Annotated in this window: 39 protein-coding genes; 30 read left to right on the forward strand and 9 right to left on the reverse strand. The window is 44.9% G+C overall.

Annotated elements, in window-relative coordinates:
• Positions 1–92 (forward strand): integrase core domain-containing protein (locus tag L3V37_RS22490; protein WP_138939205.1); only part of this gene is annotated, 92 nt, incomplete at its 5' end.
• Positions 93–141: 49 nt separating this feature from the next.
• Here the strand turns inward: L3V37_RS22490 and L3V37_RS22495 are convergent.
• The 3 genes from L3V37_RS22495 to map form a co-directional block, all read right to left on the reverse strand.
• Entirely contained in the window at positions 142–525 is a 384-nt protein-coding gene (locus L3V37_RS22495; protein ID WP_005380322.1) for a DUF3461 family protein, read from the reverse strand.
• Between the two features lie 142 nt (positions 526–667).
• Entirely contained in the window at positions 668–3292 is a 2625-nt protein-coding gene (glnD, locus tag L3V37_RS22500; protein WP_237307162.1) for a bifunctional uridylyltransferase/uridylyl-removing protein GlnD, read from the reverse strand.
• A 108-nt stretch (positions 3293–3400) separates the two neighbouring features.
• The gene (gene map, locus L3V37_RS22505; protein WP_005380326.1) at positions 3401–4279 is read right to left on the reverse strand and encodes a type I methionyl aminopeptidase; all 879 of its coding nucleotides are present in this window, start codon (positions 4277–4279) and stop codon (positions 3401–3403) included.
• A gap of 384 nt (positions 4280–4663) precedes the next feature.
• Between map and rpsB the strand changes: the two genes are divergently transcribed.
• From rpsB to L3V37_RS22610, 21 genes are all read left to right on the forward strand, one after another.
• Positions 4664–5392 (forward strand): 30S ribosomal protein S2, encoded by a 729-nt coding sequence (gene rpsB, locus L3V37_RS22510; RefSeq protein ID WP_005380327.1) that lies wholly within the window; start codon positions 4664–4666, stop codon positions 5390–5392.
• Positions 5393–5525: 133 nt separating this feature from the next.
• Positions 5526–6371 (forward strand): translation elongation factor Ts, encoded by an 846-nt coding sequence (gene tsf, locus L3V37_RS22515; protein ID WP_005380328.1) that lies wholly within the window; start codon positions 5526–5528, stop codon positions 6369–6371.
• 147 nt (positions 6372–6518) lie between these two features.
• Entirely contained in the window at positions 6519–7244 is a 726-nt protein-coding gene (pyrH, locus tag L3V37_RS22520; RefSeq protein WP_005380329.1) for a UMP kinase, read from the forward strand.
• A gap of 100 nt (positions 7245–7344) precedes the next feature.
• Positions 7345–7902 carry a ribosome recycling factor gene (frr, locus tag L3V37_RS22525; RefSeq protein ID WP_005380330.1) on the forward strand — a complete coding sequence of 186 codons (558 nt, stop codon included), beginning with the start codon at positions 7345–7347 and terminating at the stop codon, positions 7900–7902.
• A 96-nt stretch (positions 7903–7998) separates the two neighbouring features.
• Entirely contained in the window at positions 7999–8754 is a 756-nt protein-coding gene (locus L3V37_RS22530; protein WP_237307166.1) for an isoprenyl transferase, read from the forward strand.
• Positions 8755–8766: 12 nt separating this feature from the next.
• Positions 8767–9609 carry a phosphatidate cytidylyltransferase gene (locus L3V37_RS22535; RefSeq protein ID WP_130545981.1) on the forward strand — a complete coding sequence of 281 codons (843 nt, stop codon included), beginning with the start codon at positions 8767–8769 and terminating at the stop codon, positions 9607–9609.
• Positions 9610–9659: 50 nt separating this feature from the next.
• Complete coding sequence (gene ispC / locus L3V37_RS22540; protein ID WP_065645507.1) at positions 9660–10865, forward strand: 1-deoxy-D-xylulose-5-phosphate reductoisomerase; 1206 nt, start codon at positions 9660–9662, stop codon at positions 10863–10865.
• Entirely contained in the window at positions 10865–12223 is a 1359-nt protein-coding gene (rseP, locus tag L3V37_RS22545; RefSeq protein WP_005380334.1) for a sigma E protease regulator RseP, read from the forward strand. Before ispC ends, rseP begins: the two co-directional genes overlap by 1 nt.
• Before the next feature lie 44 nt (positions 12224–12267).
• Positions 12268–14682: an outer membrane protein assembly factor BamA gene (bamA, locus tag L3V37_RS22550; protein WP_237307168.1), complete on the forward strand. Its 2415-nt coding sequence runs from the start codon at positions 12268–12270 to the stop codon at positions 14680–14682.
• Between the two features lie 13 nt (positions 14683–14695).
• The gene (locus L3V37_RS22555; protein WP_005391804.1) at positions 14696–15205 is read left to right on the forward strand and encodes an OmpH family outer membrane protein; all 510 of its coding nucleotides are present in this window, start codon (positions 14696–14698) and stop codon (positions 15203–15205) included.
• Between the two features lie 6 nt (positions 15206–15211).
• Entirely contained in the window at positions 15212–16243 is a 1032-nt protein-coding gene (lpxD, locus tag L3V37_RS22560; protein WP_005380347.1) for a UDP-3-O-(3-hydroxymyristoyl)glucosamine N-acyltransferase, read from the forward strand.
• Positions 16244–16475: 232 nt separating this feature from the next.
• The gene (fabZ, locus tag L3V37_RS22565) at positions 16476–16928 is read left to right on the forward strand and encodes a 3-hydroxyacyl-ACP dehydratase FabZ (protein WP_005380349.1); all 453 of its coding nucleotides are present in this window, start codon (positions 16476–16478) and stop codon (positions 16926–16928) included.
• A 1-nt stretch (position 16929) separates the two neighbouring features.
• Positions 16930–17718 carry an acyl-ACP--UDP-N-acetylglucosamine O-acyltransferase gene (gene lpxA / locus L3V37_RS22570; protein ID WP_005380357.1) on the forward strand — a complete coding sequence of 263 codons (789 nt, stop codon included), beginning with the start codon at positions 16930–16932 and terminating at the stop codon, positions 17716–17718.
• 119 nt (positions 17719–17837) lie between these two features.
• Positions 17838–18977, forward strand: a complete 1140-nt coding sequence (gene lpxB / locus L3V37_RS22575; RefSeq protein ID WP_237307171.1) for a lipid-A-disaccharide synthase — start codon at positions 17838–17840, stop codon at positions 18975–18977.
• A gap of 9 nt (positions 18978–18986) precedes the next feature.
• Positions 18987–19622, forward strand: coding sequence for a ribonuclease HII (rnhB, locus tag L3V37_RS22580; protein WP_005380361.1), 636 nt, complete (start codon positions 18987–18989; stop codon positions 19620–19622).
• 81 nt (positions 19623–19703) lie between these two features.
• Positions 19704–23183, forward strand: coding sequence for a DNA polymerase III subunit alpha (dnaE, locus tag L3V37_RS22585; protein ID WP_005385364.1), 3480 nt, complete (start codon positions 19704–19706; stop codon positions 23181–23183).
• 46 nt (positions 23184–23229) lie between these two features.
• A complete protein-coding gene (accA, locus tag L3V37_RS22590; protein WP_005380365.1) occupies positions 23230–24189 on the forward strand; it encodes an acetyl-CoA carboxylase carboxyl transferase subunit alpha in 960 nt (319 codons plus the stop codon).
• A 106-nt stretch (positions 24190–24295) separates the two neighbouring features.
• Positions 24296–25609, forward strand: coding sequence for a tRNA lysidine(34) synthetase TilS (tilS, locus tag L3V37_RS22595; RefSeq protein WP_237307173.1), 1314 nt, complete (start codon positions 24296–24298; stop codon positions 25607–25609).
• 70 nt (positions 25610–25679) lie between these two features.
• A complete protein-coding gene (locus L3V37_RS22600) occupies positions 25680–25994 on the forward strand; it encodes a cytochrome c (RefSeq protein WP_017636043.1) in 315 nt (104 codons plus the stop codon).
• 186 nt (positions 25995–26180) lie between these two features.
• Positions 26181–26519 (forward strand): nitrogen regulatory protein P-II, encoded by a 339-nt coding sequence (glnB, locus tag L3V37_RS22605; RefSeq protein ID WP_005380372.1) that lies wholly within the window; start codon positions 26181–26183, stop codon positions 26517–26519.
• A gap of 140 nt (positions 26520–26659) precedes the next feature.
• Positions 26660–27505, forward strand: a complete 846-nt coding sequence (locus L3V37_RS22610) for an endonuclease/exonuclease/phosphatase family protein (RefSeq protein WP_237307175.1) — start codon at positions 26660–26662, stop codon at positions 27503–27505.
• Between the two features lies 1 nt (position 27506).
• On the opposite strand, the gene L3V37_RS22615 is transcribed toward L3V37_RS22610, so the two are convergent.
• From L3V37_RS22615 to gloB, 3 genes are all read right to left on the reverse strand, one after another.
• Positions 27507–28193 (reverse strand): YIP1 family protein, encoded by a 687-nt coding sequence (locus L3V37_RS22615; protein WP_213973323.1) that lies wholly within the window; start codon positions 28191–28193, stop codon positions 27507–27509.
• A complete protein-coding gene (locus tag L3V37_RS22620) occupies positions 28190–29773 on the reverse strand; it encodes a LysM peptidoglycan-binding domain-containing protein (protein WP_017820746.1) in 1584 nt (527 codons plus the stop codon). Before L3V37_RS22620 ends, L3V37_RS22615 begins: the two co-directional genes overlap by 4 nt.
• A 254-nt stretch (positions 29774–30027) precedes the next feature.
• A complete protein-coding gene (gene gloB, locus L3V37_RS22625) occupies positions 30028–30786 on the reverse strand; it encodes a hydroxyacylglutathione hydrolase (RefSeq protein ID WP_005380380.1) in 759 nt (252 codons plus the stop codon).
• 37 nt (positions 30787–30823) lie between these two features.
• Between gloB and L3V37_RS22630 the strand changes: the two genes are divergently transcribed.
• On the forward strand, positions 30824–31570 hold the full coding sequence (locus L3V37_RS22630) for a class I SAM-dependent methyltransferase (RefSeq protein WP_017636046.1): 747 nt from the start codon (positions 30824–30826) through the stop codon (positions 31568–31570).
• Here L3V37_RS22630 and rnhA read toward each other — a convergent pair.
• Positions 31567–32031, reverse strand: coding sequence for a ribonuclease HI (rnhA, locus tag L3V37_RS22635; protein WP_005380384.1), 465 nt, complete (start codon positions 32029–32031; stop codon positions 31567–31569). The two genes, L3V37_RS22630 and rnhA, sit on opposite strands and share 4 nt — an antisense overlap.
• Positions 32032–32090: 59 nt before the next feature.
• Between rnhA and dnaQ the strand changes: the two genes are divergently transcribed.
• The 5 genes from dnaQ (at position 32091) to L3V37_RS22660 (ending at position 35906) form a co-directional block, all read left to right on the forward strand.
• Complete coding sequence (gene dnaQ / locus L3V37_RS22640; protein ID WP_237307177.1) at positions 32091–32813, forward strand: DNA polymerase III subunit epsilon; 723 nt, start codon at positions 32091–32093, stop codon at positions 32811–32813.
• A gap of 8 nt (positions 32814–32821) precedes the next feature.
• Positions 32822–34072, forward strand: coding sequence for a TIGR03503 family protein (locus L3V37_RS22645; protein ID WP_237307179.1), 1251 nt, complete (start codon positions 32822–32824; stop codon positions 34070–34072).
• Between the two features lie 224 nt (positions 34073–34296).
• Complete coding sequence (locus L3V37_RS22650) at positions 34297–34827, forward strand: hypothetical protein (RefSeq protein WP_031780222.1); 531 nt, start codon at positions 34297–34299, stop codon at positions 34825–34827.
• Between the two features lie 191 nt (positions 34828–35018).
• Positions 35019–35411: a DUF1353 domain-containing protein gene (locus L3V37_RS22655; protein WP_017633769.1), complete on the forward strand. Its 393-nt coding sequence runs from the start codon at positions 35019–35021 to the stop codon at positions 35409–35411.
• Positions 35412–35495: 84 nt separating this feature from the next.
• Positions 35496–35906: a GNAT family N-acetyltransferase gene (locus tag L3V37_RS22660; RefSeq protein WP_237307182.1), complete on the forward strand. Its 411-nt coding sequence runs from the start codon at positions 35496–35498 to the stop codon at positions 35904–35906.
• 72 nt (positions 35907–35978) lie between these two features.
• Here the strand turns inward: L3V37_RS22660 and L3V37_RS22665 are convergent, their stop codons facing one another.
• Together L3V37_RS22665 and fadE are read right to left on the reverse strand one after the other, a co-directional pair.
• Positions 35979–37754, reverse strand: a complete 1776-nt coding sequence (locus tag L3V37_RS22665; protein WP_017820741.1) for a SulP family inorganic anion transporter — start codon at positions 37752–37754, stop codon at positions 35979–35981.
• Between the two features lie 207 nt (positions 37755–37961).
• Positions 37962–40406 carry an acyl-CoA dehydrogenase FadE gene (fadE, locus tag L3V37_RS22670; RefSeq protein WP_237307184.1) on the reverse strand — a complete coding sequence of 815 codons (2445 nt, stop codon included), beginning with the start codon at positions 40404–40406 and terminating at the stop codon, positions 37962–37964.
• A gap of 376 nt (positions 40407–40782) precedes the next feature.
• Between fadE and lpcA the strand changes: the two genes are divergently transcribed.
• Together lpcA and L3V37_RS22680 are read left to right on the forward strand one after the other, a co-directional pair.
• Positions 40783–41358, forward strand: a complete 576-nt coding sequence (lpcA, locus tag L3V37_RS22675) for a D-sedoheptulose 7-phosphate isomerase (protein ID WP_005380392.1) — start codon at positions 40783–40785, stop codon at positions 41356–41358.
• 50 nt (positions 41359–41408) lie between these two features.
• A complete protein-coding gene (locus tag L3V37_RS22680; protein WP_005385395.1) occupies positions 41409–42254 on the forward strand; it encodes a class II glutamine amidotransferase in 846 nt (281 codons plus the stop codon).
• Positions 42255–42442 lie beyond the last annotated feature (188 nt).

Below are 42442 nucleotides of genomic sequence, written 5' to 3' on the forward strand. Positions count from 1 at the left end.
TGGTAGCAGAGTCCGTAGATATCTATAATCAAATGAGGCCTCATACGGCTTTAAAATACAAAACGCCCGATGAAGTACATCGAGCGTTTTAGTTAAAAAGTGTCAACCCATATCAGGACGGGTCATTTAAGACTTAACGTTTTACTTTAGTTTTTCAAGATCCGCTTCGATCTCTGCGATCTTGCTCGAAACGACTTTTTCTAAATGACGAAGGTCTGAAAGAATTTTCTCTTTTACATCAACCTCAGGTTGTTTCGTTGGCTTAGTGATTTTATTCAGTTCATCAATGACTAATGTGAGGTTTCGGTTGATTTCCGTTACTTCTTTATATTTGTGACTGCCACTATCAACAAGAACATTTTTGATTTGGCGTGGGTATTTGAATTTAACGCTTTTAGCGAATAGTTCGCCTTTTTGCTTGTGGAAATAGATCTTGAGTACGTCTTTGTGTGCTTCTTGGCGTAGGGAATAACGTTCAATCTGCTTAGGGTCGTGAATACCCAAACCAGTGAGGTGGGGATACATAGGCTACCTCTATTACATCGAATTGATATTGATATAACTGTAGCAGCCTATGTATGAGCTAGATAGCTGATATTTAGCCAAAATGCTTAACTTGTGGGCAAGATCGCTCTCGCCCTGAACCGAAAAGATTGGCAGGTTTGATCTAAGCTGCAACCTCATCAGATAACTTTTCGATCAATCTCTCTCTTAGCTCATCTTGCTGTTCTTCACTTAACCTTCCCCCAGCATCACTGGTTAAAATAAACAAGTCTTCTGCTCGCTCACCAATGGTGGTGATTTTGGCACCGTGAAGGTTGATATTTAAATCAGCAAACGTACGGCCTACTTTGGCCAACAGCCCTGGTGTGTCTAGCGCGACAAACTCCATTAAAGTGTGTTTTTTACCTTTGGTTGGTAAGAAGTCGACTTTGGTTTTCACATTAAAGTGCTGAAGTTTGTTCGGAGTACGGCGCGTTTTAATCTTGGTTGGTCGGCCTGCCTCCAGTACATGAGTGAGGTGTTTAATCACCGCGGCGTGACGAGACTCATCGATCGCTTCGCCATGTTGATCGAGTACCATAAAGGTATCAATCACGTGCCCATCTTTGCTGGTCATGATTTGCGCGTCGTGTACATTAAAATTACGCCTATCTAACTCCGCCACGACTGTCGCAAATAAAGCAGGCTGGTCTTTCGTATATACAAACACCTCAGTGCCGCCACGAGTGGCTTTTTTACTGATCAACACCAAAGGCTTAGTCGGATCTTCCATGCGAAGTAAGTGTTCGCAGTGCCACGCGATTTGCGTATGGGTATGACGAAGGAAGTAGTCAGCTTTGAAGCGTTGCCACAATACTTCAATTTCGCGCGCGGCAAACCCCTCTTTGCGCAGCATTGCGGAGGCCATTTGTTGATTGTGGCGAATTCGCTCACGCACATCGACAGGGTTCTCTAGGCCTCTACGTAAAGCACGTTGTGTGGAGTAATACAGCTCCGCAAGTAAAGTTCGTTTCCAAGCATTCCAAAGTTCTGGGTTGGTTGCACAAATATCTGCAACTGTCAGGCATACAAGATAATCGAGAGATTCTTCGTCTCTGATTTTTTTGGCAAACTCGGTAATGACATCAGGATCATAAATGTCTCGGCGCTGTGCGGTGACAGACATTAATAGATGATGTCTTACCAACCAAGCGACAAGTTTGGCCTCGGGCTTCGATAAGCCATGCTCAATGCAGAAGTCGTACGCTTCTCCTTCACCGATAATCGAGTGATCGCCGCCACGACCTTTCCCGATATCATGGAAAATAGCGGCAATAATCAGCAGCTCTTTCTTTTGCATCCGTGGGTAGACGTCACAGCAAATTGGGTGCTTCTCATGATTTTCTGGGTCACTAAAAGTGTTGATGTGTTTAAGTAAGCGAATACTGTGTTCATCAACGGTGTAGGCATGGAATAAGTCAAACTGCATTTGACCAACAATCTGACTCCATTGCGGTAAATATGCCGCCATAACCCCTAATCGGTGCATGAGACTGAATGCTTTGTGCAGAGCATTAGGGTGACGACATAACGCCATGAACTTTTCACGCGCAGCAGGAATGGTGTGCAAAAACTTGTTGAGCCGACGGCGAGCGGTGCGCAGTTGACGCAGCGTTGGTGGGCTCACCCCTTCAATAGTTGAGTCGTTAGCAATATGTAAGAACATATCCAGAATAGTTTCTGGGCGAGCTTGGAACAATGCGGGTTTCCGCGCTTCAATTAAAGAACCGCGACGTTGAAAGTCCGTATCGAGAATCTCGGCACTTTCTGTCGCCCCACCATTAATGATCGCTTGGTCAAAGAGTTTGAGTAGCATTTTATTGAGCTCTGCCACACGACGAAGCGTGCGGTAGAACTCTTTCATCATCATTTCTACGCCTCGGTTGCCTTCTCCGACGTAGCCTAGATTTTCCGCAACTTGTGCTTGATGAGCAAAGGTCAAGCGGTTGTCATAGCGGCGAAGCTCCATGTGCAGAGCGAAACGTACTCGCCAAAGGAAGTCCTGACATTCAACCAATTCTCGGTATTCTGCGTCAGTTAAAAATCCGTATCGGCTCATTTCCAACAATGAAGTAGCACCAAAGTGACGTCGAGCGACCCAGCTTAATGTATGAATATCGCGCAGCCCGCCAGGGGTTGATTTAATGTCCGGTTCTAAGTTGTAGGTCGTGTCGTGGTAACGTGCATGGCGTTCGCGCTGCTCTTGAATTTTAGCGCGGTAAAACGTCTCACTTGGCCAGAAAGAGTCTGATAACACGACTTTCTTCAGTGCCTGAAAGGTGTCCTCGCTTCCACACAGCAATCGCGCTTCTTGCAGGTTTGTCGCGACCGTTAGATCGGCTTTACCAATTTCAGCACATTCAGTAACGGTGCGAACAGCGTGTCCGACCTCGAGTTTTAAATCCCACAACAGCGTAATGAATTCGCTGATTTTTGCTTCTAACGCGGTTGGCAGTTTATTGTTCGACAGAATCAAAATATCGATATCGGAGAGCGGATGCAGCTCGCCGCGTCCGTAGCCACCAACGGCAACCAGAGAAATGTTGTAAATATCCTTGAAGCCAAAATGTTGCCACAAACGATTGAGAAGCAGATCCATATATTCAGCTCTGGCTAAAACCAAGCTTGTTACCGGATGATGATTGAGAAACTCTTGGTTTTGATTAGAGCTAAACTTCTCTAATTCTTGTTTGAGTTCACCGATATTGATTTGTTCATCGGAAAAGGTAAGAGGGGACTGAAGTGTCATATTTGCCATCCGTGCAAGCTAATCTAATAACAATCTAACAAATTTGCGGCAGATAAAAAATATCCCCGCCGAAGCAGGGATATAGTAAACAACGAGTGGTCGTAAGCTTTACGCGTTTTTCATTAGGCGAGGAATCGTATCGTCGCTACGAAGCGTCAGTACTTCACAACCTTCTTTTGTTACTACAATGGTATGTTCCCATTGCGCAGAGTTCTTGCCGTCGCCCGTGTAAACAGTCCAGTCATCTTGTGCATCAACAGAGCAACCAAATTTACCTGCGTTAATCATCGGCTCAATAGTAAAGCACATGCCTTCTTTTAATACGCGGCGGTCTTTGTTCTTGTAATGAACCACTTGTGGTTCTTCATGGAACTCATCGCCGATACCGTGACCACAGAAGTCTTTCACAATAGAAAACTTGTTGCGAGGATTGTTCTTGTTGTTCTCTTTGATGTACTTCTCGATAGCTGTACCGATGTCACCAACCGTTGAACCTGGCTTAACGGTACGCATACCAACATACAGTGCTTCTTGAGCTACCATGCACAGACGTTTGTTTGCAGGCGAAACATCACCGACTAGGAACATCTTAGAAGTGTCACCATGGTAACCCTGAGGACGCACGCTCAGATCGGCATTCTCATCATTTGGAACGATTACGGTAATATCAACGTTCAAGATGTCACCATCTTTTAGTACCGCCGGCTTCATTTGGCCGTTGCTACCGATTTCGTCTTTTTCCGCTGGAATACCGTGGCATACGATATGGTTGATTGAAGTACAGATCGACTTAGGGAAACCATGGTAATCAAGCGGAGCAGAGTATGCACCTTTTTCTAGAGCGTACTCATGACAGATTTTGTTTAACTCTTCTGTCGTCACACCAACTTTGATGTGTGGTTCGATCATTTCTAGAATCTCTGCGGCTAGCTTGCCCGCAATGCGCATGCGTTCTATTTCTTCAGCAGTTTTAATCTTGATTGACATTGGCTTTCTCTACTTATTCCTAAGCACGTAAACGTGCGAATGGCCGCATTCTATCAGACATCGGGGCGTTAACCCAAGTTAGATAGGAATATGCATCATTCTTAATTCGATCATATGTTTAAAGTTTTGCTTATAAATAGGAGAAAGTGGCTCGGTGAAGAAATAATTTTTACTAGCCACAGTGAGCTAAAATATGGTATAAAGCGCGCCGGAATAGAGGACTGTTCTCTTCGTTTAGCAAAGTTAAGCGGCGAAGCAAGCTTCATCCGAATAACCTTTTATCTTTAAATCACACACATTCCGTCACATATTCCGGGGTGCTGAGCAGAAGCTTGGTCGGAGTTATGGGGAATGTGGAGGCCTAACCCCATAGAGGATTTTAAAATGGCAACTGTATCAATGCGCGATATGCTAAAAGCTGGTGTTCACTTCGGTCACCAGACTCGTTACTGGAACCCAAAAATGAAGCCATTCATCTTTGGCGCTCGTAACAAAGTTCATATCATCAACCTAGAAAAAACTGTACCAATGTTCAACGACGCTCTAGCTGAACTAGCTAAAGTTGGCGAGAAGAAAGGTAAGGTTCTATTCGTAGGTACTAAGCGCGCTGCATCTGAAGCTGTTAAAGAAGCTGCAATTGCAAGCAACCAGTTTTACGTAAACAACCGCTGGTTAGGCGGTATGCTTACAAACTACAAAACAGTTCGTCAGTCTATCAAGCGTCTAAAAGAACTAGAGACTCAATCACAAGACGGTACTTTTGACAAACTAACTAAGAAAGAAGCTCTAATGCGTACTCGCGAAATGGAGAAGCTAGAGAAATCTCTTGGTGGTATCAAAGACATGGGCGGCCTACCAGACGCTCTATTCGTAATCGACGCTGATCACGAACACATTGCAATTAAAGAAGCTAACAACCTAGGTATTCCAGTATACGCTGTGGTAGATACTAACTCTAACCCAGACGGCGTTGACTACGTAATCCCAGGTAACGACGACGCGATCCGCGCTGTACAGCTATACCTAAACGCTGCTGCTTCAGCAGTATCTGAAGGTCGTAACAAAGACGTAGCTGCAGTTGCTGAAAAAGACGGTTTCGTAGAAGCTGAATAATAGCGGCTCTGTGTCACACTTGGTCTATGTGAAACCTTTGTGTAGCATAAACTAAGTTATAGTTAGCAATGGGGGCCGACAATGTTAGGCCCCTGTTTTTTTACCTTATTTCGAATCAAACGAGGAAGACAGAATGGCAACTGTAACTGCTGCTCTAGTTAAAGAACTTCGCGAGCGTACTGGCGCTGGCATGATGGAATGTAAGAAAGCGCTTGTAGAAGCAAACGCTGACATCGAACTAGCAATTGAAAACATGCGTAAATCTGGCGCAGCGAAAGCAGCTAAGAAAGCTGGTAACGTTGCAGCTGAAGGCGCAATCATCATCAAAGAAGAAAACGGCGTTGCTGTTCTTCTTGAAGTTAACTGCCAAACTGACTTCGTTGCTAAAGACGGCAACTTCACTGCATTCGCAGAAGAAGTTGCAGCTGCAGCTCTAGCTTCAAAAGCTTCTGTTGAAGAACTACAAGCACAATTCGAAGACGCACGTGTAGCTCTAGTAGCTAAAATCGGTGAAAACATCACTATCCGTCGCGTAGAATACGTTCAAGGCACTGCAATCGCTTCTTACCGTCACGGTGAGAAAATCGGTGTTGTTGTTGCTGGTGAAGGCGACGCAGAAACTCTTAAGCACGTTGCAATGCACGTTGCTGCTTCTAAGCCTGAGTTCGTTAACCCAGAAGACGTACCAGCTGACGTAGTAGAAAAAGAGAAAGCGGTTCAAGTTGAAATCGCAATGAACGAAGGCAAGCCTGCTGAAATCGCTGAGAAGATGGTTGTTGGCCGCATGAAGAAATTCACTGGCGAGATCTCTCTAACAGGTCAAGCTTTCATCATGGAGCCTAAGAAAACTGTAGGCGAAATGCTGAAAGAAAAAGGCGCTTCAGTTTCTACGTTCGTTCGCCTAGAAGTAGGTGAAGGTATCGAGAAGAAAGAAGAAATGAGCTTCGCTGAAGAAGTTGCAGCAGCTCAAAAAGGTTAATCCTTAGAGACTGTATAAAGATTAGACCGTAGCCAAGGCTGCGGTCTTTTTATGAGCAGTGAACGATTAGCCGTGATGAATAGCCATAACTGAAGTTGTGTCTATTCATGACTGTTAATCAACAACTCTCTTTGGAAGGTAAACTCCATGACTACGAACCCTAAACCAGCGTATCAACGTATTCTATTAAAACTGAGTGGTGAAGCTCTTCAAGGTGAAGACGGTTTTGGTATTGATCCTGCGGTCCTTGATCGTATGGCACAAGAAGTTAAAGAACTGGTTGAACTGGGTGTTCAGGTTGGTGTAGTTATCGGTGGCGGTAACTTGTTCCGTGGTGCAGGCCTAGCTGAAGCTGGTATGAACCGCGTAGTTGGTGACCACATGGGTATGCTTGCTACAGTAATGAATGGCCTAGCGATGCGTGATGCTCTTCACCGTGCATACGTAAATGCGCGCGTTATGTCTGCAATCCCTCTAAAAGGCGTATGTGACGACTATAATTGGGCTGATGCGATCCGTGAGCTTCGCCAAGGCCGAGTTGTCATCTTCTCTGCTGGTACTGGTAACCCGTTCTTTACAACGGATTCTGCTGCTTGTTTACGTGGTATCGAAATTGAAGCGGATGTCGTACTAAAAGCGACGAAAGTTGATGGTGTATTTACTGCTGACCCTGTAGCAAACCCAGACGCAGAGCTGTATGATAAGCTATCTTATGCAGAAGTTCTGGATAAAGAGCTGAAAGTTATGGACTTGGCGGCGTTTACGCTAGCTCGTGACCACAAAATGCCAATCCGCGTATTTAATATGAACAAGCCAGGCGCACTACGTCGCGTGGTTATGGGCGAAGCAGAAGGCACGCTCATCAACGAATAAGCTTGGCTTAAGGTGCCACTCCAAAGCGTTAGGGTGGTGCTTGCTTTGCTCAACCGTTTTAGGCTTTCTTCAGGAAAGATGACATTTTTAAGGTGAAACTGTGATTAACGAAATCAAAAAAGACGCGCAAGAGCGCATGGATAAAAGCGTTGAAGCGCTTAAGAACAACCTTTCTAAAATTCGTACAGGTCGTGCACACCCAAGCCTACTATCTGGTATTTCTGTAGAATACTACGGTGCAGCAACACCTCTAAACCAAGTAGCAAACGTTATTGCTGAAGATGCACGTACACTTGCAATCACGGTTTTTGATAAAGAGCTGACGCCGAAAGTAGAAAAAGCGATCATGACGTCTGACCTGGGTCTAAACCCTATGTCAGCTGGCACTATCATCCGCGTTCCACTTCCACCGCTAACGGAAGAACGTCGTAAAGACCTAGTTAAGATCGTCCGTGGTGAAGCTGAAGGTGGTCGTGTTGCTGTTCGTAACATCCGTCGTGACGCAAACAACGATCTTAAAGCGCTTCTAAAAGATAAAGAAATCTCTGAAGATGAAGATCGTAAAGCACAAGACGAAATTCAAAAGCTAACTGACGTTGCAGTTAAGAAGATCGATGAAGTTCTTGCTGCAAAAGAAAAAGAGTTGATGGAAGTTTAATACTCCCACACACATCACTGTTGGAAAACGCTGTGCTCACAGCTCAGCGTTTTTTTATGTTAGTCTATCCAACTGATGGAACTCAATTAACTCCCTATGCAAAATTCTCAAGCCTTCTCTGACTCCCTTCCTAAGCATATTGCCATCATTATGGACGGTAATGGCCGTTGGGCTAAGTCCAAAGGAAAACCTCGCGTATTTGGTCATAAAAAAGGCGTTAGTGCCGTTCGTAAGACCGTGGCTGCTGCTTCAAAACTAGGCATTAGAGCCATGACGCTGTTTGCTTTTAGTAGTGAAAACTGGCGTCGTCCGGAGGAAGAAGTGGGTCTTTTGATGGAACTGTTTATCACGGTCCTGTCTAGTGAAGTAAAAAAACTACACAAAAATAACTTACGGTTGCGCGTGATCGGTGATACCAGTCGATTTAGTGAGCGTCTACAAAAGAAAATTGTAGAAGCAGAAAACCTAACGGCAGATAACACGGGTATGGTGATCAACATTGCAGCCAACTATGGCGGTAAATGGGATATCACAGAAGCTGCTAAAATGTTAGCGCTAAAAGCACGTAACGGTGAAATTCGTGTAGAGGATATCAATGAGCAGCTAATCACTGAGCATTTGACCATGGCAGACCTACCGGAAGTGGATCTTTTAATTCGCACCAGTGGAGAGTGCCGCATCAGCAACTTTATGTTGTGGCAAATGGCTTATGCAGAAATGTACTTTACACCAGAGTACTGGCCAGAATTCGATGAAGACAGTTTGGTAGAAGCTGTGACTTGGTTTATCAACCGAGAACGTCGTTTTGGCTGTACAGGTGAACAAATAAAGGCATTGATGGCAGCTCAATAAGGACTAGTTAGTTTGAAACAGAGAATAATAACAGCACTAATTTTAGCTCCCCTGGTTATTTTAGGCATTTTTAAATTACCGCTAATGGGCTTTATTGCCGCTTTAACTGCAATAACGCTATTAGGTTTTTGGGAGTGGACTCAGTTTACAGGAAGCAACTCTCGCATTGCTGCCCTTGTGCCGGCAATCATTATTACCGGACTTAGTTTTCTATACATCTCGCCTGATGCATATAGCCTCAATCACTTAACGACACCTCATTATGTCGTCTTGGGTATTGGTTTTGTTTGGTGGATTATTGCTAGCTTAATGGCGATTACTTACCCCAAAACGACGAAATCTTGGCAAAGTAATCTTGTTTTACGTCATGTATTTGGTTTTCTGACATTAATCCCATTCCTTTGGAGTGTGATTATTCTCAGAGCGTATGACATCACTGTAGATCCATACCACGGCGCAAAGCTTGTGTTGTACGTTTGTTTCTTGGTATGGGCTGCAGATAGCGGCGCCTACTTTGCAGGCAAAAGCTTAGGCAAACGTAAGATGGCTCCTCATGTAAGCCCCAATAAAACAATTGAAGGGCTAATTGGTGGCATTATCACGGCATTAATCGTAGCGTGGGCATTTGCTGATTGGTTCGATATCCAGTTCACTAGCCCTGTCCATATGGTGCTGATTACGCTGGTTACTGTCGTTATTTCAGTGCTTGGTGATCTGGTTGAAAGTATGTTCAAACGTGTCTCAGGCATTAAAGACAGCAGTAACATTATCCCAGGGCACGGTGGTGTGCTAGATCGTATCGACAGCCTAACCGCAGCATTCCCAGTTTTTGCTCTTCTTTACTACGTATTCTAATTTATCAGGAGCGGCGTCGTCGCTCCTGAGCTTTCTAACGGTCTTACAACATGCAAAAGTTAACGATTCTTGGTGCTACTGGATCAATTGGTGCAAGCACGCTTAAAGTGGTCGAACAAAACCCAGATCTGTTTTCTGTCGTTGCCTTAGCGGCAAGCACTAACGTTGAAAAGATGATCGGTTTATGTCGTCAGTGGCAACCTAAATATGCGGTCATGGCAGATAAAGCTGCGGCGTCTCAACTTCAAGCTGAGCTACACTCGGTTTCGCCAGGTACCGAAGTGCTAGGTGGTGTTGATGCGCTATGCCATATTGCTTCGCTGGACGAGGTCGACAGTGTAATGGCTGCTATTGTTGGAGCAGCTGGCTTATTGCCTACCATGGCTGCCGTGAAAGCAGGTAAGCGAGTCTTGTTGGCAAATAAAGAAGCACTTGTAATGTCAGGCCAGCTATTTATTGATGCCGTTGAAGAATTTGGCGCAGAGCTACTTCCCGTCGACAGTGAACACAACGCCATTTTCCAATGTTTACCACAGCAAGTACAAACCAATCTGGGTCGTTGCAATTTACAAGAACATGGCATTTCTCATATTTTGTTGACTGGATCTGGTGGTCCTTTCCGTTACACTGACATCGCAGAACTGGAACAGGTGACACCCGCTCAGGCGATCGCTCATCCAAACTGGTCGATGGGGCCAAAAATTTCTGTTGATTCTGCCACGATGATGAATAAAGGCCTTGAGTATATCGAAGCTAAGTGGCTATTTAATGCTGCTCGCGAACAACTGAAGGTGATTATTCATCCTCAATCTGTGATTCATTCTATGGTTCAGTATCGTGATGGTTCGGTCTTGGCACAAATGGGAGAAGCGGATATGGCGACGCCAATTGCGCTCACCATGTCATACCCGTCAAGAGTAGAAGCTGGGGTTAAGCCGCTAGACTTCACGAAAGTTGGTGAGCTGACGTTTTTGCAGCCTGACTTTGCTCGTTACCCATGTTTAAAACTCGCAATTGATGCTTGTTATGAAGGTCAACACGCAACAACGGCACTGAATGCAGCTAATGAAGTCGCTGTTGATGCATTTTTAAATAACAGACTAGGTTTTACCGATATTGCTCGCATCAATGAGTCTGTGTTGAATAAAATCAACGCAAGCTGCAAGGCTGAGAATGCGAATAGCTTGGAAAGCTTGCTCGAGCTAGATAGAATGGCACGAACTATTGCCCTAGAAACCATACGCGAGCGTAGCTGATGACTGGTATATTGTGGAATCTCATTTCTTTTATCGTCGCACTGGGCATTCTTGTTGCCGTGCACGAATTTGGGCATTTTTGGGTTGCGCGCCGTTGCGGCGTTAAAGTTGAAAAGTTTTCAATCGGTTTCGGCAAGTCTATTTGGAGTAAAGTAGGCAAAGACGGAACGGAGTACAGCATCTCAATGATCCCTCTCGGCGGCTATGTGAAAATGGTTGATAGCCGTGTCGATGAGGTGCCAGAACATGAGAAGCACCTAGCGTTTGATAAGAAGCCGTTATGGAAGCGAACCTCTATTGTTGCGGCTGGCCCCATCTTTAATTTTCTTTTCGCAATTTTTGCCTATTGGCTGGTATTTCTAATAGGTATCCCAGCTGTTAAGCCTGTAATTGGTGAAGTTACGCCCAATTCGATTGTTGCGGAAGCTGGAATTGAATCTGGAATGGAACTTAAATCGATATCTGGTATCAAAACTCCGGATTGGGAATCAGTAAATATGGGATTGATTTCTCATATTGGCGATGATTTGATGACGGTAACACTAACGTCAGCGAATGAAGTTGGTTCAGAAGTAACGAAAACGCTCGATTTACGTGAGTGGAAGTTCGACCCAGAAACTCAGTCAGCGATGCAGTCGTTAGGTTTTGCTCCGTATACACCGGAGGTGTATCGAGTTATCGAGCAGGTCTCGCAAGGTGGAGCGGCGGAAAAAGCCGGTGTGCTTCCAGGTGATGAGGTTGTCGCAATTGGTCAACAACGCGTAACCGAATGGAAGCAAGTGGTTGAAGCGGTTCGTTCTAATCCTGATACACCGCTTGAATTGACGGTGTTACGTCAGGGTTATGAGCAAACATTGACGCTGACGCCCGGTAGCCGTGAGCTAGCTAACAAAGAAGTCGTTGGTTTTGCAGGTATTGCACCTAAAGTCGCAGAATGGCCAGAAAGTTATCGCTTCGATCTTCAGTTTGGTGTATTCGAGTCAATAGGTAAAGCAGTAGACAAAACTGGCCAAGTCATTGGTTTGACAATCAGCATGCTTAAGAAGCTGATTGTTGGAGACGTTGGTCTGAATAATCTGAGTGGACCAATATCAATAGCCAAAGGCGCAGGCGCGACAGCAGATTATGGTTTGGTCTACTTTTTAGGTTTTCTCGCTCTAATTAGTGTTAACCTAGGTATTATTAACCTCGTTCCTTTACCAATGTTGGATGGCGGTCATTTGTTGTTTTTTGCAATTGAAGCAGTCATTCGACGTCCTGTTCCTGAGAAAGTGCAGGAAATGGGCTTTAGAATTGGTGGTGCGATCATCTTCTCGCTCATGGCGTTAGCGCTATTTAATGATTTTACTCGTCTGTGATAGTTCAGAGACAAAAGCAGTAGCAAGGAATAATTAGAACAAGTATGGCGATTAAGCGAATTCTATTTGCAAGTTTACTGGCGACCAGTGTATCTGCAAATGGAGCAGAGAACTTCGTAGTTCAAGATATTGAAATCGATGGATTGCAGCGTGTAGCACTGGGTGCTGCATTGTTGAAAATGCCTGTACGTGTCGGTGATACCATTGGCCAAGGCGATGTTGCAGAAATTATCCGCGCCCTGTATGCATCTGGTAACTTTGAAGATGTGAAAGTGTTGCGTGACGGTGGTGTTCTGATGGTTCAAGTCAAAGAACGTCCTACCATTGCAAGCATCTCTTTTTCAGGTAACAAAGCAATCAAGGACGAGCAGCTACAAGAAAACCTGAACGCGTCTGGCGTTCGTGAAGGTGAAGCGCTTGACCGCACCACGCTAAGCAACATTGAAAAAGGCTTAGAAGACTTTTACTACAGCGTAGGTAAATACAACGCAACAGTAAAAGCGGTGGTTACTCCACTACCACGTAATCGTTCTGACCTTAAGTTTGTCTTTACTGAAGGTGTGTCGGCAAAAATTCAGCAAATCAACTTTATCGGTAATGAAGTGTTCAGTGATGAAGAACTGCTTTCGCGCTTTAACTTAAATGTTGATGTGCCGTGGTGGAATTTCCTTTCTGATGAAAAGTATCAAAAGCAAGTCCTTGCAGGTGATATTGAAGCACTCAAATCATTCTACCTGGATCGTGGTTACTTAAAATTTAACGTTGATTCGACACAAGTTGCAATCTCTCCTGACAAGAAAGGGGTATACATTACTCTTGGTCTAGAAGAGGGCGAGGTTTACACCGTTAAGGACGTGAAGTTCCGTGGTGATTTGATTGGTGAGGAAGCGACGTTCGAAAGACTTGTGCCATTTGAAGACAATGAGACATACAACGGCTCGTTGGTGACTTCAATGGAAGAAGGAATTAAGCGTGTGCTTGGTGAGTCCGGTTATGCTTATCCTCAAGTGAATACCATTCCAGAGTTTGACGACGAGAATCAAGAAGTTTCTTTGGTCGTTAACGTAGACCCGGGTAACCGAATTTATGTTCGTGATATTCGCTTCACGGGTAATAACTCAACCAAAGATGAAGTCCTTCGTCGTGAAATGCGTCAGATGGAAGGCAGTTGGTTGAACTCGAAATCGATTGAAACGGGTAAAACTCGTCTAAATCGTTTGGGCTACTTTGAAAATGTTGAAGTACAGACGGTTCGAGTTCCTGGTAGTGATGATCAAGTTGACCTAGTTTACTCTGTCAAAGAAGCGAACTCTGGTAGCGTTAACTTCGGTGTTGGCTACGGTACAGAATCGGGTGTGAGCTTCCAGGTTGGCCTGCAACAAGATAACTTTATTGGTAGCGGTAACCGTGTTGGTATCAACGCGATGATGAATGACTACCAGAAAAACATCAGTCTTGATTACCGTGATCCGTACTGGAACTTAGACGGTGTAAGCTTAGGTGGTAAGGTTTTCTATAACGAATTTGAAGCTAAAGAAGCCAATATCGTTGACTATACCAACGAAAGCTATGGCGCGAGCTTAACGTGGGGTTTCCCATTCGATGAGTTGAACCGTTTTGAATTCGGTGTCGGTTATACGCACAACAAGATCGGTAACTTATCGCCTTACTTACAGGTAGAGCAGTTCTTACGAGCACAAGCAGACAACATTGATTCTAGTGGAGCGTTGAACACAAACGATTTCGACTTCAATATCTCTTGGACACGTAATAACTTAAACCGTGGCTATTTCCCTACGGCAGGTAACCATCAGCGTGCATTCTATAAAATGACCGTACCTGGCTCTGACGTTCAATACTTCAAAATGCAGTACGATGTTCGTCAGTATTTGCCATTGACTAAAAAGCACGAGTTTACCCTCTTGTTCCGTGGCCGCTTAGGTTACGGTAATGGTTACGGTCAAACGGATGGCAACGATAACTTGTTCCCATTCTACGAAAACTACTACGCAGGTGGCTTTACATCGCTTCGTGGCTTTGGCTCAAACTCTGTTGGTCCTAAAGCGGTTTACCGTGATACATCTGGTTCAAACAATGGCGCAGATACAGCAACAGATGACTCTGTTGGTGGTAACGCCGTAGCGCTAGCAAGTGTTGAGTTGATTGTCCCAACACCATTTGCATCAGAAGAAGTACAAAACCAAATTCGTACCAGTATCTTCTTTGATATGGCAAGTGTTTGGGATACGGAGTTTGACTACCGCGATTCAGGTGCGGAATATGGTGACCGTTACTACTACGATTACTCAGATCCAACCAACTACCGCTCTTCTTACGGTGCGGCGTTGCAGTGGATGTCTCCAATGGGGCCACTAGTATTCTCACTAGCGAAACCAATTAAGAAATTTGATGGCGATGATGAAGAGTTCTTCACATTCACTATCGGTAGAACTTTCTAAAGAGGAAAATATTTTGAATAAAATGATCAAAGCGGCTGGGATTGGCCTTCTTGTACTGAGCTCTTCAATGTTTGCAAATGCGGCAGAAGCTGCACAGAAAATTGCTTACGTAAATACAGCTCAAGTTTTTCAAGCTCTTCCTCAACGTGAAGTTGTATTACAAAAAATGCAGAAAGACTTCAAAAGCAAAGCTGATGAACTGAAGTCAATCCAAGCACAAGCTAAAACAAAGATTGAGAAGCTACAACGTGACGGCGAGCTTTTGGGTCAAGACGAAGTTGAAAAGCTACGTATCGATATCGCGAAACTCGACAGCGAGTACAAAGTGAAAGCACAAGCACTTGAAAAAGCAAGTGCGCGTCGTGAAGCTGAAGAAAAAGCGAAGCTTTTCAAAACGATTCAAGATGCAGTTAAGAAAGTCGCAGACAAAAATGGTTACGATCTTGTGATTGATATCTCTGCTTTGCAGTACGGCAAGCCAGAATACAATATCTCTGAAGACGTAATTAAAGCTCTAAAATAAGAAGTTATGAAGACATTAACATTAGCCGAATTGGCGACAATTACCGGGGGGGAGCTGTTTGGTGACGAGTCTCTCGTTGTAAGCCGTGTTGCTCCAATGGATAAAGCACAAGAAGGTGACGTAACCTTCTTGTCTAACCCAAAATACGCAAAACACCTTTCTGAGTGCCAAGCTACCGTTGTTATGGTAAAGGCTGAGCATAAAGATCAATGCGTTGGAAATGCGCTAGTGGTTTCAGACCCTTATGTCGCATTTGCTCGTGTGGTCCAAGCGATGGATACCACACCAAAACCGGCAGACGATATTGCACCAAGTGCTGTGATTGCCGCTGACGTTAAAATGGGTGAGAACGTTACAATCGGCGCTAATGCCGTGATTGAAACGGGTGTGGAACTCGGCGACAACGTAAGCGTTGGCGCTGGTTGTTTTATCGGTAAGAACGCCAAGCTAGGGAATAACACCAAGCTTTGGGCTAATGTCACTATCTATCATGAAGTGTCATTGGGTGATGACTGTCTTGTTCAATCGGGCACTGTCATTGGTTCTGATGGCTTCGGTTATGCGAATGACAAAGGTGAGTGGATCAAAATCCCTCAGCTTGGTTCAGTGCGTATCGGTAACCGCGTTGAGATTGGTGCTTGTACTACGATTGACCGCGGTGCACTCGAAGATACTATCATTGAAGACAATGTCATTCTGGATAACCAACTTCAAATCGCGCACAACGTGCAGATCGGATATGGTACCGTGATGCCTGGTGGTACTATTGTCGCGGGCAGTACAAAAATTGGTAAGTACTGCCAGATTGGCGGCGCGTCTGTTCTGAATGGCCATATCACTATCGCAGATGGTGTGGCGATTACAGGTATGGGCATGGTAATGCGCAGTATCGAAGAAAAAGGCCTTTACTCATCAGGTATTCCACTACAAACGAACAGAGAGTGGCGTAAAACTGCAACTCGAGTTCACCGTATTGATGAGATGAATAAGCGCCTAAAAGCGGTTGAAAAACAGCTGGAACAGAAAGAAGAAATTTAGAACAAGTTATCTTTCGCTCTGTATTTAACGTGAAAGCTAACAGGCTCTAGTTCCATATTCTGTACGAAGACTCGCGAAATGCGGGTCTTTTTCTTCTATAATGACGCGCTCTAAGTAGATTTAACTCCAAGATGGTGCGTATTTTGCTAGTATATTGCAAAGCGATTCGGCTTTACGACCTGTTGCCACGTTTGCCATCTTGGCGGCAAAAAATTGATATAGGAAGACGACTTTGACTACTGAAAAGAAAACGATGAACATCTCTGAAATTCAAGAGCTACTACCTCATCGCTACCCATTCTTATTGATCGACCGAGTGATAGACTTCCAAGAAGAGAAGTACCTTCACGCGATTAAAAACGTGTCGGTTAACGAACCTCAGTTCACAGGTCACTTTCCTCAACTACCAGTATTCCCAGGTGTTTTGATTTTAGAAGCAATGGCTCAGGCAACAGGCTTACTTGCATTTAAATCATTTGGTGCACCAACAGAAAATGAACTGTACTACTTTGCAAGCGTAGACGGCGCGAAATTCCGTAAACCAGTGGTTCCGGGCGACCAATTGGTTATTGAGGTAGAATTTCTGAAAGAACGTCGCGGCATTGCTGCATTTAGCGGTGTAGCAAAAGTTGACGGTGAAGTGGTATGTTCTGCAGAACTGAAGTGTGCTCGTCGAGAGTTTTAATATGATTCATGAAACCGCTAAAATCCACCCGGCAGCGGTGGTAGAAGAGGGCGCCAAAATTGGTGCTAACGTAACAGTAGGTCCTTTTACGTACATCACCTCTACGGTTGAAATTGGTGAAGGCACAGAAGTGATGTCTCACGTTGTGATCAAAGGTCACACAACTATTGGCAAAGATAACCGTATTTTCCCACATGCTGTCATTGGTGAAGAAAACCAAGACAAAAAATACGGTGGTGAAGACACAACTGTGGTTATCGGTGACCGTAACGTCATTCGTGAAGCGGTCCAAGTTCACCGCGGCACAGTGCAAGACAAAGCAACCACGATCATTGGTGATGACAACTTATTGTGTGTGAATGCACACGTTGCGCATGATGTTGTTATTGGTAACCATACTCATATCGGTAATAACTCGATTCTTGGTGGTCACGTTACTGTTGATGATTATGCCGGTGTGATGGCACTGTCTGCGATTCATCCGTTTTGTACAGTGGGCGCTTACGCGTACATTGGCGGCTGTTCAGCAGTGGTGCAAGATGTCCCAGCTTACGTACTCGCGCAAGGTAACCACGCCACACCTTTCGGCTTGAACCTTGTTGGCTTGAAGCGTAATGGCTTTGAGAAACCAGAGATTCGTGCGCTACAAAAAGCGTATAAAGAAATCTACCGTTCAGGTAAGACGCTAGAAGAAGTGAAGCCTATTCTAGCTGAAATGGCTCAAGAGTGGCCAGCAGTGAAGCGTTTCTCAGATATTCTGGAAACGACGGAACGTGGCATTATTCGTTAATTGGCGAATGAACCAATAAATAAAAAGATCGTGACCGAATTTGAGGTTACGATCTTTTTGTGTTTTATGGATAAGGCAAACCGTTATCCATAGCGCACAGGAAAAATAGCGAAGTAGATATGGAAAGACCATTACGTATTGGCATCATTGCCGGAGAATTGTCTGGCGATACGCTAGGTGAAGGCTTTATCAAAGCAGTAAAGCAACAATATCCAGACGCAGAGTTCGTAGGCATTGGCGGTCCGAAAATGATAGCCCAAGGTTGCGAGTCTCTGTTTGATATGGAAGAGCTTGCGGTGATGGGATTAGTCGAGGTTTTAGGTCGCTTACCGAGACTTCTTAAAGTGAAAGCTGAGCTCGTTCAGTATTTTACTCAGAATCCGCCTGATGTTTTCATCGGGATCGATGCTCCTGACTTCAACTTACGCCTGGAGCTTGACCTCAAGCAAGCGGGCATTAAAACCGTTCATTACGTAAGTCCGTCTGTTTGGGCTTGGCGTCAGAAGCGCATCTTTAAAATAGAAGCGGCAACGAACTTGGTGCTAGCATTTCTTCCGTTTGAGAAAGCGTTCTACGACAAATTTAATGTACCTTGCGAGTTCATTGGTCATACCTTGGCTGATGCCATCCCACTAGAATCAGAACAAGCGCCTGCACGTGAGTTGCTTGGTTTAGAACAAGATAAAAAGTGGCTTGCTGTCCTGCCAGGCAGTCGTGGTAGCGAGTTAAAAATGCTCTCAGAGCCATTTATTGAAACCTGCAAGTTACTCCATAAAAAATTTCCAGAACTGGGGTTTGTTGTCGCGCTTGTTAATCAAAAACGCCGTGAGCAGTTTGAACAAGCATGGAAAGTGCTCGCACCAGAATTAGACTTCAAGTTAGTTGATGACACCGCACGCAACGTCATCACCGCATCCGATGCCGTGATGCTGGCCTCCGGTACCGTAGCGTTGGAGTGTATGCTTCTCAAGCGTCCAATGGTGGTGGGTTATCGTGTGAATGCATTTACTGCTTTCTTAGCTAAACGTCTATTGAAAACGAAGTATGTGTCATTGCCGAATATCTTGGCGGATGATGAGCTCGTCAAAGAATATCTACAAGATGAGTGCACACCAGACAATTTGTTTACTGAGGTTTCTCGCTTATTGGAACGCGACAATAAACCGATGTTAGATAAGTTTACGGAAATGCATCATTGGATCCGTAAAGATGCGGATCAACAAGCCGCAAACGCGGTTCTAAAACTGATTGAAAAATAGAGATTTATCATGGCTGTTAAACCAAAAGCGACCAAAACCAAAGTTGAACTCCCTCCGTTTGAATATCCGCAAGGTTATCAGCTTGTGGCCGGAGTCGACGAGGTAGGACGTGGCCCTTTGGTAGGAGACGTCGTCACCGCTGCGGTTATCCTTGATCCTAACAATCCTATTGAAGGGTTGAACGATTCGAAAAAATTGACCGAAAAGAAACGCATGGCGCTGCTTCCTGAAATCAAAGAAAAAGCATTGGCGTGGGCGGTCGGGCGTTGTTCTCCTGAAGAAATCGATCAACTGAATATTTTGCAGGCGACTATGGTTGCGATGCAGCGTGCAGTGGCGGGGTTACAGGTTCAACCTGATTTGGTGTTGATTGATGGTAACCGTTGTCCGGAGCTGCCAATGGATGCTCAAGCTGTAGTAAAAGGCGATCTACGTGTTGCCGAAATCAGTGCGGCTTCAATTATTGCCAAAGTCGTGCGTGACCAAGAGATGGAAGAGTTGGATAAACTTCATCCACAATTTGGCTTCGCGAAGCACAAAGGTTACCCAACTAAAGCGCACTTTGAAGCGATTGAGCAACACGGAGTGATCAGTGAGCACCGCAAGAGTTTCAAGCCAGTAAAAAAAGCGTTAGGCATAGAATAATCAAACGATCTAATTGGTGTTATAAACCCAACCTCTTTAGGTTAGAATCCCCAACAAAATAGAGTTACACGGTACCTGTTAATGTCAGATCCCAAATTCATCCACCTGCGTGTTCATAGTGACTTCTCGATGGTGGATGGCCTCAACAAAGTTCCGCCAATCGTAAAGAAAGTTGCTGAGCTCGGTATGCCCGCAATGGCGTTGACCGACTTTACCAACCTATGTGGTTTGGTGAAGTTTTACGGTACGGCGCATGGCAGTGGTGTTAAACCGATCATTGGTGCTGACTTTAAAATGCAGTCGGACGAGTTTGGTGAAGAGCTGACACAAGTGACTTTGCTTGCGGCGGATAATGTAGGTTATAAGAACCTGACGTTATTGATATCAAAAGCGTACTTACGCGGACATGTTCAACACCACCCAGTGATTGACAAAGCCTGGTTGGCTGAAATGTCTGAAGGCCTGATTGTATTATCCGGCGGTAAAAGCGGGGAAATTGGTCGCGGCCTTTTGAAAGGCAACCGTCAAATAGTGCAAGGGTGTGTTGATTTCTATAAACAGCATTTTCCAGATCGCTTTTATCTTGAGCTACTTCGTACCGGTCGTCCAGATGAAGAAACTTATCTTCACTTTGCGGTTGAATTGGCAGAGCAGCAAGACTTGCCAGTAGTGGCGACCAATGAAGTTGTATTCCTGAGCCCAGACCTATTTGATGCTCATGAAATACGCGTAGCGATTCACGATGGTTACACATTAGAAGATCCGCGCAGGCCAAAAAACTACAGTCCGCAGCAATATCTTCGTACAGAAGAAGAAATGTGCGAGCTGTTTGCTGATATTCCTGAAGCGTTAGAAAACAGTGTCGAGATAGCGAAGCGTTGTAACGTGACTGTACGCTTAGGGGAGTACTTCCTACCAGCCTTCCCAACTGAAGGGATGAAAGAGACTGAGTTCTTAGTCATGAAATCCCGAGAGGGCTTGGAAGAGCGTTTAGAGTTCCTATTTCCAGATGAGGAAGAGAGGAAACGTCGCCGCCCTGAATATGATGAACGTCTTCAGATAGAGCTAGATGTTATCAACCAAATGGGATTCCCTGGTTACTTCTTGATCGTAATGGAGTTCATCCAGTGGTCAAAAGATAATGGAATTCCTGTAGGTCCTGGACGTGGTTCCGGTGCCGGCTCTTTGGTGGCTTACGCATTAAAAATCACCGACCTGGATCCATTAGAATACGACTTGCTGTTCGAACGTTTCTTGAACCCAGAGCGTGTTTCGATGCCCGATTTCGACGTCGATTTCTGTATGGATAAACGTGACCAGGTTATTGACCACGTTGCGGAAATGTACGGTCGCGACGCGGTATCTCAGATCATCACGTTTGGTACGATGGCGGCAAAAGCGGTAATCCGTGACGTTGGCCGCGTATTGGGCCACCCATTTGGTTTTGTTGATCGTATTTCAAAGCTGATCCCGCCCGATCCAGGCATGACGCTAGATAAAGCGTTTAAAGCTGAACCTGCACTACCTGAATTGTATGAGGCCGATGAGGAAGTTAAAGAACTCATCGACATGTGTCATATTTTGGAAGGCTGTACGCGAAACGCCGGTAAACACGCTGGTGGTGTTGTAATTTCACCTACAACAATTACCGATTTTGCGCCAATTTATGCAGACGCTGAAGGTCACTTCCCGGTTACTCAATTTGATAAAAACGATGTTGAGACCGCTGGCCTAGTTAAGTTTGACTTCTTGGGTTTACGTACCTTAACCATTATTGACTGGGCGTTAGGGCTGATTAACCCACGTCTAGAGCGAGAAGGTAAAGAACCGGTTCAAATTGAATCCATACCGTTAGAAGACCCTGCCTCTTTCCGTTTGTTGCAAAACTCTGAAACGACAGCAGTATTCCAGCTTGAATCTCGAGGCATGAAAGAGCTGATTAAACGACTTCAGCCAGACTGTTTCGAAGACATCATCGCATTGGTAGCACTCTTCCGTCCGGGTCCTTTGCAATCGGGCATGGTAGATAACTTTATCGACCGTAAACATGGTCGAGAAGCGATCTCTTATCCAGATGAAAAGTGGCAACACGAGTCGCTAAAAGAGACGCTTGATCCAACCTACGGCATCATCCTGTATCAAGAGCAGGTAATGCAGATTGCGCAGATCTTAGCAGGTTACACGCTAGGTGGTGCGGACATGCTTCGTCGTGCAATGGGTAAGAAAAAGCCAGAAGAGATGGCAAAACAACGTGCTATCTTTGAAGAAGGTGCGATAAAGAACGGTATCGATGGCGAGTTGGCGATGAAAATCTTCGACTTGGTAGAGAAGTTCGCCGGTTATGGTTTTAACAAATCGCACTCTGCTGCTTATGCATTGGTTTCTTATCAAACTCTTTGGCTGAAAACACATTATCCTGCCGAATTTATGGCTGCGGTAATGACAGCCGATATGGATAACACGGAAAAAGTCGTTGGCTTGGTCGATGAGTGTTTCCGTATGAAGCTTACCGTGCTGCCACCAGACATCAACTCTGGCCTATATCGCTTTAATGTTGATGAAAATGGCGCAATTGTTTACGGTATTGGTGCGATAAAAGGGGTTGGTGAGGGCCCTATCGATGCGATTCTTGAGGCGAGAAATAAAGGTGGTCACTTTAAAGACCTATTTGATTTCTGTGCTCGAGTTGATCTAAAACGCGTCAATAAACGAGTGATAGAGAAGCTGATTTACGCGGGCGCGTTGGATCGACTAGGCCCACACCGTGCGGCGATGATGGCGTCACTCAATGATGCGGTAAAAGCAGCAAGTCAACATCACCAAGCTGAGGCGTTTGGTCAAACGGATATGTTTGGTGTGCTAACGGATGCACCTGAAGAAGTAGAGCATAAGTATACGCAGGTTCCGCCTTGGCCAGAAAAAGTGTGGTTAGAGGGCGAGCGTGATACCCTAGGTCTATATTTGACAGGGCACCCAATTAACGCCTACGTAAAGGAACTAAACAAATACACCAGTTGTCGACTAAAAGACGCAACGCCCACTCGCCGCGATCAATCTGTCACGGTAGCCGGCCTGGTTATTGCCGCTCGTGTAATGACGACCAAGCGTGGTACACGAATTGGTATTATGACACTGGATGACCGAAGTGGCCGCATGGAAGTGATGTTGTTCTCTGATGCGCTGGATCGATACGCTGAACTTCTCGAAAAAGACAGAATTTTGGTCGTTTCTGGACAGGTCAGCTTTGATGACTTCAACGGTGGCCTTAAAATGTCGGCGCGTGAAGTTATGGATCTCGGCAGTGCGCGCGAGAAATACGCTCGTGGTTTGTCGGTATCGATAGATGCAAATCAGATCAACGATCAGTTTTTTGAGCAGTTCAGCCGTATTTTAGAACCGCACAAAGCCGGAACCGTACCCGTCAATGTATACTACCAGCGTGCCGACGCCAGAGCGCGGTTAACATTGGGCACCGAGTGGCGAGTAACGCCAAGTGATACATTACTCGACGATTTAAAACAGTTGCTTGGCAAAAGCCAGGTAGAACTCGAATTTAACTAAAAATTCAGCGCAATATGTTAGACGCTGAGTAAACAAGGATTCATAGATGAGCCTAAACTTTCTTGAATTTGAAAAGCCAATTGCAGAACTAGAAGCGAAAATTGAAGCATTACGTGATGTCTCTCGTCACGGTGGTGATTCTGCGATTGACCTGGATAAAGAAATCGAACAGCTTGAGAAGAAAAGCTTAGAGCTGAAGAAAAAAACCTTCAGTGACCTAGGTGCATGGGAAACAGCTCAACTGGCTCGTCACCCACTACGTCCTTACACGCTGGATTACATCCAACACGCTTTTGAGGAGTTTGATGAATTAGCGGGTGACCGCGCGTTTGCAGACGACAAAGCGATTGTGGGTGGCATGGCTCGCCTTGAAGGCCGCCCTGTGATGATCATTGGTCACCAAAAAGGTCGTGAAACCAAAGAGAAAGTGAAACGTAACTTTGGTATGCCAAAACCAGAAGGTTACCGTAAAGCGCTACGTTTGATGGAAATGGCAGAGCGTTTCAACATGCCGATCATCACATTTATCGACACGGCTGGCGCGTATCCAGGTGTGGGCGCAGAAGAGCGTGGTCAATCTGAAGCGATCGCGAAGAACCTAAAAGTGATGTCTGGTCTTAAAGTGCCAGTCATCTGTAACGTTGTTGGTGAAGGCGGTTCTGGTGGTGCACTAGCAATCGGTGTAGGCGACTATGTGAACATGCTTCAGTACTCTACGTACTCAGTAATTTCTCCTGAGGGTTGTGCTTCAATCTTATGGCGTGATTCAGACAAAGCGCCACAAGCGGCAGAGGCAATGGGCCTAACTGCTCCGCGTCTTAAAGAGCTTGAACTGATCGACGAAATCATCGAAGAGCCACTAGGCGGCGCTCATCGCGATCATGTTCAAATGGCAGCGAATATGAAAGCGACACTACTTCGTCAGCTAGAAGATCTAGAACAACTGGATGAAGAGACGCTACGTGAACGTCGTTACCAGCGCCTAATGAGCTACGGTTACTGTTAATTTCGGTGATTGCTATTAAGCGTTAGCTGATATCTCAAGTGATAACAGTTAAAATAGAAAGGGTTGGATGAGAGTCCAGCCCTTTTTTGTACCTATCGGATCGTTTATGGAATCGCTTTACCTGCATTTTGCTCAAGTTCTCGGCCGCTACTATCAATCAGGCACTAAGGTTGTCTTGGCGTTTAGCGGAGGAGTGGATTCACGTCTTTTACTCGAATTACTCAGTCGCTACCAACAAGCGCACTCTGTAGAGTGTCACGCTGTGTATGTGCACCATGGTTTAAGCTCGAATGCCGATAATTGGGCCGATAAATGCTTACTTTGGGCACAACAAGTGGGGATATCGTGCTCGATCGAGCGAGTGAGCTTAGACATCAGCAATGGTGAAAGTATTGAACTTCTTGCTCGTGAAGCTCGCTACCAAGCCTTAACTAAGTACATTCAAGAAGGCGATATACTGTTGACTGGTCAACATGCCGACGATCAAATAGAGACTTTTCTCCTTGCGCTTAAGCGTGGTAGCGGGCCAAAAGGGTTATCTTCGATGGCGGAGAGTATGCCGTTTTCTTGCGGATCTCTAGTTCGACCATTGCTTACTATCAAGCGGAAGACCATCGAAGACGCCGCTACTAAATTAGGCTTGGAGTGGGTGGAAGACGAAAGCAATCAAGATACCCGTTATGATCGTAACTTTCTTCGTCATTGTGTTGTTCCTGAATTGTCTGGTCGTTGGCCGAGTATCCATCAAGCGGTTCAGCGCAGTGCAAGCTTATGTGCTCAACAAGAAGCGCTATTGGATGAACTATTGAGCGCGGTGTTTGAACGCGCTTTACAAACGGATCTAAGTTTGAGTATTGAAGAACTGGCTAAGCACAGTGAATTAGCACGTGCGCGCTTGATTCGTATGTGGCTAGCTAAGCTTAATACTAGTATGCCGACTCAGGTACAACTCAATCTTATCTGGAATGAAGTGGCATTAGCTCAGCAAGATGCCAACCCCAAACTACAGCTTAAACAAGGTGAAGTGCGCCGTTTTCGAAATCGTCTCTTCTATTGGGTAAAGGAAACGGCTGATGTCACTAAGTGGCAAAGTACGATTCAAGTTGATGCGACTTTGTCGCTGCCTGAGGGACTCGGGGAGCTGACCTTAACGACGAGTTCTAGTAACGCAACGATTGCGCTACCGAGTCAGCCAGAATTGCTTCGCGTGACCTTCAATCCGGAAGGCTTATCAGCGCATCCAACCACGCGTAATCATAGTCGAAAACTGAAGAAGTTATTCCAAGAATACAATGTGCCAAGCTGGCTGCGTCGTCAAATTCCGATTTTAATGTACCAAGACCGAGTCGTTGCTGTGGCAGATCTGTTCGTTGATCAGGCGTTTAATGGTCAAGATTGTGAACTTATTTGGCGCAGGTAATGAAAATTCATGCCACAATGTCGATTATAAAATATAAAAATCCTTAAATAATAATTGATTAGGTGAAGCAATGAAGAAAACAATCATGGGTGCAATGGTGGCGTTAACCATGTTCAGTGGGCAGGCTCTAGCTGCGGGAGATGCTGCAGCAGGTCAAGCAAAGTCGGGAGTATGCGCGGCGTGTCATGGCGCTGATGGTATTGCTGTCATTCCGGGTTACCCAAATCTGAAAGGGCAAAATGAGCAATATATTATCAGTTCAATTAAAGCTTATAAAAATAAAGAGCGAACAGGTGGGCTTGCTGCTGTGATGCAAGCTCAAGCTTCATTGTTGTCTGATGAAGATATCGCTAACCTAGCGGCTTACTACGCAAGTTTGAAGTAAACGCGAGTCTGAAAAAGCTTGGACGGTTGGGCATTGAGCAGTCCTCATTGGGTTTTATCAACTCACGATATTCGCTATGTTAATTTGCTCAGCCTGGATTTTCGCTGGTGGATCAGAGACAAACATTGAATGTTGCGAAACGCTAAACGATAATAAGCGCAATCGATTGAAGCTTAAGGGATGAACATGAAAAAAATTGAAGCGATTATCAAGCCATTTAAACTGGATGATGTTCGAGAAGCGCTAGCTGAAGTTGGCATTACAGGGATGACCGTCTCTGAAGTGAAAGGCTTTGGTCGCCAAAAAGGTCACACCGAGCTTTACCGTGGTGCAGAGTACATGGTGGACTTTCTACCTAAAGTGAAGCTCGAAATCGTTGTAACGGAAGATGTGGCTGATAAATGCGTAGAGACAATCATTGAAACCGCGCAAACTGGTAAGATTGGTGATGGTAAAATATTCGTCACTGATATTGAGCGTGTGGTTCGTATTCGTACTGGTGAAGAAGACGAAGACGCGATCTAAGGTTTCTTGTCACCTGTTTCGTATTTATTATGCTAAAAGGGAGCCAAGTGGCTCCTTTTTTGTTGTTTGCTTATTAGTGAAATCATTTAACCCGAGATTGGTTGTTCTAGATTTGGGGTGCCTACATTCAGGTTTGTCGTATGTTTAAGCGTTTTTTTCTGGCGTTAGCTTTTCTCGTAATGGTGGTATTGGTTGGCTTCCAGGTTATTTTCACCGTACCAGATCAGCCGCAAATTATTACCCAAACAGGTACCGAGCTGACACAAGATATTAGGTGCATCGAATTTAGCGATTCAAAAGCTCTCGATCATGACGGCAAAATCAATGTGCTTGTCTGGAATATCTACAAACAGAACCGGGCTAACTGGCAACGTGCACTCGATGAGTTTTCTGCTGATAAGCAGTTGCTCTTATTGCAAGAAGCCAGCATGACACCATCATTTAAGCAGTGGTTGGTGGATGGTCGCTGGGTTAGTAATCAAGTGAGTGCTTTTAAGGCGCTGGGTAGCGGTGCAGGTGTAATTAGTATTGCTCAAGGGCAACCAGAAAAAGCCTGCGCTTACACCTCTAAAGAGCCGTGGCTGCGCTTACCTAAGTCTGCATTATATAGCCAGTATCACTTGAGTAATGGCGAGAAACTCGCAGTGGTGAATGTACATGCGATTAACTTCACCGTAGGTACAAAAGAGTATATATCTCAGTTAACGGCGCTTGAAATGCTTTTAAAGCATCATGTGGGGCCAATCCTATTCGCTGGAGACTTCAATAGCTGGAGTGAATCTCGCGTTAATGCGATGAGGCAGGCCTTAAAGGCTGCGGACTTACAAGAGGTGACGTTCTTGCCGGATCATCGAGTCCAATTTATAACAGGGTTACCACTGGACCATGTGTTTTACCGAGGTCTGACGCTTAAGTACGCAAAAGCGCCGCAGAGCGACGCTTCCGATCATAACCCATTGTTATTGTCATTTACGTTAAATGACTAGCTTAGGTTACCACAATATAAAGTGCCCAAATAACGTAGAAGAATACCCATGGCAGGCTTGCAATCACCAAAGCTTGGCCACGTTCAAACTCCGTCCACGTCAGTACAACGCCGTAGCCGAGCACAATGTACCAAGGCAAAAGCAAAGGTAACGAGCTAGCGAAATGAGACCATTCGTTAGTAAGAGGCAGCTTTAATAGACCATTGAGGCTATTTAAATCGGCAGCGTAAGTCATTACCTGACCATGCTTGAGTAGCAAGCTCGCGTAGCTTGCTACATCGCCCAATACTGCTGGGAATAAGATAGCACACGATGCGGCAAACCATTTCCAGTAACCGTATTGTTGTTTGCTTGCCTTTGTTGCAAGAAAGAACCAAAGCGCGAGCAATAGTAAGGTGGCAAAGCGGTTGAATATATCATTGATGATCGCGCTTGCCATTAGCGTGTTTGGTTCTAATAGCTCAATCTGCTTTGGGTCGATTTGCTGAAACTGCGCAGCAAGTTGGTCACTGAGCCACGTGAAATCGACATTCGAAAAGTAAGCACCCCAGAATAAAAACGGACTAAGCATCAGAAAGATGAACGGCTGCCATCCCCATCCGCCGCGTTGATAAAGCGCTAGAAAACAAGATGTTGGAGAACGAAAAATGTCCAACAGCATCACAAGTGGATTGCTTGATGGGTTCATACACTTACCTTCGTTACGTCAACGTACAACTTAAGCTTTTGACCTGGTTGTAAGTATTTTTTCTTGTGTAGTGAGTTCCATTTCACGATGTCGTTCGTTTTTACTTTGAACTTGCTTGCAATGCCGCTAATGGTGTCGCCAGAGCGAACGTTGTAGAAAACGGTACGGATCACAGAACCTTTGTCTGAGTCCTTCCAAATCACTAGCTTTTGACCCACACGCAATGGATCTTTCGGGCCCATACCATTCCATTTTGCTAAAGATTTATACGACACTTTATTGTTACGTGCGATTGACCACAAACTTTCTCCAGACTGAACGACATGGGTGAGTTTGAGTTGACCACGAGCACGAGATTGAGTCTTGTTTAATCGGTTTTGTGCCGTTAATGCGTATTTTGCATCGTCTTTTGTTGATGTCGGAATCAACAGGTATTGACCAATACGAATATTGTTATTCGATAGGCCGTTGGCACGTCGAATGACTTTCGTGGTTGTGCCGTATTTATTAGCTAGCACGCTTAAAGAGTCACCAGATTTCACCTTGTAGCGAGCGACCTTCATCCCTTTACCGCGATTTTTCTCCACCTTGGTGAGAAAAGTCTCTTTTTTCTCTACGGGAATCAAAAGTTGGTGCGGCCCCTCAGGCGCTGTCGACCACTGGTTGTATGCAGGGTTGTAACTCTGCAACTCTTTTACGCTAATGCCGGCATAATCTGCGGCAATAGCCAGATCTAACTGCTCTTCTGGATCAACAAGCGTTAGAACAGGCTTGTTTGGAATTGCAGGAATATTAAGTCCGTACTTGTCTTGGTTTGCGATAACGTCAGCCAAGGCCAATAGCTTAGGAACGTAACTGCTGGTCTCTTTTGGTAAGTCTAATGAGAAGAAATCGATAGGTTTACCGAGCTTTTTATTCTTACGAATTGCGCTAGAAACACGGCCACCACCGCTGTTATAAGCGGCGATTGCATGTTCCCAGTTACCATCAAAACGCTCGTTTAGTTGTACTAGGTAGTCCAGCGCTGCATCCGTTGCTGCTGCCACATCTCTGCGACCGTCATACCAGTAGTTTTGCTCTAGTCCCATCATTTTTCCGGTGCCAGGGACAAATTGCCACAACCCAGCCGCACTACCGTGTGAGTAGGCAAAGGCATCGAATGAACTTTCCACTACAGGAAGTAAAGCAAGCTCCATTGGGAGTCCGCGCTCTTCGATACGTTTTGTGATCATGTATAGAAAAGGAGTAGCACGCTTAGATACCGTGTAAAGGTGATTTGGGTGCTTTAAATACCACGTACGGTAGTAGTCCACTTTCTTGTGGTTTGGGATATCCATGTCCAGCTGCATGGCGATACGTTGCCACACATCTTCTTGTTCTTGGGGGGAGAGAACTTTAGGCGCGTCGTTAGCGGATTTTTTTGCTAGTGACGATTTATTGCCCGGTTGAGCTTTTACTGCATTTTGCTTTGCAGTCTGCTCAGATTTATTGGTTTCTGGTGTAGAAGACGTTGAATCTGACTGAGTCAATTGACAGCCAGATAATAACAACGCCAACGCCCAAGTATACTTCAAACGCATGGATTCAGCCTATTTAGGGCCTGTTTATCTTCACCTGCCTGTCGCGCAACGTAATGTGCGTGGCAGTCGCAAGATAATAGACATCTTTTAAACACTAACTAATTTATAGAGGCAAAGAGCTTCTAATTATGCAATGGGGAGAAATTCAAATAGATTTATATCAACCCCAAACGTAAGAGAAGCGCCAGTGGCGCTTCTCGAAAAATCAGTCCCTGATAATACTGGGGTCTTGCAAACTTACAAGCAGAAAATGGTTAAAATTCGTTCTTCCACTCGCGTAAAGCAGTAAAAACCGAGCATGGATCGCTATTTTTAATGCGACTAGCAACAGATTGAACCACGTCAGGGTTAGAGGTTCGCAAGAACGGATTAATCCACTTTTCTTTGCGTATTGTTGTTGGAAGTGTCGGAATGTTGAGTGCTCGCAGTCGGTTTACATCGTCGCGATATTGGCGAAGTTGCTCATTGTCAGGTTCAACCGCTAGAGCAAACGCCACGTTACTCGCCGTGTATTCATGTGCGCAGAAGACTTGAGTTTCTTCTGGTAGAGACGTTAGTTTGCTCAGTGATTCAAACATTTGCTCAGGCGTACCTTCAAAAATACGACCGCAGCCAGCAGAAAAGAGCACATCACCGCAAAACAGTTTTCCGTCCCCAACGTAACCGATATGGCCCAAAGTATGACCGGGTAACCCAAGTACTAAGAAAATCTCACCAAACAACTCTAGCTTGTCGCCTTCTTCCATTGGTGTCGTTAGGGTTGGAATTGGCTCTGATTTTGGGCCCACAACGGCGACGTTAGGAAATGCACGCACTAAGTCTGGAACGCCACCAATGTGATCGTTGTGGTGGTGCGTAATTAAAATCGCTTCTAAAGTTAATTCGTTAGCCTGCAGAAATTCTAATACTGGCTTCGCATCGCCCGGATCAACGACTGCGCAGCGCTTATCGCTATTTTGTATCAGCCAGATGTAATTATCATTAAATGCGGGTATGCTTTTGATCTCTAACACGATTCGTTCTCCGTCACCCATTTTAGTCAGGTGGTTAATGAAACCAGCACTCAGCAACAAAACTATACCACACCCGTCGACTTGGTCAGCAATGAACAACGGTCCGTGGGTGCTTGAGTCAATCCAGACCCGACTTGATGAATGGTGCCCGAAACTCTTCGGCTACCATATGCTCAAACTGGGCGGGTTGAGCTGTGAGCTAACCAGCTGTAATTGTAACATTCAACACCAAGTCAACGTAGATATCCAGAACCCGTTGCATAATGTGATTGCAGATGGTTACGAATTACCCTTTTTGGAAAAAAGCTTTGATGTTGTGATACTCGCTCATCAGCTCGACTATGCAAGCGATCCACACCGTTTGTTGCGTGAAGTCGATAGAGTGATGATGGATGATGGCTATGTAATTATTACTGGATTCAACCCATTAAGCTTGACTGGATTAGCGAGTTTGCTTCCATGGCGTAAACATAATTTGCCTTGGAGTGGACGAATGTTTACGTCGAACCGCATCAAAGATTGGTTAGGGTTACTTAATTATCAAGTGATTCATTGTGATCGTTATGCGCTGTTTCCGATGAAACGTTACCGTACGATGTGGACATGGTTGGAAAATAGTCTTGGTGATTGGGCATCACCCGCTGGGAGTTTGTATTACATAGTCGCGCGGAAACGGACATACCCTCTCAAGCCTATCAAACCGCATTGGCGCTTGAAGAAAAAGCTCACACCACTTGGGGTGATGAATCGAGAGGGTAACACTATGAGGAAAGAATCTCGCTAAGAGGGTTGGTAACCTGTATCTTCCTCAGTTGGGTTTTCTGCAGCAGTACGGGCTAGCTCATCACACATTTCGTTCTCACGATGGCCTGCGTGGCCTTTTACCCAATGCCATTCAACTTGATGGCGTGCGGTTTCTTTGTCTAGAGCTTGCCATAAATCGGCATTCTTCACGGGTTTTTTATCCGCTGTTTTCCAACCACGCTTCTTCCAGTTATGGATCCACTGAGTAATACCTTGGCGCACATATTGGCTGTCAGTCGTTAAAGTGACTTTGCAAGGTTGTTTTAACGTCTGTAGCGCGACGACAGCCGCCAACATTTCCATGCGGTTGTTGGTAGTTAACGTATAGCCTTTGGAAAGTGTCTTTTCTACGTCTTTGTAACGCAATACTATGCCGTAACCACCTGGTCCTGGGTTACCTAAACAAGAACCGTCAGTGAAAATCTCAACGTGTTTGGTCATATTTTTTGGTACTATTAGCCGAAACATTTAATAAAGCATAGTCTGACATACATAACCTTATGAATACCAGCAGCAATTCTGAATATAACCGCATTGTCGTTCTCGATACCGAAACCACAGGTATGAACCGCGAGGGTGGTCCTCACTACATGGGACACCGCATTATTGAAATCGGTGCCGTGGAGATCATCAACCGTAAGCTGACTGGTCGTCACTTCCACGTTTATTTAAAACCCGATCGTGAAATCCAACCAGAAGCGGTTGAAGTTCACGGTATTACGGATGAATTCTTGGTTGATAAACCGGAATACGCGAGCGTGCACCAAGAGTTTCTTGAGTTTATTAAAGGCGCAGAACTTGTTGCCCACAACGCACCCTTCGATACCGGCTTTATGGATTACGAGTTTAGCATGCTCGATCCTAACATCGGCAAAACGGACGACTACTGCAAGGTGACCGACACCCTTGCAATGGCGAAGAAAATCTTCCCTGGTAAGCGAAACAACCTTGATATCTTATGTGAACGTTACGGTATTGATAACTCGCACCGTACACTCCACGGAGCTTTGCTCGATGCGGAGATTCTAGCCGACGTTTACCTCTTTATGACGGGTGGTCAAACGAGTCTAGAATTTAACGCGAATAAACAAGAGGGTGGAGTAGAAACCATTCGTCGTATTGAAGGAAGAAAAGCGCTAAAGGTTTTGCGCGCAAGTGCCGATGAACTAGAAGCTCACCAAAAAAGATTAGAGTTGGTGAACGACTGTATTTGGCATCAATAGGAGAAGCTATGTTGAGGGCTTTGTTGGTCGCGTTTTTAGCGATATGGAGTAGTCTCTCGAGTGCTGCGAGTGAATCTACAATGTCTTTGTTAGACAATCGCTTTCGAGTTGATCCAACCATCGAGCAGATCACGTTTTTGGTTTATCGTGAGCAAAGTTCTCAGCCAGTTGTTTTAGTCCGTCCTGACGGTAAAAAATACTATGCCTGGGGCTCTTACGACAATGTACGTTGGTATCAAGAAGCCTCACTCGATATTATTTCCGTTGATAACCCTATGCCAGGTCCATGGCAGGCTGTGGGGAAAGTTACGCCTAAAAATAACATCCGCTTAATTTCTCACCTAAAGCTCAGTACGGATCTGTTCCCAAACCGATTATATAATGGGGAAGCGCTTAAGTTTACAGCTCGCCTGACCTCCGACGGCAAACCTCTTGTATTGCGCGACTTCCTTGATCGTGTGAATCTGCGCGTGACATTTACCAAGTTTGTCGAAAATGAAGATGAGCTGATCAAAGAAGCACGTCCAGTGCCGATGGTTGTGGGTGAGTTTGCTGATGACGGCCGAGGCTTGGATGAAAAAGCAGGGGATGGTGTGTTTACGGTTCAGCTCCCAATAGACGTTGAGCCTGGTAAGTACCGCGCGCGCATCACGTCTGGCAATGGCGTATTCTTACGAGCGCAAGAACAAGTCATCTTGGTTTATCCGAACCCAATCTCTCGTACTTTTATTCAGGCTCGTAATCCCGATAAGCCACACCAATTAGTGGTGAGTGGCGAGCAAGGTATGATTGCACCAGGCTCTATAGCAGTCACAGTGAAAAAGGACGCTCCCGATGGTTTCATTAGTTACAGCCAAGGACAGGTCTCTAAAGATGGAATGAGAGTTACGTTGAACCTCAATAACGATTCTGAACTTGGTAAGTACGCCTGGCGCGGCGAGATCTTTGCCACTGATTTTGCAACCCAGCGCTCGTTGGCGTTTCCTATCCCAGAGCAAACCTTCAGTGTTGTTGATGAAGTTGATCTAGAAGCTGCTCGAATTGCAAAAGAAGCTGAATTAGCCGAGCAGCGTCGTATTGAAATGGAAAAGCAAATTATCGCTGAGCGGGAGGCTGAGCGTAAGCGCAGCATGATTATTATCGCGGTGGGTAATGTGATAATGCTGCTGATTGTGATCATTGCATGGATAGTCTGGCGCAAAATTAAAGCGAAGCGCGATGCCATGCCAGAGATGCAATTAGAAGTACCAAAGAAATAGTAGTAACACACACATAAAGCGAGAAACGGAGCCAATCGGCTCCGTTTTTTTTCAAGTTACCAAATTGGAAGAAGAAAAATGGATAAATTATGAATATTTAAGTTTACTGTACTCAAATATATGTTTGGGATTTTATATAAATAATATATCATTTTTACTTTCTAAATTGGTTGCATTTTTAATGTGACTAACTTTCAAAATAATCAATTAAAGATAAAGGAATAATGAATAAAATTTTAGCTTTTTTTTGTGCAGTGATAATTGTAGGTTGTTCTTCTATTGATAATGGTATTAATAATCCAGATGCGGGAAGTAATAATTTAAAATCACTTGATACCTTCACTTTTGATCCCTTAAGTAAAATCCAAAAAGTAGAAATACCAACTTATTATGATGGCTTGTTTGATACAGCAAGACCCTATTTAGATGAAAAGTACCCTTACACTTATGTCAGTAAACCTCAAGCATACATAATTGATGACGAGATTATTTCTTTTGCTCCCTGGTTTCCTGTCGAAGGAAGGTTTACGGTTTTTCCAACCGCTCACTATATAGTTATAACTCAAGAAACCGAGAGTGGCTTAGTCTCCGCACGATTTAATCATGAACAAGTAATTAAGCTGTTAAGTGAAGAGTATAAAATTACTGAGCATACAAGTCCGTTTTTTCATTATGTTCTAGAGGTTTCTCCAAGTGAACAAGCCAATTTTGTAGAAGATATCCATAAAAAATTGAGTAGACTTCCTTCAGAATAAGGATTGTTGGTTAAATTTTGATTAATAAAGTCAGGGGTTCTGGCTTTATTGATTGCATGGAGTTCTATTTATATTGATTTGGGCTTTGTAATAGGTAGTACGCCATAATAACAAGAGCCGATCTTGTAGGGTTTCTGGATAAATATTCAGCTGTGCGTGATAAATAAGAATAAGTAAATGCGAGGTCTCTGATGAAATACAAAAAGCGTCAGAAGTATAAATACACTCTCCATTCTGAAGAAAAGATTGAGACTCACATTTCAGTGAGTAACGCGTATGACAGCCCTTTTCTTAGTTTGTCCAAACAAGGCGTGTTAACGATTAAAAAGGGCTATGCATGGGATGGAGCGAGTGGGCCAGCGTTAGACACAAAAAACATTATGAAAGCTTCTTTAGTGCATGATGCTCTTTACCAACTCATGAGGGAAGAGGTGTTGCCTCAAAGTGCTCGAAAGCATGCGGATACGTTGTTGAGAGAAACATGTTTAGAAAAAGGAATGTCTAGCTTCAGAGCAACTTATATCTATTATGGCGTCAGAGTTGTCGGTGGCTTCTTTTCTAGACCTGATACTTTGTGTGCTTAATGGGAACATCTTTCCAACGTTTAACTGTTTATTTATACAGTTTAGTTATGTAAGCTCCAAGGTGATACAAAGGAGTAGTACATAATGACAATAAGATATGAAGAGCATGTGCCAAGCCCGAAAGAATACTGTGATATGCGTGTCAAAGCCGGGCTATCACCCAAATCGTTGAAAGCTGCTGAAATTGGTCTACCCAATTCGTTATATGGCGTATCTATTCGGGATGAAGGAAAGCTCATTGCAATGGGTCGGGTTGTTGGTGACGGGGCGTGTAACTTCGAAATTGTCGACGTTGCCGTTGATTCTGATTATCAAGGTAACGGTTTAGGTAGAAAAGTCATGGAATACATCGACGGTTATCTTTCTTCTGTTGCACTTGAAGGCTCTTACGTTTCTATGATTGCTGATGAACCAATTTTTTACGAAAAGCTTGGTTATAGGCTGGTGGCTCCTAAAAGCCAAGGGATGACAAAAAAGTTTAAGCCAAAGGCGTAATACGTATTCAGCTGTGAAGTAAGCACTAGAAAACAGGAGTTTAATTTCCTGTTTCCTATATTAAATTTCTATTTAAGCCACTTCTGGAATTGGTTTGGGTGGCTGCTCTAAATCAGGCTCTTTTTGAACAGTAGGAATTTGTCCCTCACCCACAGCACTGATGTAACAGCCACTAAGTTTAATAGCAAGGTACATATCGGCTCGCAGTAAGATGCCTCCTTCACTGGTGCTGATACCAGTAAGCTCACACCATTGACGAAGACGTCGTTTCCTTCCTGCGAGGATTAAGCGTACACCTCTCTTTTTCAAAGTATTGTGAATATCTGCCAGTGTTGCCATCACACTGAGATCCAAGTGAGTAAAGCTCGATACGGCGTCGATGACAACGCAACTTGCGTCTTTGTGATGCTCTGCCTGCTCTAACACTCTACGTTTAAAGTAAGGAGCATTGAAGTATGTTAGCGGTGAGTTAAAGCGGTAAATCACCATTCCAGGAATAGGCGAAGCTTTTCCTGAGTCGTCGATGGTCCGAATGGTGCCTTTTTCATCCAAGCCAAGTAGCTGATCACTCGGCCGCATGACAATACGTAAAAATTGAAACAGCCCTAGCAATACCGCCAAAGTGATCCCCGGTATTACACCCACGATCAACACAGAAATAAAAGTAATGATGGCCAGATAAAATGCATCTTTGTCACGAGATTTTAATTTCCAAATTGCTTTAAGATCGAGCAGCGATAGGGACGCAATGATCAATACAACACCAAGTGAAGCGATAGGGATGAACTGTAAAGGCTCGTAAATAAATACCGCAATAATGGCAATGGTGATTGCAGCGACAATCGAAACTAATTGAGATTTACCACCATTTGCATCATTAACGGCTGTGCGTGAGTCAGCGCCGCTTATCGCGAAACCTTGTGAAAACGCTGAGGCAATGTTGGCAAAACCCAACGCCTGAAACTCTTTATTTGCATCAATATCATAACCGTTTTTAGCCGCGAAACTGCGGGCGGTGAGCATCATGCTAACAAAACTGACAATTGCAAGGTTGAGCGCCGGGACTACTAGTTCACGAACTTCACCTAGCTCAAATTCCGGTGTTTGAAACTGAGGGAAGCCACCTTGAGTGAGTCCGACAACCGATACGCCCATCTCTTGTAAATGGAAAAACCAAACTGACGCAGTAGTTACGAGGATCGCCAGCATGGCAGCAGGCCAAGTTGGTCGGTAGCGTTTGGTGAGCAAATAAACGACAACTGTCACGATACTCAGAGTTACAGTAGGCCAATGAAGCTCGGTTAATCGTTGTGGAGCTTCCCATAAACGTTCCAGTAAATAACGTTGCTCGTATTTCAAACCGACTACTTTCGCAAACTGACCAACGATAATTGTGAGAGCAACACCGTTGAGTAGACCCAAAAGAATCGGACGAGAAAGGAAATCTGCAAACACCCCTAGCTTGAAACGACTTGCCAGTACACACCAAATCCCCGTCATTGCTGTCATGGTCATAACCAACTGCCAATGTTTTGTGGGGTCACCTGCGGCAAGTGGTGTCACAACAGCAGCAATCACTGCACAGGTTGCTGCATCGGGTCCGACAATGAGTTGCCGAGATGTGCCCATCATGGCGTAAACCAACATTGGCAGTACACACGAATACAGACCGACAATTGCGGATACACCAGTTAACTGTGCGTAAGCTATGGCAACTGGCAGTGCAACCGCGACAACAGAAAAGGCGGCTCTAAAGTCGTTAACAAACCATTCTTTTTGATAATGCTTAAGCTGAACAAGCCCTGGGAACCACTGTGCGAGTAATATTTTAGCCAACGGATTTACCATATATGTGAGTGAGTTACTTAAAGTATACACCGCTTAGTTGGAACGTCTGTGAGTTAGTTATCACTGGAAATCGGGGGAAAGATTGGAGTGCGTGGCTTTTATTGCGATTGCGCAGGGGCTTCGTGGTGTGAGGTGTTATGAACGCTATTCTGGTAGCAATAAAAAACGGGAGTTGTCACTCCCGTTGTATGGTTTCAGATTAGAGAGTTAGGCAACGCTATCCATCTGAGGGTATAGCGGCTTTGCGGCGAGCAATTCCGGCTCGAAGTCGTCAACGTTGATTGTATCTAGACGATGCTGTTCCGCTTCTCTGAGTAGATCGGCTTCTTCTTGCGTGATAAAGCCTTGCTCTAGCCCTTCCTGAGCAATCATATCCAAACGTAAGAATGGGCGACGCTTACCTTGCGCTTTACATACTTTGTCAAACACAGGTTCAGCTTGAAGAATGACTGACAGCGCAAGCTCAATCTTACCTGCTGCGTTGTGCTCGGTTGGTTCAAGGTATTGACCGCGACCAATGCGTGAGCGCGTTGCACTTGGCGTTTGTAGAATGCGCGCCACTTTACTGTCTAGTTTATCGCTTGGCGCTTTGCGTACACGACCGAATGGCATGATTAACACGCGCAGTGCACGACCAATCACTTTGTTCGGGAAGTTTGCTAAGAATTCGTCTACCGCCACTTCCGCTTGTTTCAAACTGTCTTGTAGACCCCAGTGTACTAATGGTAAATCTTCGACTGGGCGGCCATCTTGCTCAAAACGTTTCAACGTCGCAGAGCTTAAATATAGCTGGCTTAGAATGTCACCAAGACGCGCTGATAGACGCTCTTTACGCTTCAAAGAGCCACCTAGCACTGCCATTGAGATATCCGATAGTAAGGCAAGGTTTGCACTGTAGCGGTTCAATTGTTGGTAGTAACGCTTGGTTGCATCTTTGGTTGGTGATGAAGAGCCCAGACCGTCGCTCAAACCAAACCAGATACTGCGCACTAGGTTACTCATTGTAAAGCTCACGTGACCAGCAAGCGCTTTATCAAATTTCTCGACAGCATTACTTGCTTCAGAATACGCTGCGTTCATTTCTTCAAGAACGTACGGATGGCAACGGATTGCGCCTTGGCCAAAGATGATCATTGAGCGTGTTAGAATGTTAGCACCCTCAACCGTTACTGCGATTGGCGCACCTTGGTAACCACGAGCTAGGAAGTTAGAAGGTCCCATACAGATACCTTTACCGCCTACGATGTCCATTGCATCGATGATGCTTTGCTGGCCGCGGTGCGTACAGTGATACTTCACGATAGCTGAGATTACTGATGGCTTTTCACCTAAGTCGATACCCGAAACGGTTAAGTTGCTTGCTGCATCCATCACGTAAGCATTACCACCCAAGCGTGCTAATGGTTCTTCAACTCCTTCCATATGACCGATCGGCTGTTTGAACTGACGGCGAATACGTGAGTAAGCACCGGTTGCCATTGCCGCAGTTTTGATGCCACCTGTTGAGTTTGAAGGTAGTGTGATACCACGTCCAACCGACAGACACTCAACCAGCATACGCCAACCTTGGCCCGCCATTTTTTCGCCACCGATAATGAAATCGATAGGAACAAAGATGTCTTTACCGCGCGTTGGACCATTTTGGAATGGCACATTGAGTGGGAAGTGTCGGTTACCAATCTCAACACCTTTGACATCAGTTGGGATAAGCGCACAAGTGATGCCAAGATCTTCTTTGTCGCCTAGCAAACCTTCAGGATCGCGAAGTTTAAATGCTAAGCCTAGTACCGTTGCGACTGGCGCTAGGGTGATGTAGCGCTTGTTCCAAGTCAGGCGCATACCCAGTACTTCTTTTCCTTCCCATTCGCCTTTACAGACCACACCGTAATCTGGAATAGATCCAGCGTCAGAACCCGCTTCTGGACTTGTTAGGGCGAAACAAGGGATTTCCTTACCTTCAGCTAGACGCGGTAAGTAATGATTTTTCTGATCTTCAGTACCGTAGTGTTGCAGTAGCTCACCTGGGCCCAAAGAGTTAGGAACACCAACGGTAGACGATAGAACGCCAGAAACACCCGTTAGTTTTTGTAGTACTAGTGATTGCGCGTATGCTGAGAACTCCAGACCACCGTACTTTTTCTTAATGATCATGGCGAAGAACTTATGATCTTTCAGGTATTGCCAAACTTCTGGCGGTAAGTCCGCGAGTTCATGGGTCACTTGGAAATCACTCACCATGGCGCACACTTCATTCACAGGGCCGTCTAAAAAGGCTTGTTCTTCCGCACTTAACTTAGGTGCTTGAATTGCGTGTAGCTTTTGCCACTCTGGTTTGCCTTTAAACAGTTCGGCTTCCCACCAGACGGTACCTGCGTCTAACGCTTCTTTTTCGGTTTGAGACATAGCTGGCAGCACTTTCTTGAAAAGCACTAAAGCTTTGCGGCTAATTAAAGACTGACGTACGCCAGGAACCGCGAGCACAGCTGCTGCGAGAACGTAAATAGCCCAACCAATAACGCCGACAGTACCTGCTACTGTAAGAGCCAACATGGCCGCGGTGAGTAAGCTAATAGATTTCACGAGAGGCATGCGGTGGTAGAGCGTAATGCCTAGCACGATCGCCATCGTGATGATTGAGAGCAAGATGTCCATATATATTTTCCTTTTCAGACTTTATAAGTTTTGTACGTCTGTATGTTAGGTAAGAGGTCTAACCAGTTGGTTTAAGTGTAATCAAAATATTAAGGAAATGTAAAACATAAGATTGGATAAAAAGTGATCTAAGTAGAGTTAAAATTCTAAAGTTGAGATTTGAGTGATGGTTTCATGAGCAAGTTGACAAGTTTATTACCATCACTAATCTAAATCTGTTGGTTCACTATCGACACTAATTCTCGTTTGTGGGTAAACTCAGAGTAATCAAACCCGAGTTCAGGTTTATGAAATGTCCGATACCAAATTGGTATCAGAACAATTTGCTCAGTGAGTCAAGAGCTGACTGAAGCCGAAATAATAAAGAGAACGTCTTATGTACCATGATCTGATTAGAAGTGAATTAAACGAAGCTGCTGAAGTGCTCAACAAATTTTTAAGCGATGACCATAACATTGCGCAAATCGAAGCAGCGGCGAAAATGATTGCTGACTCATTCAAGCAAGATGGTAAAGTATTGTCGTGTGGTAACGGTGGTTCTCACTGTGATTCAATGCACTTTGCCGAAGAGCTAACAGGCCGTTACCGAGAAAATCGTCCTGGCTATGCTGGTATTGCTATTTCAGATCCAAGCCACCTTTCTTGTGTGAGTAATGACTTTGGTTATGACTTCGTGTTTTCACGTTATGTAGAAGCGGTTGGTCGAAAAGGTGACGTACTGTTTGGTCTGTCGACTTCAGGTAACTCAGGTAACATCCTGAAAGCGATTGAAGCAGCACAAGCTAAAGGCATGAAGACGATTGCGCTAACAGGCAAAGATGGCGGCAAAATGGCAGGCCTTGCAGATATTGAAATCCGCGTGCCACACTTTGGTTATGCAGACCGCATTCAGGAGATTCATATTAAGATTATTCATATCATCATTCAGTTGATCGAAAAAGAGATGGAATAATCGTTTACGGCCACCGTTTCGAGCTGTGTTGTTAGGGAGTTTTTTAAACCATGTGTGAATTGCTCGGTATGAGCGCTAATGTTCCAACGGATATTTGTTTCAGTTTTACTGGGCTCATGCAGCGTGGAGGTCGAACCGGCCCACACCGTGACGGATGGGGGATCACCTTCTACGAAGGGAAGGGCTTTCGAACCTTCAAAGATCCCAAGCCAAGTTGTGAGTCTAAAATAGCAGAGTTGGTACAAAATTATCCCATCAAAAGTCGTGCGGTCGTTAGTCATATCCGACAAGCGAATCGTGGTGGTGTTAATTTAGAAAATACTCATCCCTTTACACGTGAGCTGTGGGGTAGGTATTGGACGTTTGCGCATAACGGTCAGCTCTCTGGTTACCAAGACTTGCATACAGGTCGACATCGACCTGTCGGTGAGACAGATAGTGAACTGGCATTTTGCTGGTTGTTGAAGCAAATGGAAGATCGATATCCTGAGCCACCAAAGGATATGGAGTCGGTATTCTTATATGTTGCTAAATGTTGTGATGAGCTAAAAGAGAAGGGTGTATTTAACATGCTTCTGAGTGATGGTGAGTATGTAATGACGTATTGCACCAATCATTTGTATTGGATCACAAGACGCGCACCGTTTGGAAAAGCTGCTTTGCTTGATGAAGATGTGGAAATTAACTTCCAAGAAGAAACAACGCCACATGACATCGTTTCTGTGATCGCAACTCAACCTTTGACGGGCAACGAAGCTTGGCAGCGTATGAAACCTGGCGAATACGGCTTGTTTCACCTAGGTGAACTAGTCAAAAATAATGCCTCTGAACTGGTAAATGTGCCGTTTGCGGCGGCTAAGCCGGGCAATCAAGCGCCAACCGAACCGTTGGAGTGATGGTTTATTACTCTGAATATAAAAATAAAGCTCGCTTAATCGCGAGCTTTATTTTTATGCGTTGTGCCGTCCTAAATAAGGTTGACACTTTCCACCCCCAAAATTGGAGAGTGTTATGAAATCAACAACTAAAAGAACTCAGCGCGATTACTCCCTCGCTTTTAAACTCACTGTAGTTGATGAGGTTG

The organism is Vibrio sp. D54 (genome assembly GCF_021728075.1).
GTDB lineage: Bacteria > Pseudomonadota > Gammaproteobacteria > Enterobacterales > Vibrionaceae > Vibrio > Vibrio alginolyticus.

Coding starts and splice junctions, on each gene's coding strand:
- fadE (WP_237307184.1), bottom strand. CDS start 40,406: ATGGACATCTTGCTCTCAATCATCACGATGGCGATCGTGCTAGGCATT.
- L3V37_RS22615 (WP_213973323.1), bottom strand. CDS start 28,193: ATGAACCCATCAAGCAATCCACTTGTGATGCTGTTGGACATTTTTCGT.
- L3V37_RS22680 (WP_005385395.1), top strand. CDS start 41,409: ATGTGTGAATTGCTCGGTATGAGCGCTAATGTTCCAACGGATATTTGT.
- tilS (WP_237307173.1), top strand. CDS start 24,296: ATGGAATCGCTTTACCTGCATTTTGCTCAAGTTCTCGGCCGCTACTAT.
- map (WP_005380326.1), bottom strand. CDS start 4,279: ATGTCAATCAAGATTAAAACTGCTGAAGAAATAGAACGCATGCGCATT.
- L3V37_RS22655 (WP_017633769.1), top strand. CDS start 35,019: ATGAAATACAAAAAGCGTCAGAAGTATAAATACACTCTCCATTCTGAA.
- L3V37_RS22650 (WP_031780222.1), top strand. CDS start 34,297: ATGAATAAAATTTTAGCTTTTTTTTGTGCAGTGATAATTGTAGGTTGT.
- rnhA (WP_005380384.1), bottom strand. CDS start 32,031: ATGACCAAACACGTTGAGATTTTCACTGACGGTTCTTGTTTAGGTAAC.
- dnaQ (WP_237307177.1), top strand. CDS start 32,091: ATGAATACCAGCAGCAATTCTGAATATAACCGCATTGTCGTTCTCGAT.
- L3V37_RS22645 (WP_237307179.1), top strand. CDS start 32,822: ATGTTGAGGGCTTTGTTGGTCGCGTTTTTAGCGATATGGAGTAGTCTC.
- lpxB (WP_237307171.1), top strand. CDS start 17,838: ATGGAAAGACCATTACGTATTGGCATCATTGCCGGAGAATTGTCTGGC.
- bamA (WP_237307168.1), top strand. CDS start 12,268: ATGGCGATTAAGCGAATTCTATTTGCAAGTTTACTGGCGACCAGTGTA.
- lpxD (WP_005380347.1), top strand. CDS start 15,212: ATGAAGACATTAACATTAGCCGAATTGGCGACAATTACCGGGGGGGAG.
- lpxA (WP_005380357.1), top strand. CDS start 16,930: ATGATTCATGAAACCGCTAAAATCCACCCGGCAGCGGTGGTAGAAGAG.
- lpcA (WP_005380392.1), top strand. CDS start 40,783: ATGTACCATGATCTGATTAGAAGTGAATTAAACGAAGCTGCTGAAGTG.
- L3V37_RS22610 (WP_237307175.1), top strand. CDS start 26,660: ATGTTTAAGCGTTTTTTTCTGGCGTTAGCTTTTCTCGTAATGGTGGTA.
- L3V37_RS22665 (WP_017820741.1), bottom strand. CDS start 37,754: ATGGTAAATCCGTTGGCTAAAATATTACTCGCACAGTGGTTCCCAGGG.
- L3V37_RS22495 (WP_005380322.1), bottom strand. CDS start 525: ATGTATCCCCACCTCACTGGTTTGGGTATTCACGACCCTAAGCAGATT.
- tsf (WP_005380328.1), top strand. CDS start 5,526: ATGGCAACTGTAACTGCTGCTCTAGTTAAAGAACTTCGCGAGCGTACT.
- rpsB (WP_005380327.1), top strand. CDS start 4,664: ATGGCAACTGTATCAATGCGCGATATGCTAAAAGCTGGTGTTCACTTC.
- L3V37_RS22630 (WP_017636046.1), top strand. CDS start 30,824: ATGAAACCAGCACTCAGCAACAAAACTATACCACACCCGTCGACTTGG.
- pyrH (WP_005380329.1), top strand. CDS start 6,519: ATGACTACGAACCCTAAACCAGCGTATCAACGTATTCTATTAAAACTG.
- ispC (WP_065645507.1), top strand. CDS start 9,660: ATGCAAAAGTTAACGATTCTTGGTGCTACTGGATCAATTGGTGCAAGC.
- glnD (WP_237307162.1), bottom strand. CDS start 3,292: ATGACACTTCAGTCCCCTCTTACCTTTTCCGATGAACAAATCAATATC.
- accA (WP_005380365.1), top strand. CDS start 23,230: ATGAGCCTAAACTTTCTTGAATTTGAAAAGCCAATTGCAGAACTAGAA.
- L3V37_RS22530 (WP_237307166.1), top strand. CDS start 7,999: ATGCAAAATTCTCAAGCCTTCTCTGACTCCCTTCCTAAGCATATTGCC.
- L3V37_RS22600 (WP_017636043.1), top strand. CDS start 25,680: ATGAAGAAAACAATCATGGGTGCAATGGTGGCGTTAACCATGTTCAGT.
- L3V37_RS22660 (WP_237307182.1), top strand. CDS start 35,496: ATGACAATAAGATATGAAGAGCATGTGCCAAGCCCGAAAGAATACTGT.
- glnB (WP_005380372.1), top strand. CDS start 26,181: ATGAAAAAAATTGAAGCGATTATCAAGCCATTTAAACTGGATGATGTT.
- rnhB (WP_005380361.1), top strand. CDS start 18,987: ATGGCTGTTAAACCAAAAGCGACCAAAACCAAAGTTGAACTCCCTCCG.
- dnaE (WP_005385364.1), top strand. CDS start 19,704: ATGTCAGATCCCAAATTCATCCACCTGCGTGTTCATAGTGACTTCTCG.
- rseP (WP_005380334.1), top strand. CDS start 10,865: ATGACTGGTATATTGTGGAATCTCATTTCTTTTATCGTCGCACTGGGC.
- L3V37_RS22620 (WP_017820746.1), bottom strand. CDS start 29,773: ATGCGTTTGAAGTATACTTGGGCGTTGGCGTTGTTATTATCTGGCTGT.